Annotated in this window: 41 protein-coding genes, 1 tRNA gene and 6 pseudogenes (2 of these 48 cut by a window edge); 28 read left to right on the forward strand and 20 right to left on the reverse strand. The window is 70.4% G+C overall.

Annotated elements, in window-relative coordinates; genetic code table 11:
- Nucleotides 1-3,484, forward strand: the 3' portion of a protein-coding gene (gene pglW / locus ACIRGB_RS05795; RefSeq protein WP_403858994.1) for a BREX system serine/threonine kinase PglW. Its footprint begins 959 nt before the window's first position; only the last 3,484 of its 4,443 coding nucleotides appear in the window; the start codon falls outside the window, past its left edge; the stop codon is at nucleotides 3,482-3,484.
- Between the two features lie 46 nt (nucleotides 3,485-3,530).
- Here the strand turns inward: pglW and ACIRGB_RS05800 are convergent, their stop codons facing one another.
- Genes ACIRGB_RS05800 through ACIRGB_RS05810 form a run of 3 tightly spaced genes read right to left on the reverse strand, consistent with a single transcriptional unit; the run spans nucleotide 3,531 to nucleotide 6,888 of the window.
- A complete protein-coding gene (locus ACIRGB_RS05800; protein ID WP_403858996.1) occupies nucleotides 3,531-4,985 on the reverse strand; it encodes a hypothetical protein in 1,455 nt (484 codons plus the stop codon).
- Entirely contained in the window at nucleotides 4,982-6,382 is a 1,401-nt protein-coding gene (locus tag ACIRGB_RS05805) for a ParA family protein (protein WP_403858998.1), read from the reverse strand. The genes ACIRGB_RS05800 and ACIRGB_RS05805 overlap by 4 nt, the downstream gene beginning before the upstream one ends.
- The gene (locus ACIRGB_RS05810; protein ID WP_403859000.1) at nucleotides 6,379-6,888 is read right to left on the reverse strand and encodes a hypothetical protein; all 510 of its coding nucleotides are present in this window, start codon (nucleotides 6,886-6,888) and stop codon (nucleotides 6,379-6,381) included. Before ACIRGB_RS05810 ends, ACIRGB_RS05805 begins: the two co-directional genes overlap by 4 nt.
- Before the next feature lie 163 nt (nucleotides 6,889-7,051).
- On the opposite strand from ACIRGB_RS05810, the gene pglX reads away from it, so the two are divergent.
- Nucleotides 7,052-10,795 (forward strand): BREX-2 system adenine-specific DNA-methyltransferase PglX, encoded by a 3,744-nt coding sequence (gene pglX / locus ACIRGB_RS05815; RefSeq protein WP_403859002.1) that lies wholly within the window; start codon nucleotides 7,052-7,054, stop codon nucleotides 10,793-10,795.
- 51 nt (nucleotides 10,796-10,846) lie between these two features.
- Here the strand turns inward: pglX and ACIRGB_RS05820 are convergent, their stop codons facing one another.
- Both ACIRGB_RS05820 and ACIRGB_RS05825 read right to left on the reverse strand, forming a co-directional pair.
- Nucleotides 10,847-11,038, reverse strand: a complete 192-nt coding sequence (locus tag ACIRGB_RS05820) for a DUF397 domain-containing protein (RefSeq protein WP_403859004.1) — start codon at nucleotides 11,036-11,038, stop codon at nucleotides 10,847-10,849.
- Nucleotides 11,035-11,920 (reverse strand): annotated as a pseudogene (locus ACIRGB_RS05825) (Scr1 family TA system antitoxin-like transcriptional regulator). The gene ACIRGB_RS05820 and the pseudogene ACIRGB_RS05825 overlap by 4 nt, the downstream one beginning before the upstream one ends.
- A 153-nt stretch (nucleotides 11,921-12,073) precedes the next feature.
- Here ACIRGB_RS05825 and ACIRGB_RS05830 point away from each other — a divergent pair.
- The 11 genes and pseudogenes from ACIRGB_RS05830 to ACIRGB_RS05880 all read left to right on the forward strand — a co-directional run bounded on the left by ACIRGB_RS05830 (nucleotide 12,074) and on the right by ACIRGB_RS05880 (nucleotide 28,298).
- Entirely contained in the window at nucleotides 12,074-12,529 is a 456-nt protein-coding gene (locus ACIRGB_RS05830) for an ATP-binding protein (RefSeq protein ID WP_403859006.1), read from the forward strand.
- Nucleotides 12,530-12,703: 174 nt separating this feature from the next.
- Nucleotides 12,704-16,678: a PglY protein gene (locus ACIRGB_RS05835; RefSeq protein ID WP_403859008.1), complete on the forward strand. Its 3,975-nt coding sequence runs from the start codon at nucleotides 12,704-12,706 to the stop codon at nucleotides 16,676-16,678.
- Nucleotides 16,678-19,506, forward strand: a complete 2,829-nt coding sequence (gene pglZ, locus ACIRGB_RS05840; protein ID WP_403859010.1) for a BREX-2 system phosphatase PglZ — start codon at nucleotides 16,678-16,680, stop codon at nucleotides 19,504-19,506. The genes ACIRGB_RS05835 and pglZ overlap by 1 nt, the downstream gene beginning before the upstream one ends.
- Nucleotides 19,503-20,834, forward strand: a complete 1,332-nt coding sequence (gene brxD, locus ACIRGB_RS05845; protein WP_403859012.1) for a BREX system ATP-binding protein BrxD — start codon at nucleotides 19,503-19,505, stop codon at nucleotides 20,832-20,834. The genes pglZ and brxD overlap by 4 nt, the downstream gene beginning before the upstream one ends.
- Nucleotides 20,831-22,954: a DEAD/DEAH box helicase gene (locus ACIRGB_RS05850; protein WP_403859014.1), complete on the forward strand. Its 2,124-nt coding sequence runs from the start codon at nucleotides 20,831-20,833 to the stop codon at nucleotides 22,952-22,954. Before brxD ends, ACIRGB_RS05850 begins: the two co-directional genes overlap by 4 nt.
- Nucleotides 22,955-23,088: 134 nt before the next feature.
- Nucleotides 23,089-23,824: pseudogene (locus tag ACIRGB_RS05855) on the forward strand (HAD family hydrolase).
- Nucleotides 23,825-23,887: 63 nt separating this feature from the next.
- Nucleotides 23,888-24,790, forward strand: coding sequence for a radical SAM protein (locus tag ACIRGB_RS05860; protein WP_403859016.1), 903 nt, complete (start codon nucleotides 23,888-23,890; stop codon nucleotides 24,788-24,790).
- 552 nt (nucleotides 24,791-25,342) lie between these two features.
- Nucleotides 25,343-25,753 carry a hypothetical protein gene (locus ACIRGB_RS05865; protein WP_403859018.1) on the forward strand — a complete coding sequence of 137 codons (411 nt, stop codon included), beginning with the start codon at nucleotides 25,343-25,345 and terminating at the stop codon, nucleotides 25,751-25,753.
- A gap of 66 nt (nucleotides 25,754-25,819) precedes the next feature.
- Complete coding sequence (locus ACIRGB_RS05870; RefSeq protein ID WP_403859020.1) at nucleotides 25,820-26,005, forward strand: hypothetical protein; 186 nt, start codon at nucleotides 25,820-25,822, stop codon at nucleotides 26,003-26,005.
- A gap of 11 nt (nucleotides 26,006-26,016) precedes the next feature.
- The gene (locus ACIRGB_RS05875) at nucleotides 26,017-26,604 is read left to right on the forward strand and encodes a class IV adenylate cyclase (protein WP_403859022.1); all 588 of its coding nucleotides are present in this window, start codon (nucleotides 26,017-26,019) and stop codon (nucleotides 26,602-26,604) included.
- Nucleotides 26,605-27,332: 728 nt separating this feature from the next.
- Nucleotides 27,333-28,298, forward strand: a complete 966-nt coding sequence (locus ACIRGB_RS05880) for an FAD-dependent oxidoreductase (protein WP_403859024.1) — start codon at nucleotides 27,333-27,335, stop codon at nucleotides 28,296-28,298.
- 1,059 nt (nucleotides 28,299-29,357) lie between these two features.
- On the opposite strand, the pseudogene ACIRGB_RS05885 reads toward ACIRGB_RS05880, so the two are convergent.
- The 3 genes and pseudogenes from ACIRGB_RS05885 to ACIRGB_RS05895 all read right to left on the reverse strand — a co-directional run.
- Nucleotides 29,358-29,624, reverse strand: a pseudogene (locus ACIRGB_RS05885) (IS1380 family transposase); the annotation flags it as partial.
- Between the two features lie 7 nt (nucleotides 29,625-29,631).
- Nucleotides 29,632-29,844: pseudogene (locus ACIRGB_RS05890) on the reverse strand (nucleotidyltransferase domain-containing protein); the annotation flags it as partial.
- A 257-nt stretch (nucleotides 29,845-30,101) separates the two neighbouring features.
- Nucleotides 30,102-30,809 carry a hypothetical protein gene (locus ACIRGB_RS05895; RefSeq protein ID WP_403859026.1) on the reverse strand — a complete coding sequence of 236 codons (708 nt, stop codon included), beginning with the start codon at nucleotides 30,807-30,809 and terminating at the stop codon, nucleotides 30,102-30,104.
- Between the two features lie 571 nt (nucleotides 30,810-31,380).
- On the opposite strand from ACIRGB_RS05895, the pseudogene ACIRGB_RS05900 reads away from it, so the two are divergent.
- Nucleotides 31,381-31,727 (forward strand): annotated as a pseudogene (locus ACIRGB_RS05900) (DUF317 domain-containing protein).
- A gap of 167 nt (nucleotides 31,728-31,894) precedes the next feature.
- Nucleotides 31,895-32,715, forward strand: a pseudogene (locus ACIRGB_RS05905) (DUF317 domain-containing protein).
- A 742-nt stretch (nucleotides 32,716-33,457) separates the two neighbouring features.
- On the opposite strand, the gene ACIRGB_RS05910 reads toward ACIRGB_RS05905, so the two are convergent.
- From ACIRGB_RS05910 to ACIRGB_RS05930, 5 genes are all read right to left on the reverse strand, one after another.
- Nucleotides 33,458-35,194 (reverse strand): relaxase/mobilization nuclease domain-containing protein, encoded by a 1,737-nt coding sequence (locus ACIRGB_RS05910; RefSeq protein ID WP_403859028.1) that lies wholly within the window; start codon nucleotides 35,192-35,194, stop codon nucleotides 33,458-33,460.
- A complete protein-coding gene (locus ACIRGB_RS05915; RefSeq protein WP_403859030.1) occupies nucleotides 35,191-35,544 on the reverse strand; it encodes a plasmid mobilization protein in 354 nt (117 codons plus the stop codon). Before ACIRGB_RS05915 ends, ACIRGB_RS05910 begins: the two co-directional genes overlap by 4 nt.
- A gap of 394 nt (nucleotides 35,545-35,938) precedes the next feature.
- Nucleotides 35,939-37,225 carry a hypothetical protein gene (locus tag ACIRGB_RS05920; protein WP_403859032.1) on the reverse strand — a complete coding sequence of 429 codons (1,287 nt, stop codon included), beginning with the start codon at nucleotides 37,223-37,225 and terminating at the stop codon, nucleotides 35,939-35,941.
- A gap of 232 nt (nucleotides 37,226-37,457) precedes the next feature.
- A complete protein-coding gene (locus ACIRGB_RS05925) occupies nucleotides 37,458-38,159 on the reverse strand; it encodes an ATP-binding protein (RefSeq protein ID WP_403859316.1) in 702 nt (233 codons plus the stop codon).
- Nucleotides 38,156-39,088, reverse strand: a complete 933-nt coding sequence (locus ACIRGB_RS05930; protein ID WP_403859034.1) for a hypothetical protein — start codon at nucleotides 39,086-39,088, stop codon at nucleotides 38,156-38,158. The genes ACIRGB_RS05925 and ACIRGB_RS05930 overlap by 4 nt, the downstream gene beginning before the upstream one ends.
- A 508-nt stretch (nucleotides 39,089-39,596) precedes the next feature.
- Here ACIRGB_RS05930 and ACIRGB_RS05935 point away from each other — a divergent pair.
- Genes ACIRGB_RS05935 through ACIRGB_RS05945 form a run of 3 tightly spaced genes read left to right on the forward strand, consistent with a single transcriptional unit; the run spans nucleotide 39,597 to nucleotide 41,849 of the window.
- Complete coding sequence (locus ACIRGB_RS05935) at nucleotides 39,597-39,854, forward strand: helix-turn-helix domain-containing protein (RefSeq protein WP_403859036.1); 258 nt, start codon at nucleotides 39,597-39,599, stop codon at nucleotides 39,852-39,854.
- Nucleotides 39,855-39,900: 46 nt separating this feature from the next.
- On the forward strand, nucleotides 39,901-40,281 hold the full coding sequence (locus ACIRGB_RS05940) for a helix-turn-helix domain-containing protein (protein ID WP_403859038.1): 381 nt from the start codon (nucleotides 39,901-39,903) through the stop codon (nucleotides 40,279-40,281).
- 50 nt (nucleotides 40,282-40,331) lie between these two features.
- Entirely contained in the window at nucleotides 40,332-41,849 is a 1,518-nt protein-coding gene (locus ACIRGB_RS05945; RefSeq protein WP_403859040.1) for a LacI family DNA-binding transcriptional regulator, read from the forward strand.
- A gap of 85 nt (nucleotides 41,850-41,934) precedes the next feature.
- Here ACIRGB_RS05945 and ACIRGB_RS05950 read toward each other — a convergent pair whose 3' ends face one another.
- Nucleotides 41,935-42,960: a helix-turn-helix domain-containing protein gene (locus ACIRGB_RS05950; protein ID WP_389828193.1), complete on the reverse strand. Its 1,026-nt coding sequence runs from the start codon at nucleotides 42,958-42,960 to the stop codon at nucleotides 41,935-41,937.
- A gap of 157 nt (nucleotides 42,961-43,117) precedes the next feature.
- Here ACIRGB_RS05950 and ACIRGB_RS05955 point away from each other — a divergent pair, with 157 nt between their 5' ends.
- The 3 genes from ACIRGB_RS05955 to ACIRGB_RS05965 are packed head-to-tail and all read left to right on the forward strand — an operon-like array spanning nucleotide 43,118 to nucleotide 45,708.
- Nucleotides 43,118-44,125, forward strand: coding sequence for a CBASS cGAMP-activated phospholipase (locus ACIRGB_RS05955; protein ID WP_403859042.1), 1,008 nt, complete (start codon nucleotides 43,118-43,120; stop codon nucleotides 44,123-44,125).
- 1 nt (nucleotide 44,126) lies between these two features.
- Nucleotides 44,127-45,263: a nucleotidyltransferase gene (locus ACIRGB_RS05960; RefSeq protein WP_234341937.1), complete on the forward strand. Its 1,137-nt coding sequence runs from the start codon at nucleotides 44,127-44,129 to the stop codon at nucleotides 45,261-45,263.
- Nucleotides 45,235-45,708 (forward strand): hypothetical protein, encoded by a 474-nt coding sequence (locus ACIRGB_RS05965; protein ID WP_403859044.1) that lies wholly within the window; start codon nucleotides 45,235-45,237, stop codon nucleotides 45,706-45,708. Before ACIRGB_RS05960 ends, ACIRGB_RS05965 begins: the two co-directional genes overlap by 29 nt.
- Before the next feature lie 130 nt (nucleotides 45,709-45,838).
- Here ACIRGB_RS05965 and ACIRGB_RS05970 read toward each other — a convergent pair.
- The 3 genes from ACIRGB_RS05970 to ACIRGB_RS05980 all read right to left on the reverse strand — a co-directional run bounded on the left by ACIRGB_RS05970 (nucleotide 45,839) and on the right by ACIRGB_RS05980 (nucleotide 47,800).
- Nucleotides 45,839-45,912, reverse strand: a tRNA-Pro gene (locus ACIRGB_RS05970).
- Between the two features lie 67 nt (nucleotides 45,913-45,979).
- Entirely contained in the window at nucleotides 45,980-46,729 is a 750-nt protein-coding gene (locus ACIRGB_RS05975) for a Pr6Pr family membrane protein (protein WP_403859046.1), read from the reverse strand.
- Between the two features lie 141 nt (nucleotides 46,730-46,870).
- The gene (locus tag ACIRGB_RS05980; RefSeq protein ID WP_403859048.1) at nucleotides 46,871-47,800 is read right to left on the reverse strand and encodes a metallophosphoesterase; all 930 of its coding nucleotides are present in this window, start codon (nucleotides 47,798-47,800) and stop codon (nucleotides 46,871-46,873) included.
- Nucleotides 47,801-47,920: 120 nt separating this feature from the next.
- Here ACIRGB_RS05980 and ACIRGB_RS05985 point away from each other — a divergent pair, with 120 nt between their 5' ends.
- Nucleotides 47,921-48,385 (forward strand): GatB/YqeY domain-containing protein, encoded by a 465-nt coding sequence (locus tag ACIRGB_RS05985; RefSeq protein ID WP_052836419.1) that lies wholly within the window; start codon nucleotides 47,921-47,923, stop codon nucleotides 48,383-48,385.
- A gap of 219 nt (nucleotides 48,386-48,604) precedes the next feature.
- Here the strand turns inward: ACIRGB_RS05985 and ACIRGB_RS05990 are convergent, their stop codons facing one another.
- On the reverse strand, nucleotides 48,605-50,866 hold the full coding sequence (locus tag ACIRGB_RS05990) for a transglycosylase domain-containing protein (RefSeq protein WP_403859050.1): 2,262 nt from the start codon (nucleotides 50,864-50,866) through the stop codon (nucleotides 48,605-48,607).
- Between the two features lie 460 nt (nucleotides 50,867-51,326).
- Between ACIRGB_RS05990 and wblA the strand changes: the two genes are divergently transcribed.
- Nucleotides 51,327-51,665: a transcriptional regulator WblA gene (gene wblA / locus ACIRGB_RS05995; protein ID WP_393806423.1), complete on the forward strand. Its 339-nt coding sequence runs from the start codon at nucleotides 51,327-51,329 to the stop codon at nucleotides 51,663-51,665.
- 33 nt (nucleotides 51,666-51,698) lie between these two features.
- Here wblA and ACIRGB_RS06000 read toward each other — a convergent pair whose 3' ends face one another.
- Both ACIRGB_RS06000 and ACIRGB_RS06005 read right to left on the reverse strand, forming a co-directional pair.
- Complete coding sequence (locus ACIRGB_RS06000) at nucleotides 51,699-53,120, reverse strand: ArsA family ATPase (RefSeq protein ID WP_403859052.1); 1,422 nt, start codon at nucleotides 53,118-53,120, stop codon at nucleotides 51,699-51,701.
- On the reverse strand, nucleotides 53,117-54,094 hold the full coding sequence (locus tag ACIRGB_RS06005) for an ArsA-related P-loop ATPase (RefSeq protein WP_403859054.1): 978 nt from the start codon (nucleotides 54,092-54,094) through the stop codon (nucleotides 53,117-53,119). Before ACIRGB_RS06005 ends, ACIRGB_RS06000 begins: the two co-directional genes overlap by 4 nt.
- A gap of 106 nt (nucleotides 54,095-54,200) precedes the next feature.
- Between ACIRGB_RS06005 and ACIRGB_RS06010 the strand changes: the two genes are divergently transcribed.
- The 5 genes from ACIRGB_RS06010 to ACIRGB_RS06030 all read left to right on the forward strand — a co-directional run.
- Nucleotides 54,201-54,362, forward strand: a complete 162-nt coding sequence (locus tag ACIRGB_RS06010; RefSeq protein WP_003975360.1) for a DUF4177 domain-containing protein — start codon at nucleotides 54,201-54,203, stop codon at nucleotides 54,360-54,362.
- Entirely contained in the window at nucleotides 54,359-54,826 is a 468-nt protein-coding gene (locus tag ACIRGB_RS06015) for a RidA family protein (RefSeq protein ID WP_003975361.1), read from the forward strand. Before ACIRGB_RS06010 ends, ACIRGB_RS06015 begins: the two co-directional genes overlap by 4 nt.
- 165 nt (nucleotides 54,827-54,991) lie before the next feature.
- A complete protein-coding gene (locus ACIRGB_RS06020; protein ID WP_403859056.1) occupies nucleotides 54,992-56,011 on the forward strand; it encodes an alpha/beta fold hydrolase in 1,020 nt (339 codons plus the stop codon).
- 59 nt (nucleotides 56,012-56,070) lie between these two features.
- A complete protein-coding gene (locus ACIRGB_RS06025) occupies nucleotides 56,071-56,994 on the forward strand; it encodes an NUDIX hydrolase (protein WP_403859058.1) in 924 nt (307 codons plus the stop codon).
- A protein-coding gene (locus tag ACIRGB_RS06030; RefSeq protein ID WP_403859060.1) for an MBL fold metallo-hydrolase crosses the window boundary here: on the forward strand, nucleotides 56,991-57,671 show its 5' portion. It continues 162 nt past the right edge of the window; 681 of the gene's 843 nt are visible here — the first part of the coding sequence; the start codon lies at nucleotides 56,991-56,993; its stop codon lies off the right edge, out of view. Before ACIRGB_RS06025 ends, ACIRGB_RS06030 begins: the two co-directional genes overlap by 4 nt.

A 57,671-nucleotide genomic window follows, 5' to 3' on the forward strand; every position in this document is an offset into this window, starting at 1 on the left:
TCTCCGCCTGGATCAGTACCTGGACACCTACGGCGGCAGGCTGACGCCCGAGATCCGTCTGGACCTGGTCCGGCAGCTCGCCGAGGCGGTCCGTTACGCGCACAACCGCTCGCTCTACCACCGGGCGCTCGCGGCCCGCTCCGTGTACGTGTCGTTCCGGGCCGACGGGACGGCTCCGGAGCTGCGGATCACCGACTGGCAGACGGCGGCGCGGGACTTCGACAGCAACGCCACGTTCTTCCGCTCCATCGGCGGTTCCGCCCTCGACGCCGCCCTGATCGAGGACGCGGCCCGGGTCTATCTCGCCCCCGAGTCGGACCAGCCGTACGCGGACCCGGCCGACCTGGACATCTTCGGCCTCGGCGCGGTCGCCTACCTGATCCTCACCGGCCGCCCGCCGGCCACCCAGCGCAGCGACCTCGCCGAACGGCTTCGCAGCGACGGTGGCCTGCGCCTGTTCGCGGTGACCGACGGCCTGCCCGACACGCTCGACGACCTGGTCTTCCGGGCGACCCGCGCCGACGTCAACGAGCGGCTCGGCTCGGCCGAGGCGTTCCTGGACCTGCTGGACGAGGCGGAACGCGCCAGCATCCTCCCGGACACACCGGCGGCGGCCTGCGTCGACCCGCTCGAAGCGGCGCCCGGGCAGGCGCTCGACGCGGAGTGGACGGTACGCCGTGTCCTGGGCACCGGCGCCACCGCGCGCGCCCTGCTCGTGGAGCGGGCCACGGAGGACGAGGACGGCCGCACCCAGGTCGACGAGCACGTTTTCAAGGTCGCTCTCGACGAGGAGAAGGCGGGGCGGCTCCGCGCCGAGGAGCGGGCGCTGCGCAAGGTCGGCGGCGGCTCCGTCGTCCAGCTGCGCGGCGAGGGTCTGCGGGAGCTCGGTGGGCGCACCGTCCTGGAGCTGGAGTACGCCGGCGCGCAGTCGCTCGGCGAGCGACTGCGCGGCAAGGGGCGGCTCACCTACCACGAGCTGGAGCGCTTCGCGGACGACCTGTTCCATGCCCTGGACCAGCTCGCCGCGCAGGGCGTGCGCCACCGCGACATCAAGCCGGACAACTTCGGCATCCAGCGCCGCAAGGACCGCACCTGGCAGCTCAAGCTGTTCGACTTCTCCCTGACGGACGCCTCCGACCGGGACGTGAAGGCCGGCACGCGCGGCTATCTCGACCCGTTCCTCGGTTCGATGCGCCGCGCCCACTACGACGACCACGCGGAGCGGTACGCCGCCGCGGTCACCCTCCACGAGATGGCGAGTGGTGAGCGTCCGCTGTGGGGCGAGGGACAGCTCGACCCGCTGACCAACGAGTCGGCCGAACTCCACGTCGCCACCGAGCTGTTCGAACCCGCGCTGCGCGAGGGACTCACCGCCTTCTTCCAGCGGGCGCTGCACCGTGACACCGAACAGCGCTTCGACACGCTGCGGCAGATGTGGGACGTCTGGCGGGAGGTGTTCCGTGCTGCCGACGCGACCGCGCCCGCCACGACCCCCTCCACCGTGGGGGCTTCGTCCGACGATCCGGAGGAGGCCCGCGACCGGGCCGCCGCGGCGGCCGGCCCGACGACGCCGCTGGATGCCGCCGGCCTCTCGCCGCGTGCCGTGTCGGTGGCCGGCCAACTGGGCGCGACGACGGTCGGGGAGCTGCTGGACATCCAGCCGTACGCCATCTCCAAGGCGCGCGGCGCGGGCGCCCTGGTCCGCAAGGAACTCAACCGGCGCCGCAAGCAGTGGGCCACAGCGCTGCGCCCGGCGGCGCCTTACGCGCCCCCCCGCCGGCAGGCGTCCGACGCCGGGGCCCCGCAGCAGGCTGCCCCCGGCTCCGACGAGACCCGCATCCTGTCGATAGACGACATGGCGGCGCTCCTGGTCCCGGAGCCGGGCCGCAAGGGCTCCCACCGTGCCGACGTCGTACGCCTCACCCTGGGCCTGCCCCTGGACGACGGCGGGCTGTCCCCGCTCGGCGCATGGCCCGTGCAGGCCCGGATCGCCGACCATCTGGGCATCAAGCAGACCTCCGTTTCCCGCCACCACCGGAACGAGATCAGGAGGTGGACCGAGGCCGACTGGCTGGCCCCGGTCCGCACCGAGCTGACCGAGATCGTCGAGGCTGTCGGCCGGGTGATGACCGCCGACGAGGCCGCGGCCGAACTCCGGGCTCGCCACGGCGCCGGGGCGGACACCCCTGCGAGGACGCTCGCCAGGGCCTTGGCCGTCGTGCGGGCCGCCGCCGACGCGGAGACCGCCGAACGCCAGGACGAGGACCCCGCCGGGCAGCACGAGCCCCGTTTCGCCGTGCACCGGCGCGGCGACACCGTCCTGCTCGCCGCCGAGTCCCTGCCGGGCGCCGACGACCCCAGCCCGCGCGAGCTGGCGGACTACGCGGCGCTCCTCGGCCAGGCCGCCGAACGACTGGCCCGGCAGGACCCCCTGCCCGGCCGGGGCGAGGTCCTGCGTGCCCTGCGGTCCGTGCCCGCGCCCGACGGACTGGCACCGCTCGCCGACACCCGCCTGGTGTCCCTGGCCGCCGCGACGGCCCCCGCCGTCGCGGCCACGCCCCGGCTGGAGCTGTACCCGCGTGACCTGAGCCTGGAACGGGCGGTGCGCATCTCCCAGGCGGGCGCGGGCGTCCGCCGCGACCGGGGGATCACCGTGGCCGAGCTGGTGGCCCGCCTGCGCGCCCGTTTCCCGGGTCTGGACCTGGTGTCGAGCCCCCGGGAACCCACCCATGTGGAACTGCTGGACGCCCTCGAAGGCGCGCGGTTCGACCTCGTGTACGACGACGAGGCGGAGAAGTTCTTCCCCAGGACGCCGGAGTCGAGGGGGCCGTGGAGCTCCACCGGCGCCCTCACCAGCTACCAGCCGCCCACTCCCGTCACCCGGGCCGACCGTCAGGACCCGCACGGCCCGCTGCGGGAGCGGCTGACCGCCGTGGCGGAGCGGGGCGGGTTCCTCGCCCTCACGGTGAAGCCGAACGCGTTCGCGGGAGCGGCGGAGACCGTGACAGCCGCCTTCCCGGTCGAGGCCGTCGACCTGTCGGACGTGTTCCTCACCGCCTTCCACGCCCTGGCCGCGGAGAAGGGCCAGGACTGGCAGAAGGTCCTGCGCGCCGACAGCCTCTCCACCCCCGGCAGCATCAAGCCGGGACTGGCGTCCTTCGTCCGGGTGGTCTGGCAGCGCGTCGAGCAGGCGGTGCTCGCCCGCGCCGACGCGCCGCGCACCGTGCTGTTCCTGCACGACGCCGGCCTGGTCGCCCGCTACTGGGACGAGGGCGGCCACGCCTTCCTCGTCCGGCTCCAGAACGCGGCCCGCCGCCCCGCCGACGCCCCGCACGGCCTGTGGCTGCTGTGCACGGTCGAGACGCGCGCCCAGGAGCCGAAGCTGGACGGCCGGACGGTGGAGGTGATCGGCGGCGACGGGGAACGGGCGCACCTGGACCAGGAGTTCCTGGACACGCTGCGGGTGCCGGCCGGCACGGGCTGAGCGTCGGCGGGACGGCGCCGGCCGACCATCTGTCAGCCTTGATGGTTCAGGTCTTCCGGGGCACCCCGCCCTTGCGGCCGATGTTGAACGCCAGCCGGTACACGTCGGGGAGGTCCAGGGCGCCACTGGTTCGTTCGGTCAGGACACCGAGGTCCACCAGTTCCTCGATCAGCGCGAAGGGGTCCCCGGCGTCACGGGGACCGCTGCTCTCGCCGTCGTCCTCCCGCATCCGGCGCAGGGCTTCGGCGAGTCCGCCCTGCTCCCAGCACTGGCGGACGTACGACGGCTCCATCGGCACCTGCCCGCCCTCGAGCCGCTCTATGGCGGCGGCGGCCCAGGCGATGTCCTCCGTCAGCTCCTCCACCCGGACCCGCGACGCCTCGTGGAGGCTCTCCCGGATCGCCTCGTAGTGCAGCGGGTCGGGGTGTCCGGCGTAGCGCTCCGTCGTCAGGGCCGCGGCCGAGCGCAGGGCGAGCAGCCAGGTCCTCGGGCTCACCCGGCCCTTGCCGTCCTGGAGGTGGTTCGGAACCCAGGTGAAGGTGTGGCCCTTGCGCCGGTCGGTGCCCATGTACGGGCCGGCCAGAGAGACGAAGACCTTCTCCTGGCACTTCTCGTCGGCGATCACGTCGACCGGCGCGATGAACCGCCCCTCGCCCTCCGGCCGCCACTCGCCGTACTGGGCGCGGAACTTCTCCGCCTCGGCGCTCGGATCGTTGCCCAGCCGGTGGAAGAGCAGCCCGTAGAGGTTCTCCCGGCTCCACTCCAGGTCGGCCGCGTTCGCCCCGAGCTTGGAAGCGTCCGGGAACCTCTTGGGCGCGCTGTCGTACATGTCCGGACGGACGAAGATCTTGGCGCGCAGCGCCCCCGTGGTCAGCCGCAGTTCCAGTGCCACCTGGAACAGCGCCGACACCAGCCGGTCGGCGGTCGCCCGGTCCGCGTGGAGATGGTCCAGGGCGTCGAAGAGCAGCACGCGGGTCTCGCCGCTGTCCCGGGCCTCCCGGTCGGCCTTGCGCAGGGCGTCCTCGTACGCGTCCTCGTTCTCCCCGGCCCACCGGACACGGTCGGCCCAGTCGGGGATGCCTGCGATCTCGGGTACACCGAGCGCCATCATCACGACCGCGTACCAGAGGAATTCGTAGACGTCGGGACCGGTCACCTCGCGCAGCAGCCGGGCGATCTTGCGCTTGCTCGGGTACGAGGTGTCGCTGCCGCCGCCCGTGGTGAACCCGGTCGTGACCCTGACCCGCCGCAGCCGCGGCATCATGTACGACCGGGCGGCCACCTCCCGCAGCTCGGGGTCGGTCAGCGCCTTCGCCCAGTACGTCTTGCCGGTGCCGCGCGCACCGCGGACCACGGTCACGTCCGGGTCGAGCGCGAGGCGGTGGCTGGACGGCGTGAACAGCCGCCGCAGATCGGGGTTGTCCGTGTCCGCGTCGAGCGCGACACCGAGGGCCCTGGTGATCAGGGTGCGGTACTCGTCGGTGGTCGGGGCGGCGGTCATGAGGACTCCGGGGCGGGGTGCGGGTTCGGCAGCAGACGCTCCACCGTAGTCGTGAACGTCCGGTACGCGGCCTCGACGAACGGCAGCTCGGGCCAGTCCCGGCTGCGCAGGGGGTCCAGCCCCACCAGGTCGTTGCCGAAGAGGATGGGGACGGGGGCGTGCGGCGCGTCGTCGTCCTCCAGCGGAGGGTGATACGGCTCGTCGCTCTCGTCGTCCGTGCCGTCCTCGTCCGTGTCGAGCTGGTCGTAGAGCGTGTCGGCGAACAGCTCCTGGGCGCGGTCACGCAGGGTGGGCAGCCGCTTCGCGTCCCCCGCGGAGTGGAACATGGCCGCCACGATCCGCAGCCGCTCCCTCAGCTCCCGGGCCAGGTCCGGACGCCGCTGCCACTGCGTGAACAGCATCTTGTAGCCCTCCCAGGTGGAGGGGTTGTCCACCGCGAACAGCAGGGCGAGCCCGCTGAGATGGGTCAGGGTGACCGCCGCGATGTCGTGCATGCCGGCCCTGCTGTCCAGCAGGACGACGTCCGGTGCCCGGGACAACCCGGCCACCTGGTCCTCGCAGGCGGCGATGGCCTGCTCCAGCCGCGCGGCGAACGGCCGTTCGCCGTCACCGGGGTTGAGCCCGGCGAGATCGCTGTAGATGCGGTTCAGCTTGGCGAGATAGTCGTACGGCTCGCCCTCCAGCGGCGAGCCGCCCGCGGGCGCGAGCCACACCTCTCCGTTCCCCTTGACCGGCAGCGCGGTGCTCCGCGCTACCAGCTCCAGCCCGTCGGCGTTGCCGACACCGGCCTCGACGAGGTGGTCGACGATGCCGTGCCGGGGGATGCCGGCGGGGTCCTCCAGCAGGTTGGAGATGCCCGGGGACTCCAGGTCGAGGTCCACCACGAGCACGCAGCGGCCCGTTCCCGCCAGGTACCTGGCGAGGACGGCGGTGGCGGTGGTGCGCCCCACCCCGCCCTTGAAGCCGTACAGCGCCACCCGCCGGTCCCGGCGCCCCGCGGCCCCGTCGGACGGGGCGGGAACGCTGCGGGCCCAGTCAGTGCCGATGACGGTCCGCTCCAAGACGTGCACGCTGCCCGTTCCGGAGCCCTGCCGGGGGCTGACCGGCACACGGTCGTCGGCGTCGAAGTACAGCTCGGGTGCGAACAGTTTGTCGGCGAAGAGGACCGGTTCGAGCCCGGTGAAGGGCCAGGTGGCGGCGGTGAACGCGTCCCGGAGCGTCACCACGGCCGGGTCGTCGTGCGCGAGCGGGCTCTGCCGGTCGTCGAGGAGCAGACAGGCCCTGCCGAGCACGTCTCGGGTGACGACGACGTCCGTGCCGAACTGGACGGCGGCCTGCTGCGCGTGGTCGAGGGCGGCCTGCCAGGCGGTGTCGAACCGCACGCGGGAACTGCTCATGCGCGGGTCCTCGTCCCCAGGATGCTCGCCTGCTCATGAGCGGCGATGAGGTCGTACGCGGCCTTCAGATGCCGGTCGATGACGGTGTCGGTGAGCGCGGTGCCGTCGCAGTAGCGGTCTCCGACGTCCCAGCCGGCGAACGGGTTGTTCCAGATGAGCTGGGTGAATAACGCTCCCGACCCGCCCCCTCGGCGGCGGTGGGCGACGGCGGTGAGGTGTTCCCAGAGTTCCGGCAGGTGACCGTGCTTGTTCGTCCACTGCGGCTTCTTGCGGGAGCGGTCCAGGTACTTCACCTCCGGATGCTCCGGCTTGTTCCACACGTCGAGCCGGGACCCGAGGAAGTCGATCAGAATGGCCTTGACGGCGCACTCCGCCGCCAGCCCGGCCAGATGGTCGGCGGATATCCGCAGGTCCCTCTCGGCGGCCAGCGTGGCCGCGCGATAGTGGTTCCTGCTCGCCGTCGCGAACGCGGGCGGCGGTGTCGCTGAGGGTGTCGAGGCCGTCACGACGATCACTTTAACGAGCCGACCAGGAGGGCCGCGGGGGCTTTTCCCAGATCGCGACGACCCTGGGCCGCCGTACGGGGGCGCGGGTGCGGCAGGATGGGAGATCCGGTCCGCGGCTGACGCGGTGGGGCGCTGACGCGGTGCAGGGAGAAGGAAGCGAAAAGTGACGGTGACGACTACGGGCACGGACAAGGCGGCCCTGCTCAAAGACCTGAAGAAGCTGGTCGTCGACCTGGAGGACGACCTGCGGTCGCGCAGCGCGTCCGAGGAGGAGTTCCGCACGCGCCTCGACCGCGAGTGGCGTGAGGCGAAGGAGGCCCGGCGCACCGCCCTGTCCTACCCGGCCTGGCGCGACGAGCGCGTCACGCAGGCCGCGGTGGCTTGGGTGCTGGGCTGTGTCTTCGTCCGCTTCTGCGAGGACAACGGTCTGATCGACGAACCGTTCCTCGCCGGTCCCGGCGAGCGCCTCGCCGAGGCCGAGGCCCGGCACGAGGCCCACTTCCGCACCTACCCGCACCACAACAACCGCGACTGGCTCATCGAGGCGTTCCGCCACCTGGCGAGCACCAACGAGACGGCCGCCGGCCTCTTCGACGAGCGCCACAACCCGCTGTGGGGCCTGACTCCCGGCTACGAGACGGCGACGGAACTGCTGATGTTTTGGCGCCGTTGGGGCGCGGACGGCGAGATCCGCTACGACTTCACCGACTCCGAGTGGGACACCCGCTTCCTCGGCGACCTCTACCAGGACCTGAGTGAGCACGCCCGCAAGACATACGCGCTGCTCCAGACCCCGGAGTTCGTGGAGGAGTTCATCCTCGACCTGACCCTGGAACCGGCGATCGCCGATGACGGGCAGGGCTTCGGCCTCAACCCGGCCTGGACCGGCCCGGACGGCCGCGAACGCCGCGGCCTGCGCACCATTGACCCGGCGTGCGGCTCCGGCCACTTCCTGCTCGGCATCTTCCACCGGCTCCTGGATAAGTGGCGCCAGGCGGAACCCGGTACGGACGCCTGGACGCTGGTGCGCCGGGTGCTGGAGTCCGTCCACGGCTGCGACAAGAACCCCTTCGCCGCGAGCATCGCCCGCTTCCGGCTCCTGGTCGCCGCGATGCGCGCGGCGGGCGCGCGGCGACTGGCGGACGCGCCGCCGTTCCCCATCAACGTGGCCGTGGGCGACTCGCTGTTGCACGGCAGGGACGCGGCCGGTATCCAGACCGACCTGGACACGCTGTTCGCGGAGGCGGTCGTGGGGCGCGAGGAGGAAGAGGCGTACGCGTACGCCACGGAGGACGTGTGGGAGTACGCGAAGAGGGTCGACCTGCTGGGGCGGGGGTCGTATCACGTGGTGGTGGGGAATCCGCCGTACATCACGGTGAAGGACAGGCAGGAGAAGGAGAACTACAAGAAGGGCTATGACGCCTGCGTCGGCCTCTTCGCCCTCTCTGTGCCGTTCGCGCAGCGCATGTTCGAGCTTGCGGTGAAGGGAGCAGGCGGGCGGCAAGGCGGTGGTGGATTCGTTGGGCAGATCACTGCAAACTCTTTCATGAAGCGGGAGTTCGGCCGCAACCTCATCGAGACAGTCTTCCGGAACAGGGTCGAGCTGTCGCACGTTATCGACACCTCGGGTGCCTACATTCCGGGGCACGGCACTCCCACGGTGATTCTGGTGGGGCGCAATCGTGTGCCCAGCGGCAGCCGGACCATCCGGGCGGTGCTCGGCGTACGGGGGGAGCCTGAGCAACCCAAGAACGCTGCCGAAGGGCGGGTCTGGAAGGAGATCGTCACCTACGTCGACCGGCCGGGCAGCGAGAGGGACTGGGTCTCGGTAGCGGACATCGATCGCCCTCACTTCGCCGAGGCCCCTTGGTCGCTGAGTGGTGGCGGTGCCTCCGAGGTATTCGGTCAGCTCACGGCTGCGGGATCGGAGCTGCTGGGCTCGCGCGTGAAGCTGATCGGCCGCACCACGCACACAGGCGCGGATGAGGCGTACTTCGCTCCGCCCGGGAGCTGGGCCAGGCACGGGGTGCCTGAAAGCCGGACGGTGCCCTTGGTGGAGGGCACCGTCATCCGGGACTGGGACCTCGAACCCGAGACCGAGGCGCTGTTCCCATACAGTCAGGAGCTGTCCGCAGACCTCTCCGACCTCTCTTCCCAGCGGTTGCTGTGGACGCAGCGCAGCATGCTCCGGCTGCGCCGCGAGCCTGGCGGTACGCATGAAGAGATTGGTCTGACCTGGTACGAGTGGAGCCGGTGGCATCCGGAACGCTACTCAGTGCCGTTGGGCATCGCGTTCGCGTTCGTGGCGACGCACAACCACTTCGTGCTGGACCGGGGCGGGAAGGTGTTCAAGCAGTCCGCACCCGTGATCAAGCTGCCCGAGGGGGCCGGGGAGGATGAGCACCTGGAGTTGCTGGGGGTGCTCAATTCTTCGGCGGCTTGCTTCTGGTTGAAGCAGGTCAGTCAGGGCAAGGGCGGCAGTGGTCTCGGTCGAGGGCTTCAGGACGAGGAATGGGAGGAGCGCTACGAGTTCACCGGCACTAAGCTGCAAGAGTTTCCCCTTCCGGCCAAGCTCCCGCTCTACCTCGGCCGCCTCCTTGATGCCCAGGCACAGAAGTTGGCCAAGTTGGAGCCGTCAGCGGTGTGCGCTGACGGCGTCCCGCAACGACAGGCGCTTGATGACGCGCAGGCAGAACATGCCGAGCTCCGGCGTCGAGTCATTGCCCTCCAGGAGGAGTTGGACTGGCAGGTCTACGGCCTCTACGGGTTGCTCAGTGACGCCGAAGTAGCCCGAATCACGACCCCGTCACCCGACCCCGACACCATCCCCGAGGTCAAGCTCGGTGAGCGGGCCTTCGAGATCGTGCTCGCGCGGAAGGCCGCAGCCGGTGAGCTGGACACCGCCTGGTTCCGGCGCCACGGCTCAACGCCCGTCACCGAGATCCCCGCCCACTGGCCCGACTGGTACTGCAACATCGTCCAAGCCCGGATCGACCTCATCACCCGCCGTAAGGACATCGCCCTCATCGAGCGCCCCGAGTGCAAGCGCCGCTGGGCCGCCGACTCCTGGGAGAAGAAGGAGCGAACCGCGGTCCGCACCTGGCTGCTGGACCGCTGCGAGGACGAGGACCTGTGGTTCGAGGTGCGTGACGGACTGCGGCGCCCTCGGACGCTGACCGTCAACAACCTCGCCGACCGGCTCGGTTCCGACCCCGACATCACGGCCGTCGCCGCGCTCTACGCAGCCGACCATCTGAAGAAGCCGGACCTCCCCCTTGCGCAGATCCTCAACGAGATCATTGCCGACGAGCACGTCCCCTACCTCGCTGCCATGCGCTACAAGGACTCCGGCCTGCGCACCCGCCGCGAGTGGGAGAAGGTCTGGGAGAAGCAGCGCGAGGAGGACCGTACGGGGCAGCGGCTCGACATCGACCCGCCCACGAAGTACAAGTCCTCGGATTTCCTCAAGTTGTCCTACTGGTCCCACCGCGGCAAGCTCGACGTACCCAAGGAACGGTTCATCTCCTACCCGGAGGCGGGCCCGGACAGCGACTCCACGCTGATGCTCGGCTGGGCCGGCTGGGACCACAAGGCCCAGGCACTGGCCCTCACCCAGCTCGTCGACACGCGGGTCAGGAGCGACGCCTGGGGCGCGGAACGCCTCGTCCCGCTGCTCGCGGGGCTGCACGAGGTCATGCCGTGGGTGCGCCAGTGGTACAGCGCGTACGACGAGGAGTGGGAGGGCTCACCGGCCGAGGACCTGGAGGCGGAGTTCCAGCGTTACTTGCGCACCCACGGGGTGAGCGAGGCGCAGATGAGGGACTGGCGGCCGGTACGCAAGACCCGTGGCCGGAAGCCTGCGCAGCGCAAGGAGGCGCCCGGACAATCCGCGCCGGACGACGAATAGAGCTGTGCGGGGAGAGCGGCCCTGTGCCCTCCCCGCCCGTCGGCGGGATGCTCAGCGATCGTTGCCGGAAACGTGCGAGGTGAACGCCGACCAAGCGGTGGGGGAGACCGCCAGCGGCTTGATCCGGGTCTCCTTGGAGTCCCGTATGTGCACAGCCCCGGGCGCGATGGCAACCTCGACGCAGTTGTCGCCCTCACTGCCGCTGTAACTGCTCTTGAACCAGCTCAGCTCAGTGGTGCTCATAGCGCTCCTCGCATCTCTTTCAGCAAGCTCACGGAGGCCCTGCAGTCGAGGGTGCGAACGCAGCCTGCCATAGCGCTGGAGAAGAACGCTCACGTCTTTCGGAGCTGTGATCAGACTGCTGGACCGCTGCCCCTCCGTGTAGCCGACCCACTGGTGGGCCGGAGTCTCGGCCAAGTACATCTGCCCGTCCACACCGGTGTGGTCTTCTTGGCACAACGGCATGATCTGGATCTCCACATTGCGGCGCGTGCCGGTTGCCAGGAGGTGGTCGATGACAGCCCCGGTCACCTCATGGCCTCCTACCCGTCGGACCAGTAAAGCCTGCTCGATGACGAAGGCGAAGGCTGTGTTCGGCCGTTCTGCCAACAGCCGCTGACGTTCCAGGCGTGCGGTCACTTCTCGCTCAAGCTGTTCCTCGGTGACCGGCGGCAACCTTCGCTCAAAAATCGCGCGGATATACGGCTCAGGCTGCAGTAACCAAGGAATCGCGCGGCACTCGTACGCATACAACGACACCGCCTCCTCCTCGATCCCCGCCCACTGCCGGAACCAGGAAGCAAGCCCCGCCCTACGCGTCAGACTCCGCGCCGCAGCGGCCAGCACCTTCGCCGAGGCGGCACCCAGCGCCAGCTCGGCACGCTCGGGGAGATCCCCTGGAGGGAACCGCTTGCCCTGCTCGATCTTGGCCACGTAGTGCGCGGAGTACTGCACCCGCTGCGCGAACTCCTCCTGGGTGAGGCGGGCCTCCTCCCGCAGGGCCTTCAGTACGGCCCCGAAGGTCTTGAGGCTGTCGGACAGGTCGTGCTCGCCGTTGGAGCCGCCCGTACCGGCGCCTCCACCCGTACCCCCGCTGCCGACCCCGCCGCCGTTGCCCGTCGCCATGCAGCCCGCCTCCCGTGCCCCTTTGCACACACCGAACCCGCCCTATGGTCACGCACGGTGACCCGCCCAGTCCAGCGGGTGAACCAGTACAGGCGTATCTGTACCAGCGTCGGTCCTGTTCGGCGGGGTCGCGGCGGCGGGACGGTGAACCCCATGCCGACGCAACAGCCCCAAGGCATCGTCACCGTACGTGCGTTCGCCCAGCGCCTGTCCGCGACCCGGCGGGGCGCCCGCCTCGCCCGCAGACTCGCCGCGCACCAGCTCGACACCTGGGGCGTGCCGCACGGCACCTCCGCTTCCGACGCCGCCCTGCTGATCGTCGCGGAGCTGAGCGCCAACGCCGTACTCCACGGACGCGTCCCGGGGCGCGACTTCGCGCTGCGCCTGGTCCACACGCCCGCCGCCGGGCTCCTGCGCGTCGAGGTGTCCGACACCCACCCCGCCCTGCCCGCGTGGCTGCTCCCGCCCGCCGATGCCGACGGAGGCCGGGGACTGCTGCTGGTCGAGGCCCTGGCCTCCCGTTGGGGCGTGACGGAGCGCACCGGTCCCGGCAAGACCGTGTGGGCGGAGCTGGACCTCCGTCCGGATGCGGCCGGACACTCCGGGTAGCCGCGCCGGGCGGTCAGCGCCGCACTCGTCACCCGCTGTGAGACTCCGTTCCGGAAGCGGTTGCGATCTCCCCTCCCCCTGTCGGACTCACCTGGCAAGATGGACGTCGCGCCGAACGCCAGTGGGGGGCGCTGTCCGGGCCGGCCGCCAGCACAGTGAGGGAATGATCGCCTGATGTCGACCACAGAGCTGTTCCTCCGGGATGTCATCGACATCAAGGAGGACGTCCACGCGGGCGATTTTAAGGTCGACCTCTCCCAGGGCTTCCACGAGGCCGACGAGCGGGTGGCGGAGTACGTCGTCACCGAGCAGTTGCGGAAGGCGTTCCGCAAGGCGCTCGGCATCGTGGCCAAGGCCGTCCGTACGGGCGACTCGCACGCCGCCTACCTGCACGGCTCCTTCGGCGCCGGTAAGAGCCACTTCCTCACCGTGCTGCACGCGGTGCTGAACGGCCACGAGGGGGCGCTGGACAAGCCGGGGCTTAAGGAGGTCGTCGCCGAGCACCGGGACTGGCTGGGCGGCAGCCGGTTCCTGATGGTGCCGTATCACCTGGTCGGGTCGACCGACCTGGACTCGGCGCTGCTCGGCGGGTACGTCCACACCGTGCGGGAGCTGCACCCGGAGGCGCCGACCCCGGCCGTCTACCGGTCGGACGCCCTGCTCGCCGACGCCGACCGGCAGCGGACGTTCCTCGGCGACGACGACAAGTTCCGGCAGTGGCTCGGCGCCGGGGCGACGGCCACCTCCGGTGGCGCGGGCGAGGACGACGAGGACGACCTGCCGGGCATCGACGGCGGAGCCGACCTGCCGGGTGCGGGCGGCTGGAGCACCGCCGAGCTGGACCGCGCCTTCGCCGCGCCGCCCGGCAGCGAGGAGCGGGAGCGGCTGGTGTCGGCGCTGCTGACCGGGCCCATGGCCGCGTACACGCAGGCCGCCCGCGGTGACGCGCAGTCCTTCATCCCGCTGGAGAACGGCCTCAAGGTCGTCTCCCGCCACGCGCAGTCGCTCGGTTACGACGGCGTCGTCCTCTTCCTCGACGAGCTGATCCTGTGGCTCCAGGCGCACATGGGCGACCAGGACTTCGTCCGCGACCAGGTGCAGCGACTGGTCAAGCTGATCGAGTCCGCCGACAGCGGCCGGCCGGTGCCGATCGTCTCCTTCATCTCCCGCCAGCGTGACCTGTCCCAGCTGATCGGCTCCGACGTCGCGGGCGCCGACGTGCAGAACCTGGAACAGCAGGTCGACTACCTCGCCGGCCGGATCGACGTCGTGGAACTGGAGGACAGCAACCTCGTCGAGATCATCAAGCACCGTGTGCTCGCCCCCCGTCCGGGCATGGAGCAGGCGCGCGACGACGCGTTCAAGCTCGTGGAGTCCTCGCGGGACGAGGTGCGGCAGGTGCTGCTCGACGCGCAGGGACGCACCGAGGCGAGCTGGGACGACTTCCGCACCCTGTATCCGCTGTCCCCGGCACTGCTCAACGTGCTGGTCGACCTGTCCGGTGCACTGCAGCGCGAGCGGACCGGCCTCAAGTTGGTGCAGGAGCTGCTGCGGCGCCACCGCGACGACCTGCGGCTCGGCCAGCTCATCCCGATAGGCGATCTGTGGGACGTGATCGCCGAGCGGACCGGTGAGGCGTTCACCGCGAAGCTCCGCAAGGAGTCGGAGATCGCGCACCGCTTCCACGCCCGCGTCCGCGAGCACCTGCTGACGAAGTACGGCTCAGCCGACGACAAGCGCTTCCAGACCGACGAGCGCCTGGTCAAGACGCTGCTGCTGGCCTCCCTCGCGCCCAACGTGCCCGCCCTGACCCGGCTCACCGGCGGCCGACTCGCCGCGCTGAACCACGGCACCATCAGGACCCGGGTGGGCGACGCGGGGGCTGTCGCCGTGAAGCGGCTGCAGGAGCTGCAGGCCGAGGGCTTCGACGGCGAGCTGCGCAGCGAGGGCGACCCCGCCGACCCGGTCTTCCACCTGCACCTGTCCGACCTGGACGTCGAGCCGCTGCTGGAAGAGGTGCAGGGCGTCGCCGACCAGGACGGCTACCGCCGCCAGTGGATCAAGGACCAACTGTGGGCGGCGCTGGGCATCCCCGACGCCCAGGCGTTCGTGTGCGAGCGGACGGTCGTCTGGCGCGGCACCAAGCGCACCGTCGAGTTCGTCTTCGGCAACGTCCGCGACCCGCACCTGCCGGACGCCGAGTTCGCCCCGCAGACCGAGGGCAACATCCGCTTCGTCTTCGACTACCCCTTCGACGACCACGGCCGCTCGCCGATGGACGACGTGCAGCGGGTGGAGCGGATGAAGCGCGCCGGGAAGACGGCGCCGACGATCGTCTGGCTGCCGCACTTCCTGTCCGAGCAGAAGGCCCGCAGCCTCGGCCGCCTCCTCAAGATCAACTATCTGCTGGAGCGCGACCGGCTCGACGACCACACCGCGACCCGCCCCGCCGAGGAGCGCGTCCAGATCCGCAACCAGCTCAAGGCGTCCCGCGACAGCCTGACCACTCAGCTCGCCGACGCGCTGCTCCAGCTCTACGGCATCAACCGGGCCGAGCCCGGCACCGCCGGCGCCGAGGTCCCCGAGGGCCACCACCTGATCTCCCTCCAGCCGGGCTTCACCCGCACCCGGCCCGAACCGGCGGTCGGCTTCGAGGAGAACCTCCTCCTGCTCGCCGACGGGCTGCTCGGCGCCCGCCACCCCAAGCACCCCGACTTCGACCCGCGGCTCACCCGCAAGGCCGTCACCACCCGCGAGCTGAAGACCGCGCTCGAATGGATCACCAGGGCGATGGAGGACGGCTCCCGGCGCGTCGTGGTCGACAGCCAGCAGATCCCGGTGGTCCGCCGGATCGTGCACGCCCTCCAGCTCGGTGAGGTCCACGACGGGCCGCTCAACGTCACCACCGACTGGCGCCTGCGCATCAACAAGAAGGCCGCCGAGACCCCCGACGCCGGCCCGGAACTGTCCGTCGACGACATCCGCCGTTGGATCGAGGACCTCGGCTACACCGGCCTCGACCGCCACGTCAGCAACCTGATCATCGCCACGTACGCCCTGCTCGACGACCGCACCTGGGTTTATCAGACCTCGCCGTTGCCCAAAGCGCCGGAGCTGGAGCGGATCGGCCCCGGATACGGGCTGAGGGCCGTGGAACTGCCCACCGAGGACGAGTTCCACACCGCGCTCGGCCGCGCCGGGACGATCTTCGGCAGGACCGTCTCCCGGGTCCTGTTCGCCCGCAACGTCGCCCGGCTCGCCGAAGGCGTGCGCGCGGTCGCGGAGGAACACCGCGTGGCCCTCGGCGAAGTGCGCACCCTCCTGACACAGCACGCCGCCCCCCTCGAGCTGACTGGGCCCGGCGGCGCCGATGCGCCCCGTCTGAAGTCCACCAAGGCCGCCGCCGACCTCGTCGCCCGGCTGCTGCGCACCACCGAACCGGCCGCGTGCGTGCGGGAGCTGGCCGCCGCCGCGTACGACGTGACCGACGAGGAGATCGCGGGCGCCCTGCGGCACGCCCCGGAAGTGGCCGCCGCGCTGCGCGGCACCCAGTGGTCCCTGCTGGAGGACGTACGCCGGGACCTCGCCGTACGACAGGACAGCCTCGGCGAGCGGGCGGCCAGGTTCCTGGACGAGGTGCACCGCACCGCCCGCGAGCACGAGCAGACCGTTTCACTCGTGCCCGTCCTGGACCGGCTCCCGGACACCGTCATGGCCCTGATGCGCGAGGCCACCCGCCTCGCCCAGCCCGCACAGCCGTCCACTCCGCCCGTGGCACCGGTCACCCCGGAGCCGACCGCCGAGGACGTCAGCCTCACCGACCACGGCAAGCCCTCCGTCCCCTCGACGCCCACGCCGGACCGGCCCTCCACGCCGGACGACGCCTCCCGCGGCCAGGGTGGCGCGCAGACCGCCGTCCCGGGCCAGACCGGTCGCAGGCAGACCGTCCACCTCGTCGAGCCCACCCAGTTGGAGGCGACGCTGGCCACCACGGTCGCCGGGATCGACGCCGAGATCCGCGCCTACCTCGCCGCCCACCCCGGCACCCGCATCCAGGTCACCTGGCAGCCGGTCTCCGACACGGGGCCCGATAAGGGCGGTTCCGCCGGAACCGAGCCGGAACCGGGCGGCGAAGGGACCGCCGGCTGATGGCCCCGGCCCTGCCCCGGGTGGGCCGCCGTACCGTCGAGGCCCTGCTCGCCGCGAACGCCAAGGACTTGGGCGAGCGCAGCCTCGTGCTCGTCCACGGCCAGTACGCGCCCGGCGCCCCACCCCGGTTCACCGTCACCCTGGACGGCGAGGCGCGGCGCGTCCACGTACGGAACGAAGCCTCCGTCCTCGGCGTCGTCGCCGCCCTGCGCGCGCACCGGAACGCAGCCGCCTCCTCCGACGTGCTCGTGGTGACGACGGGCGTCGACGACGAGCAACTCGGCTGGGACGTGCGCGGCAGGGCCGTACGGCGCAAGACCCTCACCGTCGAGAACGCCGAGGTCGTCCTCCAGCGCTTCGGGGCCACCGGCTTGGACCCGCGCATGTACCGCGAGCGGTGGTTGCTGGAAGCCCTGGTCGAAGCGGAGCCCGCCGAAGACGGCTGGCCGCGCGTCGGCGGAGTGCTGACCCGGGACGCGGCACTGCGCGCCCTGACCGCCGAACGGCTCGGTCTGCGCGCGGCGCACGGCTCCTCGGGCCAGGACGGGCAGGTCACCCTCGATGCCGACGCCCTGCTCGCCTGGTCGCGCACGCCCGCCGGTCCCCGGCGGTTCGCCGAACTGAGCGCCACCGAACGCGCCGAACTGAAAAAGTGGCTCGCGGAGGTCGCGGGACCGGCCGTTCCCGTCCTGCTGTCCCTCGCCGAGGCCGGACTCGGCCACGACGCCCTGCCGCTCGGACTGCTCGGCGCCGCACTGCGGGACCCCGCCGCCCAGCCCGACACGGTGCTCGCCCTCGGCGGACTGTTCGGGCAGGTCATGCCCCGGCGTTCGGAACTCGCCGTGTTCACCGACGCCGTGGAGGGAATCCTCACCCGCTGGATCGCCGACGCCCGCACCAGCCAGGACGCCCGTCGGCGCGTCACCGCCGTACTGGACCGGGCCGACGCGCTGGCCGACAAGGCGGGCCTCACCCCCGGCCTCACTGCGAGCCGCTTCCTCCCCTCCAGCTTCACCGCGCAACTGCGCCGGACCGTCGCGGAAGCCCTCCGTTCCCCGGCCGCCGGTCAGGCCACGCTGGCCGACCTGCTCGGCCACGCCCTCGCCGGCCTCCGCCCGGACCACGTCCAGGCCGCCGAGACGGCCGTACGGGTGGCACGCTGGCTCAGCGGCCCCGAGTCCGCCGTCACCGGCGTGGCCGCCGCCGTACGGGCCCACGTATGCGACTGGGGCTGGATGGACCGGGCGCTCACCGTGCTGTGGGCGGGCGACCCCGACGGCGACCTGGAGACCGGCCGGGACCTGCGGACCCTCTACGAACAGGCACGTGAGCGCAGACAGCGCCTCGATCAGGAGTTCGCCCCAAAGCTCGCCGCTTGGGCCGCGCACGCCACCGCCCAGCACCCCGACGGCTGCCTCGTCGTCGAGAACGTGCTGGACACCGTCGTACGCCCGCTGACCGCCCAAGCGTCACCGCTCCTCCTCGTCCTCGACGGCATGAGTAGCGCGGTCGCCGCCCAGCTCGGCGAGGAGGCGGAACGCGACGGCTGGCGCGAGATCGTGCCGCGCCCGGAGGCAGGAGAGATTCCGGCACGGCTCGCCGCCGTCTCGATGCTGCCCTCGATCACCCGCGTCAGCCGTGTCTCACTGCTGACGGGTGAGGCAGCTGATGGCGGCCAGTCGACCGAGACGAGCGGCTTCACCGCCTTCTGGAAGCGGCGGCGCAAGGCGGCGGCCCTCTTCCACAAGGCCGCCATCGGCGGCGAGGCGGGCCACGCGCTCTCGCACGAACTTATGACCGCCCTCGCCTCGGACGCCGTGGTGGGCGTGGTCCTCAACACCATCGACGAGGCACTGGACAACGGCCGGCACGGCCGCGGCACCACCTGGTCCCTCGCCGACGTCACGCACCTGCGCGAACTGCTCGCCGCCGCCCGCAGCTACGGCCGCCCGGTCGTCCTCGTCGCCGACCACGGACACGTCCTGGAGCGCGGCAGCAGCTCCGACACCCCGACGGCCGCCGCAGAGGGTGCTGCGTCCGCCCGTTGGCGCACCGGTGACGCCGCAGGCGAAGGAGAGATCGCTGTCCACGGCCCGCGGGTGCGCGAGGGCGGGGGAGCGGTGATCCTGCCGTGGCGCGAGGACATCCGCTACACCGGACGGCGCGCCGGGTACCACGGCGGAGCCTCCCTGGCCGAAGTCACCGTCCCGGTGCTCGTCCTGCTGCCGACCGGGGAGGAGGCCCCGAAGGACTGGGTGCCGCTGCCGCGCGAGTTGTCCACGCCGGGCTGGTGGCGGTCGCACGTCACTCGTGACGTTCCTGAGTCCGCCGCCATTACCGCTGATCAGCCGGAGGTCTCCTCGCCTGCGCGGCCCCCGGCGCCCTCCGAGCGCGCGCCGGCCGCCGAGGCACGGCCGTCCGCCCGGACGGAAACCGGACCGCCGGTGGCCGAGTCGCTGGGCAGCACGGTGGTGAGCAGCGAGGTGTACGCGGCCCAGAAGGAGTACGTCCGCAAAGCGCCCGAGGCGAAGGTGGTGGCCGCGGTCGTCGACGCGCTCGTCACAGCGGGCGGGACGATGTCCCCGGCCGCGCTCGCCGCGGCGATCTCCGCGACCGGACGGGTCCGCCGCAACATCGAGGGGTTCGTCGCCACGGTGCAGCGGCTGCTGAACGTCGAGGGGTATCCCGTCCTCGGGTTCATCGACGGCGGGCACGCGGTCAAACTCGATGTACCGCTCCTGCGCGAGCAGTTCCTGCCGAAGCCGAAGGACGACGAAGCGGACGGGCAGACGGACGAGCCGGCGAGCCGGGGGGAGGAGAAGGCGTGACCGACCCCGCCTCCGTGAGCGCGGTCCGGCGCCGCGAGGTCATCGACGCCCTGCGGCGCGGCACCGTCCCGCAGTCCGGTCTCGACCTGTTCGCGGTCGGACTGGACCGGTTCGAAGCCGCCCTGGACGACGACCTGGCCACCGTCACCCGCGGCGGTGCCGCCTTCCACGCCGTCCGTGGCGACTACGGCTCCGGCAAGACCTTCTTCGCACGCTGGCTGGCCGAACGCGCCAAACGCGCGGGACTCGCCACCGCCGAGGTGCAGATCTCCGAGACCGAGACACCGCTGCACCGGCTGGAGACCGTCTACCGCCGGCTCACCGAGCGCCTGGCCACCGCCACCCACCAGCCCAGCGCACTGCGCGCGGTCGTCGACTCATGGTTCTACACCCTGGAGGAGGAGGTCCTCGACGGCTCGGAGATCGACGAGGACGACGAGGAAGCCCTCGCCGAGGCCGTGGACACGCTGATGGAACGCCGGCTCGCCGACGTCGCCCGCACCACGCCCGCGTTCGCAGCCGCCCTGCGCGGCTACCGCCGTGCCGTCACCGCCGGGGACGGCGCCACGGCGGAAGCCCTGATCGCCTGGCTCGGCGGCCAGAAGTCCGTGGCCGCCTCCGCCCGCCGGGCCGCCGGAGTGCGCGGAGACCTCGACCACTTCGCCGCGCTCGGCTTCCTCCAGGGCCTGCTGACCGTGCTGCGCGACTGCGGCCACCCGGGCCTGCTCCTCGTACTCGACGAGACGGAGACCCTGCAACGCGTCCGCGGCGACGTCCGGGAGAAGGGCCTCAACGCACTGCGCCAGCTCCTCGACGAGATCGACGCCGGCCGTTTCCCCGGCCTCTTCCTCGTCATCACCGGAACCCCCGCGTTCTACGACGGCCAGCAGGGCGTCCAGCGGCTCCCGCCCCTGGCCCAGCGGCTCGCCACCGACTTCACCACGGATGCCCGCTTCGACTCGCCCCGCGCCGTCCAGCTCCGCCTGCCCGGCTTCGACCTGCCGCGCCTGGGGGAACTCGGCCGGAAGGTGCAGGACCTCTACCGGGGCGCGGCCCGCCACCCCGAGCGGGTCACCGCGCGGGTCGACGACGCCTACATCGGCGAACTCGCCACCGCCGTCACCGGAGGTCTGGGCGGCAACGTCGGCATCGCTCCCCGCGTATTCCTGCGCAAGCTCGTCGCCGACGTCCTCGACCGCGTCGACGAGTTCGAGGACTTCGACCCGCGCAAGCACTACCAGCTCACCCTGTCGGCGGGCGAGTTGACGGACACCGAGCGCAACGCCGCCGCCGACCGGGCGGACGACATCGAGCTGGACCTGCCGTGACCACCCCCGACGGCCTCGAACCGGCGCTGGTCCACCACATCGTCAACACCCTGGGCTGGAAGGACCTGCGTCCGCTCCAAAAGGCCGCCGTCGCCCCGCTCAGCGCGGGAGACGACGCCCTGCTGCTGGCCCCGACGGCCGGCGGCAAGACCGAAGCCGCCTGCTTCCCGCTGCTGTCCCGGATGCACGCCCAGGGCTGGTCCGGCACATCGGTGCTGTACGTGTGTCCGCTCAAGGCGCTGCTCAACAACCTGCTGCCGCGCGTGGAGACCTACACCGCCTGGCTCGGCCGGACCGCAGCCCTGTGGCACGGCGACACACCAACCGGCGCGCGGCGGCGCATCCTCGCCTCCCGGCCCGACGTGCTGCTCACCACCCCCGAGTCGCTGGAAGCCATGCTGGTCAGCGTCAATGTCGACCACGCGTCCTTCTTCTCCGGCCTGCGGGCCGTCGTCGTCGACGAGGTCCACGCCTTCGCCGGCGACGACCGCGGCTGGCACCTGCTCGCCGTACTGGAGCGCCTGCAACGCGTCGTGGGCCGCTCCGTGCAGCGCGTCGGCCTCTCCGCGACGGTCGGCAACCCGGAAGCCTTGCTCACCTGGCTCCAGGGATCCGGTGCAGGCCGGCGCCCCGGACGCGTGGTCGCGCCCCACCTGGCCGAGGCACAGCCGACGCCGGCCTCCGTACCGCCGGGTGACATCCAGCTCGACTACGTCGGCTCGCTCGACAATGCGGCCACCGTCATCAGCGCCCTCCACCGGGGGGAGAAGCGGCTCGTCTTCTGCGAGTCACGGCGCCTGGTCGAGGAACTGGGCGCCAAGCTGCGGGCCAAGGGCGTGACCACGTTCCTCTCGCACGCCTCCCTCTCCCTCGACGAACGCAGACGCGCGGAAACCGCGTTCGCCGAGGCCCGCGACTGCGTCATCATCGCCACGAGCACCCTGGAACTGGGCATCGACGTCGGTGACCTGGATCGGGTCATCCAGATCGACGCTCCCGCCTCGGTCGCCTCCTTCCTGCAGCGCCTGGGCCGCACCGGACGCCGCCCCGGCACGACCCGGAACTGCCTCTTCCTCACCCTCGACCAAGGCGGGCTCCTGGCTGCCGCGGGACTGTTGCTCCAGTGGTCGCGAGGCTGGGTCGAACCGGTCACAGCGCCGCCCGAACCCCGGCACATCGTCGCCCAGCAGCTGCTCGCCCTTTGCCTACAGGAACACCGCGTCGGAGACCGACTCTGGCAGGAATGGTGGAACGGCCTGGGACCGTTCGGAGGGTCGGCCGAGCCGATCGTCCGCCATTTGGTCGACGTGGGATACCTGGACCAGGACGGTGGCATGCTGTTCATCGGCCCTGAAGCCGAACGGCGTTTCGGCCACCGCCACTTCATGAACCTCACTGCCGTCTTCACGGCACCGCCGCAGTTCACCGTCCTGCAGGGCCGTACCGAGATCGGCCGCACCGCCCCCGCTCTCCTCACCGAGCGGGTCGCCGGCCCCCGCAGGCTCCTCCTCGCCGGCCGCAGCTGGCAGGTCACCTACATCGACTGGCACCGCAAGCGCTGCTTCGTCGAGCCGGTCGATGGCGGCGGAAAGGCCAAGTGGACCGGCACCGGTTTCGGCCAGGGCACCTCGTTCGAGGTCACCCGTGCCGTATGCGAGGTGCTGCTCGGCACGGACTCGCCCGTCACCCTGACTCAACGTGCCACCACGACGCTCAAGGAGGCGCGTGAGGTATTCCTGGAGAAGGTTCACCCGGGCGGCACATTGATCGTGCGCGACGAATCAGGACAACTTCGCTGGTGGACCTGGGCAGGCCACCGGGCGAACGCGACGCTGGCCGCCACGTTGGAGGGGATCGCGGTGCCAGCCCAGCGCATCAACGATCACTGGATCCGTCTGCGGGAAGACCTCACGCCACCGGTGTGGAAGGAAGCCCTGAGCGAGGCTCCGGACCGGCTCTGCCTTCCTGCTGTCGACGAACGGGCGGTGCGAGGACTGAAGTTCGGGGATGCGCTGCCGCCACGCCTGGCGGAGGCGACGCTGTCGGCCCGACTGGCGGACCTGACAGCCGCTACAACGGTACTTGCCGAACCTGTGCGTTTCGTCGCTGCTTATACGTAAAGTGGTTCGGCCGAGCACGGTGCGCAGTCGGTCGTTCACGGAAGCCATCGAAGCGGTGCGGCACATGATCGCGCAAGGACGTTTCGGGACGTAGTCGCTGAAGCGCACCCCCGCCGAATGCCTACTCTGGCGCCATGGAGCTCTTCGTCCTGTGGGACATCGATCACACCCTCGTCGAGAACGCGGGGGAGAGCAAGGAGATCTACGCCGCCGCCTTCTCGGCCCTATCGGGACACGAGCCTACGGAGCCGGCACGCACCGAGGGGCGTACCCGATCGGCTGATCATGCGCGACATGTTCGTCCGCGACGGACTGCCCGTACCCGACTGGCACTCCGTCGAGACGGCGCTCGCCCAGGCGGGGGAAGCGCGCCTGGGCGAGCTGTGCAGGCGCGGGGCCGCCTTGCCCGGTGCCCATGAGGCGCTGAAGGCCGCCTCCGCCCGCAGCGGTTGGGTCTCCTCCGTCCTGACCGGCAACATCGCCGCCAACGCCCGTGTGAAGCTGTCGGCGTTCGGCCTCGAATCGCTGCTGGACCTGCCGGTGGGCGGCTACGGAGCGGACGCCGAGCTCCGTCCCGAGCTCGTCGCGGTCGCCCGTGAGCGAGCGCAGCGGCTCCGTGGTGTCCGGGCCGACGTTCCCGCCGTCCTCGTGGGGGACACCCCCCGTGATGTGGAGGCCGCCTTGACCACGGGGTGCGGGATCGTCGCCGTCGCCTCCGGTATCCACGGTCGCGCGGAGCTGGCGGCGGCCGGCGCACCCGAGGTTCTGCCCGACCTGGCGGACACCAAGCGCCTTCTCGGCGTCCTGGAGTCGTTCACAGCTGATGGAAAACGTCCCGGGACGTCCTCGAGTCGTCCCCGAACGCGGTGACGAGGTCCCCGGGCGGACGGTCAGGATCGGGTTCCCGAAAGGCAGTCAGCCGAAGGAGCCCAAGTGATCAGGGAAGTCACCGGGATCAGGAAGATCCGGATGCTGTACCTGCAGCTGCTCTACCGCTGCAACTTCACGTGCCTGCACTGCTTCCACGGCAAGCGGCTGCAGTACGCGGACGCCTTCACCGCCGAAGAGGCCGCCGGCCTCCTTACCCTGATGCGGGACGAGTACGGCACGGAGGCCGTGACCCTGCTCGGCGGGGAGCCGTTCGTGCACCGGGACCTCGCACAGGTCGTCCGCAACGCCAAGGAGGAGCTGGGACAGCGCGTCGAGATCTGCACCAACGGGTATCGGATCGAACGCCGACTGACCGAGATCGCGCCGCACCTGGACCTCCTCAGGGTTTCCTTGGAGGGCGTCGGATCGACCAACGACGGCATCCGCAGGTACGGCAGCTACCAGAGCGCCCTCAACTCCCTGAGCCTGGCGCGAGACCTCGGTGTTCCCACGGGCGTGACCATGACCGTGACCTCGCGGAACATCGGCGAGGTACTCCCCCTCGCCGGCATTCTGGCGCGGCTCGGGATCCGGCAACTCAAGCTCCACCACCTGCGGCCTGTCGGTAATGCTGCCGACCACCCCGAACTGCTGGTCACCGATCCGGCCTCCTACGGCCGACTCCGCGAAGAGCTCGCGGCGGCCGAGTTGCCTCTGGAGGTGATCGTCGACGAGGACCTCTCCGAGCACGGCGCCCCACAGCTCTGTGCCCCGATCGGCGGCCCCCGCGAGATCGACCGCATCGAGGCCGACCCGCGCGGTGCGCTGACCATGTCCTGCAAGGCCGTGGGCAAGGACTCCCATGCCTTCTGGTACGAGAAGACCGCTGGCCGCATCGTCCACAAGCCCTCTGCTGCGGATGAGCTCGCCCTCGCGGTGCCGGACGTGGTGTACGCCCGTGCCTGACCACCCGCGATTCGAGAGCCTCGAAGGCTTACGGGGCACCGGCAAGTCGACCATCGCCCCGATGCTCGCCGCCGCCCGAGACGCCGTCCTCATCCCCACCGTGCCGGCCCAGTACCAACCCCTCAGGCACGCCGTGGACGAACGGACCAACGCCGACGCGCGGATGTGCCTCTACCTCTCCGCGCTGTTCGCCGCGGCCGAGGAGATCCAGCACCACCTCGACGCCGGTGTCCCCGTAGTCGTCGAGAGCTACTTCGCCCGGTGTCTCGCCACCCACCGGGCCCTGGGCGCCCGGCTCGGCGTCACTCTGCCGCGCTGGCTGCCGACCCCCGTCGCGTACCACCCTCGTCTGCGCCGACGACGAACGCCAGCGCCGCCTGGCGGCTCGGAACAAGCCGGCGACGCGTTGGGACGCACTGATCGAAGCCGTCACGGACCGGGTGACGGACGCCTACGCCTCCTTCCCGATGCGTTGCGTCGACACCACGGGGCGCAGCCCCGAAGAGGTCCTCCGTGTGATCACAGAAACCGACAGGCAAGGAGCGAACCACCGTGCAGACCCAGAGCCTGTGGGAGCACACCCTCACCTTCTTCCCCCAGTTCCTCGCCACGCTGCGCGAGCGCGTCGCCCCTGACGCCACCGTCGTGGTCGTCGGCGCGAGTGACGGCAAGTTTGTCCTGCCTCTCGCCGCCGCCGGGTACCGCGTCGTCGCCATCGAACGGGACGCGCTCGCCCTGCACGGAGGCGAGGTACGCCTTCCGGGTGACAGCGGGGCCCACGCGATGGGCCTGATCGATCGGCTGAAACTCGAAGAACTCCATTCCCGTGTCCAGGTGATTGAGGACGACTTCCTCGAGGGTGAGCCCTTGGAAGGGCAGTGTGAGGCGGTCTGGACGAGCTGCTCGTGGCACTACAGTGCCAACCACCACCGCCCGCTCGCCGAGTTCGTCGACCGCATGTAACGCCTGGTCCGCCCGGGCGGTGTGTTCGGCGCGGAGTTCATGATGCCCGTCGAGAGACGTCACCACATGACCGAGCACTACACCTCTCCCGAGCGCCTGCTCCCTCACTTCTTCGGCGACTGGGAGGTCCTGCTCACCCTGCGCACGGGCGAGTTCACGGAACGGCCCCACGTTGGCCAGCCGCACGACCACACCCACCGCATGGGCCTGCTCATGGCAGCCCGAACGTCCGCCTTCACCGATCACTTCTGAGAGAAGGGCACATGAAGCACGAGTACGAGGCGAAGTTCCTGGCCGTCGACGCCGCTGGCCTCCAGGCCAAGCTGACCGCCCTCGGAGCCGTCCAGGCGTTCCCCCGCACGCTCCTCACCCGCAAGATCTTCGAGAACGACTCCCTCGACGGCGGTGCCTGGATCCGTCTTCGGGACGAGGGAAACCGGTCGACGCTCACGCTCAAGCAGGTCACCGACGCCACCACGATCGACGGCACCAAGGAGATCGAGACCGAGGTCGCCGACCTGCACGCCGTGGCCGACATCCTGCGCCGGGTCGGCCTCACCGAGGTGCGCTACCAGGAGAACTACCGCGAGGAGTGGCGCCTGGGCGAGGTCGCCTTCGACTTCGACACCTGGCCCGACCTCCCCACCTTCCTGGAGATCGAGGGACCCGACGAGGCGTCGGTCCGGCAGGCCGCCGCGCTGCTGGACCTCGACTACTCCGAAGCATGCTTCGGCAGCGTCGACGAGATCTACAAGAGCGAGGCCGGCCGAGACATCCTCGCCGAGCCCACCCTCCTGTTCTCCGACGCCAAGAAGCAGGAGGACGCTTCCTCGGCGGCGCGAGGCCATTGATAGAGAAGTGCGGACAAGCTTTGCTCACGGAAGCCGTCTTACGGCACAGGGTGATCCCCGGGGTAGCCGAGTTCGCACGCGGTGGACTGCCTGCCCCGGCAACCACGTACGACGGCAACGAGTGGGTCGACGGGGCCTGCTGGCTCTACTGCGGACAGCGGTGGACTCGCGTCCTGTGGATCGGCCCCGCAAGTGTCGCGGGCGCCCAAGCGCCGATGTACGCCTGCGGACCCTGCATCCGCGCGCTGCATGAACGGGTCTGGTAATCCCTCCTCAGCAAGGACCGCCCAGACCGCCCCACCCAGCCGAGCGAAGGCCCTGCGGTGGGTCAGCCGACGGCTGGCAGGAGGACCGGCAAGCACCGGGGCCAGAGCAGGTTCCTCCGCAGAGGTTAGCCCCCGCCCTAACCGCAGGCGCCCGCCGTCCCCCGCGGTGTGAGCCCGGTGACCAGGGCGGGTCTTGGCGTGCGGGCCTTCGGCAGACATCTCTCCAAGACGAAGGCCCGAGACTTCCCTTTACCTGCCGCGCCGACGACTCGGATCGGACGGAGCAGCGGCCCAATCTACGCAGAGTGAGACGGATGACCAAGTTCGTTGGTGTCGAGCGGCTGGTGCGTCGCCGGGCGGCTTCGGCTCGGGGCTGGTGGGTGGGATTGCGGCTGGTGGGCCAGATGCGCGTGCTCGCTGGACACGCCCCGTCGACGCCACCCGGCCGTTAAGGTCAGGATCATGGCCGCAGGGGAGCGTGTCGTCGTTGTCGGGGCCGGGGTGGCAGGGCTCACCACCGCCGTCGTTCTCGCCGAGGCCGGGGTCTCGGTTCATATGATCGCCGAGCAGGTGCCGGGCGTCACGTCGCTGGCGGCCGGGGCGATGTGGGGACTGTACCTGGTCGAACCGAAGGACAAGGTCAACCACTGGGGACAACGGTCGCTGGAGATCTTCCGTGAGCTGGTCGAGGATCCGACCACGGGTGTCCGGCTCACCAGTGGCATCGAGGCGTCCCGCACAGCCAAGGCGCCACCGGCCTGGGCAACCGACCTGCCCGGCTTCCGGCCGTGCGGGCCGGCTGAACTACCGGCCGGTTTCTTGGCTGGCTACCGGTTCACCGTGCCGCTGATCGACATGCCCACCTACCTCGACTACCTCCTGCATCGGCTTGATGCCGCTGGCGGAACAGTCGAGCGGCGACGCCTGGCCTCACTCTCGGACGTCGGCCCGGCCACCGTGATCGTCAACTGCACTGGCCTCGGTGCCAAGGATCTACTCCCCGACCCTGACCTGCGGCCCATCCGCGGCCAGCACGCCGTCGTCACCAACCCAGGGCTGACCGAGTTCTTTTCCGAGGACACCGGCCTCTCACCGGACCTGCTGTGCTTCTACCCGCACGGCGACACCGTCGTCCTGGGCGGCACGGCCATCGACGGTGAGGGTGGCCTAGCCTCCGACGACACGGCGGCGGCCGGCATCCTGGCCCGCTGCACCGAGGTCGAACCCCGTCTCGCCACAGCTCGCGTTCTGGAGCATCGGATCGGTGCCCGGCCCACCCGGGCTACGGTCCGGGTGGACGCTGACCGGCGGGAGGACGGCGCTGTGGTCGTGCAGTCTGCCGCCGCTACCTGCGGTTGGCCAAGAAGCACTTGCCGAAATCCGCCGGTTATGCCCGGCACACCGCACACCGCTGGTATATCTGGGTAAGAGCAGGGGGGGCTGGGCCACTTCCGCCGCACCGGAGGTCGGACGTCTTGGATGGTGCGCCCATATGTCGCTTCTGCCATCAGATCGTGGATCTCCGAAGCGGCATCATCGTCCCGCACTGGAGGGAGACATACTTATCCTCCCTCTGCCCAGCGACCTACCGCTCATCCGCACACGTCCGCTGGCTAAGGGGCGTGGAATTAGAGCACTATCAGACCGAACGGGCGGCGAAGGTCAATCGCCGCCAGAAACTTCGAGCCGCCCACGACACCGCCTCCCGCCCCACGAATTCCCACGATGATGACCCAGTCCCAGCGCCAGAGCTGCTCCCTATGCATGAAGGCCGCCACTACGTGGCCGTCATGCTGCCCGGCTCGGGCCCGGCAGACGTGTGGCTCCCTGGTAAGAACCGAGGAGAGCAACGGCGGTTCATCGGCCGCTTCTTGCCGAGCACACATGGCCTCAAATGGAACGAAAGACGGGGTTGTTGGAGTGTGCCCACCCGTCACTTCCTCGAGCTGGCACGGCACCTCCTTCGTTACAACGCGGTGATCATGCTCGGGCGGGAGTTCAACCCGTTCGAGAGGTGCAACGGAGCTTGCCGTCACGCAGAGGGCCCCAACTGCCAGTGCTCATGCCGGGCGAAGTATCACGGTAGAGGAAAATGGAAAGCTGGCTGGATCGAAGTGAACGAGTTCGACACCCGTCACCATGGGGCAGCCTGGCACTGGACCCTGTTTAGCCGAAATTCCGGTAGGCGTTAGCCTGGATTTTTCGTAATGGGCTGCCGGATTTCTCCAACGGTCCGTTTCAGGTTGTCGCCTCGGTGCCGCGCAGACCGGTGGCCCGGCTGTCGCGTCGGGTGGGCGCCGGTTTCCACTGTCCCGGGATACTGGCGCGGCTCGTTGGGACGGTCGGAGTTGCTGGTCAACCGAGGTGCGGCGGGGCGGCGAGTCTCTGGACCGCATGGGTGATCACATCTGTCCAGGTCCATCGGGCGGTGAATCGGAGCCGGTGGCGCGGCCAGTGTTCACGAACTGGGTGGCGGCGGAGAACAGGCGTAGGCGAACCCCGGCGCAGGTTTCCAGTCAGTTGGGCCAAGGCGAGCCCAGCGGTGGTGATGCGTTCGTTCGCGGTGTAGGAGCCGGCGTTGCCGGGCCGCAGCAGCGCGGCCACCGGATCTGCGGAACTGGCCTGGCCGTGGTCGACGAACACGACGAGCGGAGGATCACCGAAGGTCTTCTTTCAGGTCGCGGTGGTGTCCTGCTTTTCGGAGTGCGCAAGGACCAGTACGCCGTCGATGTCCACGGTCACCTGCCCGTCGGCGGCCGGACCGCTCGCTCTGGTCGTCGCTTCCCGCGAGGTCGTCCAGGAGATCGGTGATCGCGTAGCGGCGGTCGTCGATCTCTTCCGCCGATACCGGGGGTGGTCCTGCGGCGGCCAGCTTCCGGGCCTGTGCGGTGAAGCGCGCTCCGAGTCCATCGGTGTCGAAGAGCAACAGCCCGTCGGCACGCATCCACAGCAGCGGGGACCGGAGCATTCTGACCAGGGCAGAACCACGCATTCAGTCCTGGATGTGAGGTCGTGGAATCGCGACTGGTCGTCGCACACCAAGCCGGCGAGGGAGCAACTGCCGGGTCCAGTGGGTACGGGACGGCAAGAAGCGCACGCCGGCGGTGAGCTACGACCTGCCCAGCGCGTAGGACCGCAAGAGGACGCCGGAGGCCGAGGGCACCGCCACGGACATCAACATCTTGAAGGTGCAGCCTGGCCAGTAGGTGTCGGCATCCAATGCGTGAGCGGTCACGCGGTTGTCCGACGAGCGCTGCTCCGGATGAAGAACGCGGGGACCCGTGCCCGCCGCCCGGGCCGCTCGTCCCTTCGTGGATGGTCTCGGCGGTTCAGGTGCTCCTGCGCGGCCTGCGTGAACCGCTCGATCGCGGTGAGTAGCTCCGCATGACGCGTCCAGGAGCGCTCTGGGTCCGGCGGGACGCCTCCTCCGGCCACGCGCTCGCTATGCCCCGCCCGCCGGAGCGTGCGGAAGAGGCCGGTGGCGGCGGCCCGCACCTGCCGCGCGGCCTCAGCTACCTCGGCGGGCCCTTCGAGCTCCACGTGTTGGACAGCCATCGATACCGGGTTCGGGTTGTTTACCGCCGATATGCGATCCCGGAAGTCCGCTTCCGCCTCGGCCTCGCGGATGGCCTCCCTGCGGGAGAGGCTGTTTGTGTTCGCGGCCCCCCTGTCCATCCCCCTGGCCAGCCGAAGGACCGGGTGTACCTCTGTCGCGTAGTTCTGGGCTGCCGTCATGAGCCGTACGTAGGCTTCCCTCTGCGCCGCGCGGCGGGCCGTGTCGAGGGGGCCGAGGTAGGCGCTGGCGGCCTGGGCGAGCCCGGCTTGGACAGCGGCTTCAGCTTGCCGTCGCGCACCACGAACGGTGAACATCCCGGTGAGGGCCGCGCCTACCACAGCTCCTCCGGCGCCCATGACGGCGGTGGCTGTCTCCTGTCCCATACCCCACAAGCTCATGTCCCCGATCTTCGCCTACGGTGCCGGGGTTGGTCCCGGAATCGTAGGCACAAGACAACGGGCTGGCGCTGGCGGGAGGCGTCGAGGTACTCCGGCCGGCGGGCCACCCCCATGACCGGCTGCCGGGCAGACGCCATTTCTATGGTGTACGCCGAGCGGTTTCAGACCCTCGGACCGTCAGGTTCGCCGCGAGGACCAGCGCGACGGTGGTGGTGAAGATGCCCAGCTCGACGTGTTTATGGGTCAGGAGCCTGGCATCGAGGTAGGCGTTCAGCGGGAGCAGCCGCGAAGCCGGACTGCCGAGCGACTGTCCAGAAGAGGGTTGCGTCACCTCGCCTTCATCCCCTCGCGCGAACAGGGTGGCCGGAAAGCCTCAGATCCGTGGCCAATCGGCCACGAGATTTGGTCATGCCATCTGAGATCCCACACTCGCCCTCCGCATCGCAGTTCACCGGGGGCAGACGGCAAAGATCTACGAATGACTGGCCAACGCCGCAGCGGCATGTGAACCTGGACGACCTTCTCGCAAAGCACCAGGTCAAAGAGGTGATTGCCTGTGACTGCGGCGTCCCCAGGTCCCGGATTCTCCACCACCGTCGAGGCCCTGCGGCTGCGTGGCTGCTCGGCCCGGGCCAGGCCATGCTCGTGATGGATCAGTTCTCCGCAGACGACTTCCACTTGGTCGTGGACGACCGCGCGGACGTGCATGTCAATTCGAAGGACGGTCGCTTCTACCTTGGATGGTTCCCCCTCGGGCGCCCTGGCACCGACGGCGAGGGTTGGAAGATCGCCGTCACCGGTACGGCCAAAGTGCGCGGCTACCAGATGTCCTTCGACACCGAGACGCCAGCCGACGTCGTCGCCGCAGTCGCTCGCGTGCTGGAAACCTCCCGGCGGATGTGACAGCCAGAGGCTTGATTCGGTGCCCCCGGGCGCCTTCGACATCTGCCTAGTTGATGGCAAGACGAAGTGACACAGCTTGCCCTCTGCCGCCCGAGTCTGCGGCGCAGCCGGCCCGGCACTCCCGTCCAGCCTTGCGCGCCGCTGGCGGTATCAAAATCACCAAACCCTTGGAGGCGTACCTGCATTCCGACTTTCCGTTCGGCACGCCTGCCCCGTCCAGCGTCCCGTCCGCGTATTGGGTCGGTCCCCGGTGCCTGGCCGGTGACGACGGACGCCTGTACGACTCCGTCGCCGATACGCTCGCCGGCCTCGGCTGGACGAGCCTGGCGATCGTCCGCGGGCGCCAGGAGCCGGACGAGGCGCCGGAGGACCGTCAGATCCTGCGCAGTACCGTCCTGCACGTCAGCCCCGACTCTCTGCGATGGGCGCAGTGGGTTTTGCCGGACGAGCCGTTTCACTTGGGCAACCTGCCGATCGCCTGGCAGGTGTCCGCTCGTTCGGACTTGCGCTGCCCGCTCGCCCAGTGGTCGGCCTACTTCACCCCCGAGGTCCCCGGAGAGGTCCTCGGCGCCTTCCTCACCGCGCTCGACGCCCGCGATCAGCCTGCTTTGTCGCTCGGGGCCCCGACCTGGTCCTCGACGCGATTACGGCGCACTGTTGGCTGCGTGACGTCGACCAGGTCGGCACGGGTGCGGTCGATCCGACCTTCTCCTCCCACGTCCGCCTTGGCGAGGTGCCGCCCCTCATCCAGGACGGCGACCCACTGGCGCTGGTGGCCGAAGAGGACGAGGCGGCTCTGACTGGGTGGCAGGCGTGGGCCGAGCCGGTGTCTGGCGCCGGCTACCTGCGGGCGGCTTCCTTCGGCGCCAGCGTGCCGCACGATCTCGTCGCGGCATTCGTCGGCTCCCTCAGTTCCAGTGCGCCGGTGCTGCGCCGGGTGCTGCCGGAGAGCACACGCGACCGGCTCCTTCGCGCTCCAGCCAGCTGAGAGCCGTCCACGCATTGAAGCCGGGCCTCCCCTTGGGGAGGCCCGGCTTCGTGCTGCGGTGCCTTGGCCGGCGTCTTCATGGCGTCACGGTCTGGGGTTGCTGGGAGCGTACCCCTTGCGCCCGGTGTTCCGTTCTACGTGACGATGCATACCGGCTATGACTCGGAACGCGCACGCCTCTGTGTCACATGCCGGCTCTGTCTTGGGAGCCGGTCACCAGCACGTTGGGCACGCGGCGGCGCGGGGCCCAGGGTCAGAAGGCATGCGGAGCGAAGGAACGGACCGGTGCGACGATGAGAGGCCGAGGAGGCGGTCGAACTCGGCTCGTTCTCCTCGTTCATGAGCTCGACGGCGTTGCCGAGGTTCTTCTCGGCGAGCCGCTCCATGAACGGGGCGAGGAAGCGCTGCAGAGCATCCGGTGCTTCGTCCATCGTGCGCCGGTACTCCCGGTATCGCTTGAGCTGTGACTCCATCTCTTCGAACTCGACGAGAGTGGCCCTGAGGACGAGGCTCCGCTCCTACTTGCTGAACGGGCACCCGTCGAGGTGGTTCCACGTGTTGGTTTCACGCTTGCGCTTGATGTCCGCGTCGCAGAGCAGGACGACGATCTCGGGTCGGGCTTGGGTCTTGGGCATACGGGTGCTCCCCACAGGAGTGGGGTGGGTGGGACATCAATAATCCGGAGAATCGGCGGTTTGCCCAACCGCCGATCGTCGGCTATGTTGCGCCCGCTTTTCGCTGGTCAGCGCCGACGGATGGGGTCGGTTATGGCGCTGTTGGCCGGTCGCGTTGCGGGCGCCGGGGGTGCGGTGAGCCGAGTGCCTGGGGTGGCCGTTCCGTCGGGGCTTGCGGGTAGGGCCAGCAGGTGGGCGCTGCGACGCAGGCGCCACACCAGGACGTCGCTGATCGATTCGGCGGTATCGAGTTCGCGTCGTCGGGCGGCGTCGGTCAGCAGAACCGCCGGGTCATGGCCGGCCTTCCGGACGTCGTCGAGGGTGGCGGCCAAGGCGGCCCAGCCGGCCTCGGCACGGATGCGTTCGGCCAGATCCGGCAGGACTTGCTGGAGAAGCTCGGTTTGCCGCTGTCGAACACGGGGAGTCAGACGCTGGCCTCGCTGTCGGAGGGTGGCCATGGGCTGGGCTGCGGCGGTTTCGTAGGCTGCCCGAAGGTGTTCGGCTGCCTGTTGGGCTGCGGCGGCCTGCTGCGCGTGCTCTCTCTTCGCGTGCCAGTTCGCCGCGGCGATGGCGAGGAAGAAGGCCATGTCGATGAGCATGGCGGTGGTGGCGCCGTCTTCCCCTCGGCCCAGGGCGGGCCCGCTGTGGACGAGGTCGCGAGCGGCCTGGCGCAGGGAGCGGTCGTGCCCGCGTACAGCCTTCACGTGGGAGCGGCTGGCCCGCTCGAACACGAACGCCGCCTCGCGCAGCTCCTTGCGGGTATGGGCTGCTGAGGTCTTGGCCAGCGCATCCAGGACCTCACCCGCAGCGGCGATCTGGGCCGCTGCCGCGGCGTCGTCACCGTGGTCGATGATCAACAACGCCTGCCAGGTAGCGGCGGTGGCCCGGCGCCGCGCGAACGCGGGGCCCGTCACGTCCGGCAGGGCGGGCTGCTCCGGCCCGGAGCCGTCCGCCGAAGCGGGCTCCGCGGGAAGCGTCCAGCGTTCGCGGATGCGGGGCAGGGACAGATCGGGGGCGAGCGTGGAGCCCGCGTAGAACACTGGCTCCTTCTCGCCGTTACGGTCATCGGGCAGCGCGACCTTGTATCCGAGCAGGTCGCCGGAGGGCGCGACCCGCTTGCGGATGAGCAGGCCGGCGGCGGCCAGGCGGTCGAAGAACTCCTCCGTGGAGGCCGCGCCAGCAACGGCGCGGCGCACGGTCTCCCGCAGCTCCTCCCGCGCGGTGCGCTCGCGGCCTTCCCGTTGGGCTTTGTGGCGTTCGGCGCTGGTGGGCCGCTGGGCGGCGGTGCCGTCGCCGGTGTGGAGGCGGCGCAGCCCGTAGTCGATCTCGATCTTGCGGGCTTCGGCCTGGGAGCGTTTGCCGTCCTGGCGGAGGCGGGCCTGGCGGCCGTCCTCGCGGACGATGGTGGCGATGATGTGGATGTGGTCGTCGGCGTGCCGGACGGCCGCCCAGCGGCAGGCGGCGTCGTCGTCGGCGGGGGCGATACCGGTTGCGGCGATCATCCTGCGGGCTATCTTGCCCCACTGCTCGTCCGACAGGATCGGGTCTTCGGGGGCGGCGCGTACCGACAGGTGCCACACGTGCTCGGCGGGCCGCCGGCTCTCGGGCAGGGCCATGACCGGCTGGTCGAGCAGCCGCTGGAGATCGCCGTACGTGGCGCCGGGGTCTCGGCCGGGATCGGGGGCAAGGCCGTCCCAGGCTGCCACCAGGTGCGGGTCGACGTGCTCCTCATGCGTGCCGGGCCCGTACAGGTAGTGGAGCAGGCCGATGGTGCGCGTGCCCCTGGCGTGGACGCGCGGGATCACGCAGCCGTCCGGTGGTCCAGGTGCTGCTGGGTGAAGGCGTCGACGCGCTTGGCGGCGCGCTGGACGGCGGCGAGGACCGCCTCGGCCTGCGGGGCGTCGGCTCCGGAGTTCAGGGCTTTGGCCACCTGGTTGAGGTTGTTGCCGATCTGCCCGAGGTGTCGCCGCAGCGCGAACAGCTCCTGCAGCATCTCTTTCTCGCCCGCGATGTCCGCGGCGGTGCGGTCGAGGTCGCGGGCAGCGTTGAGAGCCGAGCGGGCAAGGAACCCGGCCACGCTCATGTGGCACACGGCGGCTGCCCGGAGGAGGAGTTGGTACTCGTCGTCGTTCATGCGGCAGCTGGGCTGGTGCATACGCTTCTTCTCATCACGCAGACGTTCACGTTGGTGCACACGGGGCGTCGGCGGGGCAGCGTGAGCGCAGTTGGTGCTGTGACAGGGACGCGGTTCTTCCCATTCAGGATGCGATCCGCCCTCGGTCGCATCCTGACGGGTCGGCGCCTCCCGGTGCCGATCCACTCCCGCCGCTGCCGACGCGGGAGAGGCAGGAGCATTGCTCCCGACGGGAGCAATGCTCCTGCACCAACTTGCTCCCGACGGGGCGGGGGTGGTCGGCAGGGATTCCTCGCTCCCGACGGGGCGGGGGTGGTCGGCAGGGATTCCTCGCGGGACGTGGGGTCATCGTGGTGCGGGGTGTGCATGGGGCCCTTCGGTCGGGGTCTGGTTGGGAGTGCTGGTGCTGCGGGGATCAGCGGGACGGAGTACCGGCTGCTGCTTTGAGCTGGGCCTTGAACTCGCGGACGACTCGTCCGACGCCGTCGCTGGAGACGGTGTAGCCGACGGTGCGCAGGGCGTCCTCGACCCGGTCGCGGCCGACGCTGCCGGTCTCCTCGTAGATGCGGCGAGCGTGTTTGAGGATGTCCTCGTCAGAGGCGCGGGCTTTGCCGGCGTCGCCGTTCTTCCGGGCAGCTGCCTTCCGATCACGCTTGCCCGACACGTTGCCCGCGCTGGTGCCCGTCGGCGCCGGGCTGCCTTCGGCTTCTGCCCGTGTGGGCAGCCCGGGCACCGGGCGGGCAGGCTGCGGGCGGGCAGCCGGAGGCACCTCCTCGTCACCCGGATCTGATGGGTGCGGGCGGGCAGCGTCCTCTGCCCGCGGCAGGGCTTCCGGGCGGCCGGAGCGCGGGCGGCTGTGCCCGGACTCACGGGCGGGGGACGAGGCCGGAATCTGCCAGCGCGGCGGCAGCGTGATGGAGGCGAGGCTGGGAGCCTGCTTGCGGGTGGCGAGCTTGCGCAGCAGTAGCTCGTCCTGGCGCGGATCCCCGTCGACACCGGCCCGCTCCAGCGCCTCGTGCAGGCGTTCCGTCAGACGCCGTTCCCGCCGCCTTCCGCGCTGTCGGTCGGTCATCGACTCGGCGCGCAGGATCAGGGCGACGGCTTCGCTCAGCGCGCGCTCGCGGATGAGCCGGGCGGCATCGGCGTCCTGGTCGGCGATGCCGAGCCGGGCCAGGAGGCGTTCGCGTGCCTGGCGGACGAGGACGGCGGCCAGGCCGCGTGAGGCGGCGTCGGGGGCGCGGTGGCGCAGCTCGATGCCCATGGCTAGGTGCCACAGCATCGCGGCCATGACGGGGCCGACGAAGGCTCGCACGGTGCCGCCGACCAGCCCGGACTCGGCGTAGGCGGGCAGAACCTGGACTGCGGTGATGACCCAGGTGAGGGTGCCGGGCAGGCCGGGTGCCTGCTTCGGGCCGTTGAGGTTCTGCCGGGCCATCAGGGCGGTGGCGAACAGGGCCAGCTCGGCGGCGGCGAACATCGCGACGCGCTCGGCGGTGCCGCCCATGTCGAGGTAGTCGGCGGCGAACCGCCAGCTGGTGTCCGCGCTGTACGCGGTGCAGCCGAGCGCGGCCACGGCCGCGACCGGCACCGCGACAGTGCCGCGCCAGCGGTTGGTGTGAAGCCGCCGGCGGCGCTGCTGGTGGATCAGCCACCCGGCGAGCAGGCCGAGCAGCACGGGCGGGATGAGGAGCGCCACGGTCATCACCGGGGAGGTGTCCCAGTCAGGGAGGAGCGGCGTGCCGCTGATCCGTATGGCGAGGGGGACGGGGCTGAGAGGAGGCAGGAGGGGGCTCCAAGGCGTCGGGGATTGAGGGCGAAGGGCGAATCGACGGAGCGCTGAGCAACCGCCTACGCGAGTGGCTGGCGCGGGCAGGGCTGGTGTGAGCGCTGGTGATGCGGCGGGGCCGGCCAGGAGAGGGCGCTGAGGCGGCCAGTCAGGCGGCGGGCGCTGTGCGGCGTCGTCGGTCGGAGCCGTCGAGGATGACGCGCTTCGTCATCTCGGCGAGGCGAGAGGCCACGCGGTCACCGAGGGTGACGCGCAGTTGCTCCATCGGAAGGTTGGTGGTGATGAGGGTTGGGAGCATGTGTTCGTACCGGTGGTTGATGAGCCGGTAGGTCAGCTCCTCGGTCCATTCGCTGGTCTTGGCCGCGCCGAGGTCGTCCAGGAACAGCAGCGGGCAGCGCGCCAGGGTCTGTAGGTCACGTTCGGCGTCGTGGCCGGCGCGGGGGCGCAGGCGCGCGTGGAAGTCGGCGGTGGTGGTCGCTTCCCAGCGCAGACGGACCCCTCGGGCGAGCAGGGTGCGGATGGCGCCGTACGCCTGGTACGTCTTGCCCGTGCCCGTGGGGCCGGCGATCAGCAGCGACGGGCCTTCGGCGATGCCCGGCCCGCCGGGGCCGGGGCGTCCGGCGCGGGCGATCTCGTCGGCCCAGGCGGTGACCGTCGGGTGGTCGGCCAGGGCTCGGCGGTAGCGGGCGGGGATCCTGGCGTCGGCGAGTTCCAGCGCGGTGACGGGCTCGACGTGCCCGTCCTCGACGGCGGCGGTGGCGAGGTCGATGCCGCGACTGGCAAGGATGCCGTTGAGCCGCTCGGCGAGCGGGCCGACTCGGTGGGGCTGGCGGGTGAGTGTGGCGGTCAGAGGTCACCTCCGTAGGCGGCTTCGACGTCGGCGGGGTTTGTCCACGCCCTGTGGACAACCGGCGCGGCCGGGGCCGCGTTCATGGCCTCGTGCACGAGGCTCGGCAGAGTGCGGGGGTGCAGGCCCTTGGCGCGGTGCCGTTCTAGGCCGGCCCGGATGTGGGCGGGGGCGATGCCTTCGCCGAGCAGCTTGCGCACTTCGCGAGCGAGATGGCCCAGGACGTCCTTGGGCGGACGGTGTGTGCAAGCGGCGGCGTACTCGGCGATGAGCTGGTTGGCCGAGACGGCGTGGGGTGCGGGGGCGCTCGCGCCCCCCGAAGGGGTATTTCCTAGATCCATGATCCTAGGTCCTAGATCCGGACGCTGAGGTGTCACCGCTCCCTCACTGAGCTCTCCCCGCTGTCTCACGGAGGGCCCGCTGAAATCGCCCTGACCTGCTGTTTCGTCATCGGCGACCGGATTCACTGCAGGCTCGCGTATTCGTCCGGAGCCCTCACGGAGGGCTCCGTGAGGCTGCGGTGCGGGCTCCGTGACGCCCACTCCCGCAGTTGGCGCCTCGACGCCGGGCGCGGTGCGAGCCTGCGTGTCGTGGTGCGGGCAGGCGGGAAGACGGCTCGCGCTGGGGCGGTTGATCTTCTGATGCTGTCGCCAGGTGACGATGTGCAGGTAGCGCTTGTCGCCCGGGTCCTTGTAGCGGCATATCAGCCCGGCGTCGGCGAGCTGGGCGAGGTCCAGCTCGACAGCGCCAGGCGTGTGTTCCGGGCGCAGGACCCACAGCTGCCCGGCGATGATCGCGGCGTGGTCGCGGTGGCGCCCCTGGTCGTCAGCCTGGGTGAGCAGGCCGAAGAAGGTGCGCTCGGCGGTCAGGGAGACGGCGGCCAGAGACTCGGAGACGAAGGCTTCCGGTTTGATGGTGCGGATTCGTGCCAAGAGGGGCGGTCCTCACTCGGTGGCCGGTGGGCTGGGTGCCCACGGTTCACCGTCGGTCGGGGCGGGTCGGGCGTGAAGGGCGGGGATGTCTGGCCGTTGACGCGGGAGCGTTGATGGCCGCTCGCGCTTTCCGGGGTGTCGTCAACATAGCCACACCCAGGTCGCGCAAGTCCAGCCCTATCCGGCGCAATCTCTCACGGCAGAAATGCCGCTGGAAATCGAGTCGGCGAGGGCGGTGCGAAAAAGGTAGGGCACGATCGGCGGTTGACCAAATAGTTGCCCCGCATCCCGAGCCAGAAGGATCACATCGGCAAGCCGTTGACGTCCCGCGAGCGACGAAGCTACAACACAACACCCCACGTCAGAGAGGCTCTCTGGTGTCGGGGCCCGTTCGGGGATCCGGCCTTGCGCAGAACCCCGATCGCCTCGCTCACCGATTGAGCGCGGCGCAACATAGCCGACGATCGCCGGTTAACCAAACCGGCGAATGCACGCTACAACTGGAGCCATGGCAGCACGATCTCTGGAAATAGGGCCCGCAGGAATGCTGGCTGCTCGCACCATCGAAATACTTCGCACGGAATGCGGCCTTGGGCAGCGCCAACTTGCCGCGCGGTCTACCGCTTTGGGCCGTCCTATGTCCAACACGATGCTGTCCCGCATCGAACTCGCCAAGCGGCGATGCGATATCGACGACCTCGTCACCATCGCCGCAGCCCTGCAGGTGTCACCCGCCGCCCTCCTCCAGGGGCCGGGTGCCGCCTGAGCTGCCCACGCAGCCCTCCCCAACCTCCCGACCAGGAGCCGCCCCCTTGCACCGATCCACGCCCGCGCTCGTGCCCCACAGGCCGTCTGACGCCCCTCCGCCCCGCCTCTACCGCCCTGAGGAAATCGCCGACACCCTCGGCTGCTCGGCCTGGTGGGTCAAGGACCGAGCGCGACGGCGCCTGATACCGCACACCCGGGTTGGCCGCGCCTACCGTTTCACCGCCGAGCACCTCGCCGAGATCATCCGCCTCTACGAGGAGCGGCCGGCCCAGCCTGCGCAGGCAGTCGCACGGGTGACCGAGCCGCTCTCCGAGCCCGGTGCGCAGACCGGCTCCGGGCAACCTCGCCGCCCTGTCGTTGCGCCGGCGACCCGCCTGCGGGCCCGCCCGCCGCGTCGACAGCAGCAGTACGGCACTGTCGCGTGACCGATCGCATCTGCCGTAACCGAGGACAAGGAAGAGGGAGACAACGGGACTTGGGTTTCGCGGAGAAGCGTGGAAACTACTGGCGCGGCCGGTACAAGGTCGCGCCCGGCAAGCACAACACGGTCGTCGACGAGAACGGCAAGGCGATCCGGTTCGCCACCAAGGGCGAGGCCCAACGGGCAGCGGCTGAGGCCGAAAACAAGTACCGTCGCGGCGACTGGCGCGACCCGGCCCTCGGCCAGGAGACCTTCGGCGAGTACGCGAACCGCTGGTACGAGGCCCAGGACCTGGCCGCCTCCACCATGCAGAACTACAAGCGCCACATCGAGGAGCACCTCCTCCCCGAGTTCGAGGACAAGGCGCTCGCCGGCATCCTGCGCACGGACGTCGACCTGTGGGAGAAGAAGGAGAAGGCCCTCTATGCCGCCTCCAGCGTCAAGACCTGGCGCTCGACGCTCCACCTGATCCTCGAGGACGCGATCGACGAGGGCCTCATCACGTCCAACCCAGCCGCCCGGCGGCGCGGACGGGGCAAACGCGCCGGCCGCTCCCGAGACCGTGGCCCGGAGAAGGTGGTCACCGACGCGCTCGGCATCCTGCTGATCGCCGAGCGCGCCGCCCTGCTCTCCGGCCGCGACGACGAGTTCGTCGCCGTGGTCCTCAAGGGATACACCGGAATGCGCTGGGGCGAGATCGTCGGCCTGGAGACCGCGTTCGTCCGCCCTGGAGCCGTCCGCGTCGAGTGGCAGCTGTACGAACTCGACACAGGGGAGCTGGTGCGCTGCCCACCCAAGGACGACAGCTACCGCACCATCGACTCGATGGACTGGCTGTCCGCGCTGGTCGCCAACCACGTCGCCCGCACGAAGCCCGTGCCGTGCCCCTGCCACGGCAAGACCTACGTCTTCCGAGGGCAGGGCGCGGCGCGTACCGGTGGCCACCAGGGCGCGAAGCTCGTCGACGTCGCCCGTCGTGCCGACGTCTCGACCGGCACGGTGTCCAACGTGCTCAACCACCCCGAACGCGTCACCGAGGCCACGCGAGAGAAGGTCGAGCAAGCCATCACGGATCTCGGTTTCGTGCGGGGCGGCGTCCTGTCGGAGCATGCCGTCCACTGGCGCAGGAACGGTTTCGCGACCTGGCTGTTCACGCCGGCGGTCTCCGGCTGGTACCCGAAGAAGGCGCCGCAGGAGCCACGGCCGGTGCCCTTGCTCGGCGAGCCTTGGCCCGGCGTCCCGGCACGAGGGCGGGGTGCCAGCGACCGGGCCGACGCCTGCTGGCTCCCGGTAGCCAAGGGACTCACGCCCCACGGCCTCCGCCACACCCACCGGACGATGATGGAGGACCTGGGAACCGAGAAGGTGCTCATGGACGAACGCATGGGCCACATCGACGGCTCGGTCTCGGCGCGCTACGCCCACGTCACCCCCGGCATGCGCCGCCGCCTCATGGCTGGCCTGACCGAACAGTGGGAGGCCACGCTCGACGCGCGACTGGCGGTGTGTCCGACGTCGCCGGTACGGGCGCTCAACGATCTCCTACGCGCTCGCGCGTTCGCCCTTCGGTAGCTCTACGTTGCCCCGCAGCATGCCTGCGGGGCACGCTGCGAATGCGGGGAGCCATACCGTTCGTCGGCTCGTGGCTCACGGAGCGCTATGCCGCTGACGCGACCTCGATACTCTCCACGATCCGCGGCGGCAGAACGGCACGTGCAGCGCCGCTTTCAGGGGAGGCGAGGTACCGCAAAAGCCCTGCTGGCTGTTCCGGCCGGCCTAGGGGAACGGGTTCGATACGTCGCCACCCTCTGGCGGATGCAGCCTTGATTGCCGTCAAGTACGTGCTCTCACTCATGCGGCCCAGCGTCCGTGCACGCATCAGCAGGGCAGCCAAAGACACCTGCCAACGCCGCTTCAGTTCGAACAGGGTTGACCACTCAACCGTGGTCGGCAGCTGGTCGTAGATGTCCTCGGCGGGCATGAGGAAGGCTGCCGCGAACTGGTGGGCCTGCGTCTCGACCTCTTTGACGCCCCAGATCTGCTCACCATGCAGTACGAGATGGGCGAGTTCGTGTGCGGCATCGAACCGGGATCGGGCACGGTCGTCCTTGTCGGTGCCCAGAACGACGACAGGGTGGTCGGCGAAGGGTAGAGAGAAGGCATCGACGTCTGCGCTGTCGAGGGGAAGACGGATCACGGCGACCCCGTGTGCTTCCAGTAGCTCAACGACATTCCCGACTGGGCCCGAGGGAAGCTCCCATAGGGACCTGACGCGGGCGGCGGTCTGCTCGATCTCGGCTGCAGGGACGTCCAGCCCGCTCACGGGGATCACGGGTACGTCGCTTGCGCAGAACCGCTGCGCGGCTGAGGCCCGGACGGCCAAGTCGTGTGCGACATGAGCGATCGCTCGGGCGCGGCGGCGGTCAACCACCGATGTTCGGCGCAGCGACCGGAAGAAGCCCTCGTGGCTCTCGGTCATCGCCTCGTGGAAAAACGCGGGGGGTACCGCGAGGATCTCGGCCAGAGTGCCGACAGACTCTGGGCTCGGGCGCGCCGCCCCGCTCTCGAACTGACTGATCGCGGCAGGTGTGAGGCCAGCCTCTCTGGCCAGCTGTGCCTGGGTCAACCCGGCCAGCTCGCGGGCTGTTCGAAGTCGAGTGCGCTCGAACGCCTGCGTGCTCATCTCTCCCCTTGCCTGTCCTTGCTTGATCTCGGCCCCCACATCTTGGCGGATCGCGGAAGCCACACACGCCCCAGGGGGCGCCACCGGCATAAGCACTACGATCTGAGTGTAGAAGGCCGCGCGGAAAGTCTTGCTGTGATATTAAGTACTCTCGAAAGTGAAGATCCGGCTCGGCGGGCCGGATCTTCTGGGAGCCGTGGTGCCGGGGGCGGTTGAACTGACAGAGCGTTTCCAGATCTTGGCCTTGGACGGCGGCGGATTTCGCGGCATGTTCTCCGCAGCGGTCCTGACCCGCTTGGAGGAAGATCTCGGCACCCGGATCGTCGATCACTTCGACCTGATCGCGGGCACCTCTACGGGTGGCATCATCGCGCTGGGTCTCGGCCTCGGGCTGTCGCCCCGGGAGATCCTCACCTTCTACACCGAGCACGGCCCGCGGATCTTCCGGGATCGCAGCCGGATGCGCGGTATCCGGCACCTGGTGCGGGCGAAGTACGACTCCGAGCCTTTGAAGGCAGCGCTCACCGAGGTGTTCGGTGACCGAACCTTCGGGGAGAGCACCAAACGACTCGTGATCACCTCGTACAACGTCGCCGCCGATGACGTTTACCTTTTCCGAACCCCGCATCTGCCCACCCTGAAGCGGGACTGGCGCGAGAAGGCTGTGAACGTCGCACTCGCCACCTCTGCGGCGCCGACCTACCTGCCCGGGATGCCGTTGGACGGAGCGCGCCTCATCGACGGCGGCGTGTGGGCGAACAACCCGACCATGGTCGCGCTCACCGAGGCGGTGGGGCCGCTCTCGGTTCCGCTCAAGGCGATCCGGGTGTTCAGCCTGGGGACCACGATCGACGTCCGCAGCCGCCATCGCCGTTTGGACCGTGGCGGCATGCTCCCATGGGCTCGCGACGCCGTGGAGGTGCTTATGCGGGCACAGAGCGAGAGCGCCGCCAAACAGGTGAAGCACTTCGTCGGGAAGGCCAACGTGCTCCGCCTCAATCCGACGGTACCGACCGGCGCCGTCGCGCTGGACAAGGTCGACACCGAGACCCTCTATGGGCTCGCCGGCCATGTCAGCCGCGACGCTTCGCCCACCGTCCATCGCATGTTCTGCGATCACCGCGCTCCGGTGTTCGCGCCCTTCTACCCCGCACGTGAGGAATGACGTGGACTCGCTCGATGAGATGCTGTCGATGCTGCTCGACGGCGCGGTGGAGGTGCTCGACATCTCCCCCGAACTGCATGACAACGCTGTTGAACGCTACGAGGAGGTCGGCACCTGGCTTGCCGAGAACGGCAGCCCGGGGTGGCAGATTTATCCCCAGGGTTCCTTCCGCCTGGGCACCGTGGTGCGCCCAGGCACACCCGGTGGCGAGTACGACATCGACTTGGTCTGCCGCCTGCCCTTGCGCCCGGAGAGCACTACGCAAGAGCGGCTCAAGCAGCGGGTCGGCGATCAGCTGACTGCCTACCTTAAGTGGAAGCAGGACCGAGGCCACACCGACGGCCCGGAATCTATCGAGTCTCGCCGCCGCTGCTGGACCCTGGGATATCCGGGGTTCCACCTCGATGTCCTGCCCGCCATCCCGGACGAGGACCGCCCGCCCACCGGCATCCGCCTGACGGACAAGGATCTCTGGCAGTGGCAGCGCAGTAACCCCATCGGATACGCGGACTGGTTCCGGCGACGATCGGAGCTGTCCCGCCAGATTCTGGAGAAGCGACACGCCAACGTCGCGGACGTTCCCACCTGGCCAGTTCGCAGTCCGCTGCAACGCGTCGTGCAGATCCTCAAGTGGCACTGCATGATCATGTTCGCGGAGGACATCGACAACCGGCCGCCGTCGATCCTCATCACCACGCTCGCCGGACACGCGTACAGCGGCGAGGATGATCTGTTCACTGCCGTGCGCAGCGTGCTTGACAACATGCTGACCTTCATCGAGAGACGCGACGGCCAGTGGTGGGTGCCCAACCCGGCGCACAAGGCAGAGAACTTCACCGACAAGTGGAACGAGTACCCCGAGCGCCGGAAGGCTTTTCACGCCTGGTACGACGAGATCGCCACGACCGTGAGCGAACTCGCCGGCATGGAGACCAAGGGCCTGGACGCAGTCTTCGAGCGACTCGCAAAGTCCTTCGACCCCGCCCCCGTCCGCCGGTCCTACGAGCGCTACGCCGCCCGCGTGAGTGCATCCACCAACAACCGAATGGGCCCCACCGGACTGCTCTCCCCGACCACGGCTGGCCCCCGCAAGCTGAAGAACACCTTCTATGGCCAGCATTCCTCACCGCGCAATTAACCTCGGTCGGCAACTGGCCGCGATCAAGGCCGTCCTTCCCGAGGCTAAGGGAACGGTGCGGAGCGGTGAGCTCGTCTGCACGGTCTTCCTCCAACCCACCCCCGCCAGCAGGCGCTACACGGTACGGATCACCTACCGGCACCGACACCGACCGCGCGTGATGGTCATCGACCCGCCCCTGGCCCTGCACCCGCGTGCCACCGCCTTGCCGCATGTCTATGCAGGCGGCGACCTGTGCCTGCATCTGCCTGGGGAGTGGAAGGAGGACATGCTCCTTTCACGCACGATCCTGCCGTGGGCCTCGGAGTGGCTCCTGCACTACGAGGTTTGGCGGGTCGTGGGGCGCTGGACTGGCAGCGGCCACGACTATGCTGTGCCGCCGCCCGCTGAGCCCGACAATGGGGAGCAGCCGACCGTCGGGCGGCGTGAGCCGACCAGCTCCTGATCTCGAAGAGTGGCCGCCAGGGGAGCCGCATTCCGAAGTCGGCTCCCAAATGGCTCCCAGAATGGCCCCCGGAACCACTCAGGGGCCCGACCCGCTAAACGGATCAGGCCCCTGACCTGGTACTTCACTGTCGGGGTGGCGGGATTTGAACCCACGACCTCTTCGTCCCGAACGAAGCGCGCTACCAAGCTGCGCCACACCCCGATCGTCGCTGCTCGTCGCGGCGACGTCGTTTACTTTAGCCCACCGGTGGCCGGAGGCGAAATCCGGTTTACCGGGGGCGGCGGAGCGGGTCCGGGCGGATGTGGTCGAGGGCGACGAGGAGCACGGCCAGGGCGTAGAGGGCGAGGCCGATGAGGAGGGCGTTGCCGAGGACGATCTTGTAGCCGTGCTGGTCGACGTCCAGGAAGGGGTAGAGGTAGCGGTCCTGGGAGCCGGAGGGGAGCAGCTCGCCGCGGGCCAGGGAGAAGGCCAGGTAGGCCAAGGGGTACAGGAGCCAGGCGGGGGCCTGGTGCAGGTGCAGGCGGCCGGCGGGGGTGAGGAGGAGCCAGTCCAGGAGCGCGGCCACCGGTGCCGCCGTGTGGAGGATGTGGGTCGCGGCGGTCTGCCAGGCCGTGCCGGTGCCGTCCGGTGCCGCGAAGGGGCTCGACGCGTGGGCCAGGAGCACGTGGTGGACCAGGGCCGCGGCGAGGACGTAGAACAGGGCCGCGCCCGTGAGGGCGCCCGGCAGCGGGTGGTGGGCGGACCAGGCGCACCGCGCGGAGGCGAGCATGACCAGCGCCAGCAGGGTGCCGCTCTGGATCGTGAAGTGGCTCAGGGCCGTGGTGGGCGCACCGCCGGTGAGCAGCTCGATCGCCACGCCGGTGAGGGCCAGCAGGCCGATCAGGCCACGGAAGACGGCGACCGCGCGGCGGCGGGCCGGGATCAGTACGGCGCGGGCCGGTACGACGGTGGGCGGCAGGACGACGTGGCCCGGGATCGGGGGGAGGTCCGGGATGTCCCTGGGTATCGGGGCTGTCATGGCCTCAAGGTAGACAGACCGGACATAGCGGGCTATGTGGGTGGGCCGTGTGGGTTACCCCAGGCGGCCGCCCCGGCGCCCTCCTGGATCCGCCCCCTCCTGGAACCTCCCCCCTCCCGGAACCTCCCCCTCCCGGGGCGGTCAGTTCTCCCGGCCCACCAGGGTCAGCAGCGTCGCCTCCGGTGGGCAGGCGAAGCGGAACGGGGTGTAGCGGCTCGCGCCGCAGCCGGCCGAGACGTGGAGGTAGGAAGTGTGGCCCCCGGAGGTGTGCGTGGACAGGCCCTTCACGCGGTCGGTGTCCAGGTCGCAGTTGGTGACCAGGGCGCCGTAGAAGGGGATGCACAGCTGGCCGCCGTGGGTGTGGCCGGCCAGGATCAAGGGGTAGTCGTCGGCCGTGTAGGCGTCCAGGACGCGCAGGTACGGGGCATGCACCACGCCCATCGAGAAGTCGGCCGCGCCGGACGGGCCGCCGGACACCTCCGCGTACCGGTCCCGCTTGATGTGCGGGTCGTCCAGTCCCGTCAGCTCGACCGACACGCCCTCGATCTTGAGCGAGCCGCGGGTGTTCGTGAGGTTCTGCCAGCCCGCGGCGTCGAAACCGTCGCGCAGGTCCTCCCACGGGTTGTGGACGGCGCCCACGACCGGCGGGTTGCCGTTGAGGCCGTGGCGGCCCTGGACCTTCTCGAGCAGGTACCGGGCGGGGTTGCGGGGCCTGGGCCCGTAGTAGTCGTTGGAACCGAAGACGTAGGCGCCCGGGAACTCCATCAGGGGGCCCAGGGCGTCCAGGACCTCGGGGACGCCCTCCGGGTCGGACAGGTTGTCGCCGGTGTTGATCACGAAGTCGGGGCGCAGCCCGGCCAGCGAGCGCAGCCAGCGCTGCTTCTTCCGCTGACCGCCGACCATGTGGATGTCGGAGACCTGGAGCACCCGCAGGGGACGCATTCCGGACGGGAGGACGGGGACCGTCACCCGCCGCAGGCGGAAGGAACGGGGCTCGATCCCCGCCGCGTAGACCAGACCGGCGGTGCCAACCGCCGTGATTCCCAGGGGTACTCCGTATCGCGCGCGCATATGTCCATCGTGACAGAAGCGCTGGGGGAAGCGGCGGTGGGAGGCCGTCCGCGGCCGCCTTCGCCGGGGCCGCGGAAATCAGCGGGCGCCGTTCCTCGCGCACCTGCGACAATCAGGTCCATGACCACGCTCAAGTCGAAGCTGCACGACGACCTCAACTCCGCGATCAAGGAGCGCGACGAGCTCCGCTCCTCGACGCTCCGGCTGACGCTGGCCGCGATCACCAAGGAGGAGGTCGCGGGGAAGGAGAAGCGGGAGCTCTCCGACGACGAGGTGCAGAAGGTGATCACCCGCGAGGCGAAGAAGCGCCGTGAGGCCGCCGAGGCCTTCGCCCAGGGTGGCCGCGCCGAGCAGGCCGAGCGGGAGAAGGCGGAGGGCGAGGTGCTCGCCGCGTACCTGCCGAAGCAGCTGTCCGACGACGAGCTGAACGCGATCGTCGCGCAGGCCGTCGAGGAGGCGAAGGCGGCCGGTGCCGAGGGCCCGCGCGCCATGGGCGCCGTGATGAAGATCGTGAACCCGAAGGTGGCCGGCCAGGCCGAGGGCGGCCGGGTCGCCGCCGCGGTCAAGAAGCTCCTGGCCGGCTGAGCCGAGTCAAGCTGCTGGCGGGCTGGGCCGAGTCAAGCTGCTGGCCAGCTGGGTCGAGTCAAGCTCCTGATCGGCTGGGCCGAGCCAAGCTCCTGGCCAGCTGAGTCGAGCCAACCTCCTGGCCGGCCGAGCCGCCGAGGCCGTCCTGGTGACGCCGTAACGCGGGTGAGGGCCCCTCCGCTGTGCGCGGAGGGGCCCTCACCCGGTGAAGGGGACGTCTCAGCGTCGTCCGCCGTGCCCGTTGCCCGGGCCCTGGATCAGGTTCCCCGGGAAGCCGCCGTCGCCGCCGTTGCCGTTGCCGCCGTCGGTCAGGCCGGCGATGAAGCCCGCGTCGTCGCCGTTGTTCCCGTCGTCGGGCTTGTCCTCGTCGCGGCCCTTGTCCCTGTCCCGGCCCTTGTCCTTGTTCTTGTCGCCGTCCGGGATGTCGACCAGGTTGAACGAGGGGGAGTCCTTGCCCTCCAGGGCGCCAGTCATGGCGTCCTTCCAGATCGGGCCCGGGACCGCGCCACCGAAGACGAGGGGGTGGTAGACGCCGCCGATCGTGATGTTCTTCATCTCGACCTTCTGGCTGGCGCTGCCCACCCAGACGGCGCCCGACATGTTCGGCGTGTAGCCGACGAACCAGGCGTTCTTGCGCTCGTCGGTCGTACCCGTCTTGCCGGCGTTGTCGCGGTCGCTCAGCCCGGCCTCCTTACCGGTACCGGAGTCGACCACGCCCTGCAGCAGGGTGTTCACGCTGTCCGCGGTCTTCTCCGTCATCGCACGCGAGCACGTCGACTTCGGGACCTCCAGCGACTTCTGCTTGTTGCCGACCTTCTGGGTGATCGACTCGATCGCGACCGGCGTGCAGTACATGCCGCGCGAGGCGAAGGTCGCGTAGGCGCTCGCCATCGTCAGCGGGGACATACCGACCGAGCCGAGGGCGAGGGCGGAGGGGTTCTGCGGCAGCTTGTCGCCGTTGCCCTGGTGGACGTGGAGCTTGTCCGCCATGGAGGAGACCGGGCACAGCCCGATGTCGGCGAGCATCTGGACGAAGTAGGTGTTGACCGACTTGGCCATCGCCTCCTTCAGCCGGTACGGGCCGACCTCCGACTCGTTCTCGTTCTCGACGCGGTAGCCCGAGTCGTTGATCCAGGGCTTGTCGCAGGTCTGGATGGGGCTCGGGTAGTCCATGTCGTACGGCGACGCGTACTCCTTCGTCGCCGGTACGTTCTCCTCCAGGGCCGCGGCCGCCAGGAACGGCTTGAACGTCGAACCCGTCGGGAAACCGAAGTTGGAGCCGCCCGCGGCGTGGTCGACCGAGTAGTTGATCTCGGTCTCGTTCTTGCCGTAGCCGTACGGCTTCGACTGGCCCATCGCGACGATCCGGCCGGTGCCCGGTTCGACCAGCGTGCTCGCCGCGGCGACCGAGTCCGACTTGTCGACGTGGTCCTTGAGCGACTGGTGCACCGACTCCTGGGCCTGCGGCTCGAGCGTGGTGCGGATGGTCAGGCCGCCCTGGTTCCAGATCTGGGCCCGGTCCTTGCGGGTCTTGCCGAAGACCGGTTCGCTCAGGAAGACCTCGCGCACGTAGTCGCAGAAGAAGCTCGCGTCGTTCACGGCCGTGATGCAGCCGTTCTTCGGCCTGCTGACCTTCAGCCCGAGCGGTGCCTTCTTCGCCTTCTCGGCCTGGGCCGGGGAGATGTCGCCGACCTGGGCCATGCGGTTCAGCACGATGTTGCGCCGCTTGGTGGCCTCCGCCTCGTCGTTGACCGGGTCGTACCGGCTGGGCGACTGGACGATGCCGGCCAGGAGGGCCGCCTCCTGGACGGTGAGGTCCTTGGCGTGCTTGGAGAAGTAGCGCTGGGAGGCCGCCTCGACGCCGTAGGCCTGCTGGCCGAAGAACGTGATGTTCAGGTAGTTCTCGAGGATCTTCTTCTTGCCCAGCTCCTCCTCGACCTGGATCGCGAGCTTCAGCTCCTGGATCTTGCGGCCGATGGTCTGCTGGGTGGCCTGGGCGACCTTCGTCGCGTCGTCGCCCGCCTCCTCCACGAAGACGTTCTTGACGTACTGCTGGGTGAGCGTGGAGGCGCCCTCGGAGACCTCGCCGCTGCGCGCGTTCTTGTTGAGGGCGCGCAGCACGCCCTTCAGGTCGATCGCCCCGTGCTCGTAGAAGCGGGAGTCCTCGATCGCGACGATCGCCTTCTGCATGTACGGCGAGATGTCCTTGAGGTCGACCACCGTCCGGTCGCGGGAGTAGACCGTGGCGATGGTGCCGCCCTCGGCGTCGAGGATGGTGGTGCGCTGGCTCAGCGGGGGAGTCTTCAGGTTGGCCGGGAGGGCGTCGAAGCCCTCCACCGACCCCTTGGCCGCCAGCCCCAGCGCGCCCACGGCGGGCAACGCGATGCCGGCCAGCACTGCTCCCGCGAGCACACTGACACCGAGGAACTTGGCGGCCTGCTGCGTTGGCGACAGACCACCGCCCGAGCGCTTCTTTGGCATGGAGGCAGCCTACGTTCTCATTCGCCGGACACGCGTATATGCCTTGGCCTAAGCTGCACTCAACTGTCACAGCAGTGAGGCCACGTATCAATACGTCCGGCGACCCCGAATCGTTCCGGATCCGCTCGAATTTTTTCCGAGGGGGCCCCGCTGGGGGCGTGTTGGTGTGTACCGGCGCGTGCCACGGCGTGGGGGGTGCGTGTCCGAATCCGCCTTGTGTGTCAATCGGTGACCGTTGTGGCGCACCAGAGATGACCTGTATGCCGGGATCGTCGCGCATGTCGCCAGCTCACTCCCCCGGGTGATCTGCCGCTTACCCATAGTCCGTTCGGGCCATTCAAGATTGGGCCCGAAGGGGGTGTTGCGCTGTGCCCACCTTCCGTAACGTCCTCAACTGGCGGCGGTGAATATGCCGCTGCCGCCGTGGGGGAGCCTCGATTCGGGAGAGGACGGCGCCGGTATGGGCTGGGTAACCGACTGGAGTGCGCAGGCCGCCTGCCGCACTACCGATCCGGACGAACTGTTCGTTCAGGGAGCAGCGCAGAACAGGGCCAAGGCGGTGTGCACCGGATGTCCGGTGCGGACCGAGTGCCTGGCGGACGCGCTCGACAACCGCGTCGAGTTCGGCGTGTGGGGAGGCATGACGGAGCGGGAGCGCCGCGCACTGCTGCGCAGGCGGCCCACCGTGACCTCCTGGCGCCGGCTCCTGGAGACGGCGCGGACGGAGTACGAACGAGGGGCCGGCATCGTGCCCCTCGACGACGACGAGGTGTACGAGAACTACGCGGCCGTGGTCTGACCCGCACCGGGGCCCCGGGGCCCGAGGGCGGGATCAGGCGTCCGGCTCGGGCAGCTCGGGCCGGCCGGTCGCCAGGCGTGCCCCGATGTCCCGCAGTCCCGCGAGGTCGTGCACGTCGCCGGGCAGCGCGGCCACCTCGGTGACCGCCACCTCGGGATGGCGCGCGGTGAAACGGTCACGCGTGCGCTGCTCGCGAGCGAGCAGGTGCATGCGCTCGGCGTGCAGTCGCAGCAGGCCGGCGGCGAGGGTGTCGACGGACCGCTCCGGCGCGTCGGGAGCCTCGGAGACGGTGTCGGTGTCCTCCGAAGAGGTGTCGAGGGCCTCGGGAGAGGCATCGGGGGCCTCGGGAGAGGCATCGGAGGCGGCCGAATCGTCGGGGACGGACTCGGCCGGTCCTGAACTGCCGTGCGGATCGGGAGTGTTGCCGGGAGAGGTACGAACTCCAGCTTTCCCGTCGTCCTGATCCACAATGCGGGGATCCTCAAGATTTTCCGCGGCGGCGAGTGCCCGCTCGGCCGACAGCCGGTCGGCACCGCTGCCGTGGACCCGGTTGAGCACCAGACCGGCCAGCGGCATGTCCTCGGCGGCCAGCCGCTCCACGAAGTACGCGGCCTCGCGCAGTGCGTCCCGCTCCGGGGCCGCGACCACCAGGAACGCCGTCCCGGACGCCTGGAGCAGCTTGTACGTCGCGTCCGCGCGGGTACGGAACCCACCGAACATCGAGTCCATCGCGGCCACGAAGGTCTGCACGTCCTTCAGGAACGGCCCGCCCAGCACCTTCCCCAGGACACCGGTCATCATCGACATGCCGACGTTCAGGAACTTCATGCCCGCCCGGCCGCCGACCTTCGCCGGGGCCAGCAGGACGCGGATCAGCTTGCCGTCCAGGAAGGAACCGAGGCGCTTGGGGGCGTCCAGGAAGTCCAGCGCCGAGCGGGACGGCGGCGTGTCGACGACGATGAGGTCCCACTCGTCCCGCGCCCGCAGCTGCCCCAGCTTCTCCATCGCCATGTACTCCTGCGTGCCCGCGAAGCCGGCCGACAGTGACTGGTAGAAGGGGTTGCCCAGGATCGCCGCCGCCCGTTCGGGGTCCGCGTGGGACTCGACGATCTCGTCGAAGGTCCGCTTCATGTCGAGCATCATGGCGTGCAGCTCGCCGCCCGCCGAGTCGTCGACCCCCTTCACCCGGCGCGGGGTGTTGTCGAGGGAGTCGATGCCCATGGACTGCGCGAGCCGCCGGGCCGGGTCGATGGTGAGGACGACCACCTTGCGTCCGCGCTCGGCCGCGCGCAGACCCAGCGCCGCCGCCGTGGTTGTCTTGCCGACCCCGCCCGAACCGCAGCACACCACGATGCGGGTGTGCGGGTCCTCCAGCAGGCGGTCGACGTCGAGCACGCGCGCGGGGGTCAGGCGGCGCGCGCCCTCCTGGTGGCGGGCCGGGTCGTCCGGACTCATGCGATCCCCTGCTTCCGCAGCTCGGTGGCCAGTTCGTACAGGCCCGCCAGGTCCATGCCCTCCGCGAGCAGCGGCAGTTCGTGCGTCGGCAGGCCCAGCTCGGCGAGGACCGCCCGCTGCTCCTGCTCCAGCGCGTACCGCTCGGCGTACTCGCCGGCCTGGGCCAGGAGCGGGTCCACCAGCCGCTCGGCGTGCCCGCCCCGCCGCGCGCCGCCCAGCCCCGCCCCGGACAGCGACCGGGCCAGCGCCGTACGCGGTGTCTCCCGTACGAGCTCCAGGTCGGTGGCGTCCAGGGTCTGGGGCCGGACCATGTTGACGACGACCCGGCCCACTGGGAGCCGCGCGGTGCGCAGCTCGGCGATGCCGTCCACGGTCTCCTGGACCGGCATCTCCTCCAGCAGCGTCACCAGGTGCACGGCGGTCTCGCGCGACTTCAGCACCCGCATCACGGCCTGTGCCTGATTGTGTATGGGGCCGACCTTCGCGAGCCCGGCCACCTCGTCGTTGACGTTGAGGAAGCGCGTGATGCGGCCGGTCGGCGGGGCGTCCATGACGACGTAGTCGTACACGAACCGTCCCTTTTTGTCCTTGCGCCGGACCGCCTCGCACGCCTTGCCGGTCAGCAGGACGTCCCTGACCCCCGGCGCGATGGTCGTGGCGAAGTCGATGGCGCCGAGCTTCTTCAGGGCCCGTCCGGCGCTGCCCAGCTTGTAGAACATCTGGAGGTAGTCCAGCAGGGCCAGTTCGGCGTCGATGGCGAGGGCGTACACCTCCCCGCCCCCGGGAGCGACGGCGATCTTCCGCTCCTCATAAGGCAGCGCCTCGGTTTCGAAGAGCTGCGCGATGCCCTGGCGGCCCTCGACCTCGACGAGAAGCGCGCGCTTCCCCTCGGTGGCGAGGGCCAGCGCGAGGGCCGCGGCCACCGTGGTCTTACCGGTACCGCCCTTGCCACTGACGACCTGGAGCCTGCTCACGTCTTCGAGCGTAACCAGTCCGCGCGCCGAGTACGCCGGAGGCTGTGGACAACGTCGCCGCGGACGGCCCGCGAAGGCGTGTCGGGCAACGGCTAGAGTCGGCCGCATGACCAAGTGGGAATACGCAACCGTGCCGCTGCTCGTCCATGCCACGAAGCAGATTCTGGACACCTGGGGCGAGGACGGCTGGGAGCTCGTCCAGGTCGTGCCCGGGCCGAACAACCCCGAGCAGCTCGTCGCCTACCTGAAGCGGGAGAAGCAGGCATGAGCGCCGTCGAGGCGAAGCTCGCCGAGCTGGGTCTGACCCTGCCCGAGGTCGTCCCGCCGCTGGCCGCCTACCAGCCGGCCGTGCAGTCCGGCCCGTACGTCTACACCTCCGGCCAGCTGCCGATGCTGGGGGGCAAGCTTCCGGTCACCGGCAAGGTCGGCGCCGAGGTCACCCCAGACGAGGCCAAGGAGCTGGCCCGCACCTGCGCGCTGAACGCCCTGGCCGCCGTGAAGTCCGTCGCCGGTGACCTCGACCGCGTCGCGCGGGTCGTCAAGGTCGTCGGCTTCGTCGCCTCGGCGGCCGACTTCACCGGGCAGCCCGGTGTGATCAACGGCGCCAGCGAACTCCTCGGCGAGGTCTTGGGCGACAAGGGCGTGCACGCCCGCAGCGCGGTCGGCGTGGCGGTCCTGCCGCTGGACGCGCCGGTCGAGGTCGAGATCCAGGTGGAGCTGGTCCAGCCGTAGCGGACGCCGGGTGCGGCGCGTGTTGCCAGGCCGGCAACAAACCTCGCCTCCGCCGCCGCGACCTCGCAGGATCGATGCCATGCCCCGTACGGGGCGGGTGCCGGCCCCGGTCGGCGGTCCCGGCCCGTACCGGGGCCGTACCGACCGTATGCGCCAGGAGGAACCATGCCGCAGCCGCCCGTGACCCACCAGCAGGCCGACCAGCCCGTCCACCGCCTGGTGCCCTCACCCGCCGGCCGGATCCACCTGGTGGAGCAGGGCAGCGGGCCGCTGGTCCTGCTCGTGCACGGCTTCCCGGAGTCGTGGTACTCCTGGCGCCACCAGCTGCCCGCGCTGGCCGCTGCCGGGTTCCGCGCCGTCGCCCTCGACGTGCGCGGCTACGGGCGCTCCTCGCGGCCGGACGCCGTCGAGGCGTACCGGATGCTCGACCTGGTCGCGGACAACGTCGCCGTGGTGGAGGCCCTGGGCGAGGATTCCGCCGTGGTCGTCGGCCACGACTGGGGCGCGAACATCGCCGCCCACTCCGCGCTGCTGCGGCCGGACGTCTTCCGCGCGGTGGGCCTGCTGAGCGTGCCGTACACCCCGCCGGGCGGACCGAAGCCCAGCGAGGTCTTCGCCGGCATGAGCGACCCGGCGGGACCTTTCGGCGGGCAGGAGTTCTACGTCTCCTATTTCCAGGAGCCCGGCCGTGCCGAGGCGGAGATCGAGCCGGACGTACGCGGCTGGCTGGCCGGCTTCTACGCCGCACTGTCCGCCGACACCATGCCCGGCCCCGAGGAGCCCGACCCGCACTTCGTCGCCCCCGGCGGCAGGTTGCGCGACCGGTTCCCGGCCGCCGGGCGGCTGCCCTCCTGGCTGACCGAGGAGGAGCTGGACGTCTACGCCGGGGAGTTCGAGCGGACCGGCCTGACCGGCGCCCTCAACCGCTACCGCAACATGGACCGCGACTGGGCCGACCTGGCCGCCCACGAGGGCGCCCCGATCACCCAGCCGTCGCTGTTCCTCGGCGGTGGCCTGGACGCCTCCACCACCTGGCTGTCCGACGCGATCGAGGCGTATCCGGTCACCCTGCCCGGCCTGCGCGGCTCGCACGTCCTCGACGGCTGCGGGCACTGGCTCCAGCAGGAGCGCCCCGAGGAGACGAACCGGCTGCTCACCGAGTGGCTGACCGGCCTGCCCTCCTGACGCCGATCCGGCCCCGGGGGCCACTCGAACATCCGCCCGTCACCGGATAGCCTCCGGCCATGGCGAATGGTCAGGCGAATGGTCAGTGGTACCCACCGGAGTGGCCGGACCGCATCCGCGCGCTGGCGGCCGGCACCCTCACCCCGGTCACCCCGAAGCGCGCGGCCACCGTCATGCTGCTCAAGGACACCGGCACCGGGTCGGGACCCGTCGTCCACATGCTGCGCCGCCGCACCTCCATGGCGTTCGCCGGGGGCGCGTACGCCTATCCGGGCGGCGGGGTCGACCCGCGGGACGACGACCGCGCCATCGGCTGGGCGGGCCCCACGCGCGCGTGGTGGGCGAACCGGCTCGGCGTCGACGAGGCGGGCGCCCAGGCGATCGTCTGCGCGGCCGTACGGGAGACGTACGAGGAGGCCGGCGTCCTGCTCGCCGGCCCGACCGGCGACTCGGTGGTCGGCGACACGACGGGCGCGGACTGGGAGGCCGACCGGGCCGCCCTGGTCGACCGTGAGCTGTCCTTCGCGGAGTTCCTGGACCGCAGGGGCCTCGTCCTGCGTTCCGACCTGCTGGGCGCCTGGGCGCGCTGGATCACCCCGGAGTTCGAGTCCCGGCGCTACGACACGTGGTTCTTCGTGGCCGCGCTCCCCGCGGGGCAGCGCACGCGCAACGCGTCCACGGAGGCCGACCACACGGTGTGGATCACCCCGGCGGACGCGGCGGCCGGGTACGACCGGGGCGAGCTGCTGATGATGCCGCCCACCGTGGCGACCCTGCGCGGTCTGGCGGAGTGCGGTACGGCGGCCGAGGCGCTGGCGTCGGCTCCCGGCCGCGACATGACACCGGTACTGGCTCGCGCGCGGCTGTCCGGCGACGAGGTCGTGCTCTCCTGGCCGGGACACGACGAGTTCACCAAGCACGTCCCGAGTGCGGCGGCGGCACCGGCGACACCTTCCGACCCGACCGGGGGAGCCCCCGCATGACGGACGCAGCAACACTGCCCGGACAGCCGCGGGGCGGCGTCCTGTCGGGACCGGCCACCGCGCGCGCGGTGAACGTCCTGGCGCCCAACGCCTCGGCGATGACCCTGGACGGCACGAACACCTGGATCCTCGCCGAACCCGACTCCGACCTGGCCGTCGTCGTCGACCCGGGCCCGCTGGACGACGCCCACCTGCACAACGTCGTCGACACGGCCGAGCGGGCCGGCAAGCGGGTCGCGCTGACGCTGCTGACGCACGGTCACCCGGACCACGCGGAGGGCGCGGCGCGCTTCGCCGAGCTGACCCGCACGCACGTACGGGCACTGGACCCGGCGCTGCGGCTGGGCGACGAGGGGCTGGCGGCCGGTGAGGTGATCGAGGTCGGCGGCCTGGAGCTGAGGGTCGTACCGACCCCGGGGCACACGGCGGACTCCCTGTGCTTCCATCTCCCGGCCGACCGGGCGGTTCTGACGGGCGACACCGTCCTGGGGCGCGGCACGACGGTGGTGGCCCACCCCGACGGCCGTCTCGGCGACTACCTGGACTCGCTGCGCAGGCTCAGGTCGCTCACGGCCGACGACGGGGTGCACACGGTGCTCCCGGGGCACGGGCCCGTGCTGGAGGACGCCCAGGGCGTCGTGGAGTACTACCTCGCCCATCGCGCCCACCGCCTCGCC

Origin of the sequence: Streptomyces sp. NPDC102490, assembly GCF_044765285.1 — a bacterium.
Classification (GTDB): Bacteria; Actinomycetota; Actinomycetes; order Streptomycetales; family Streptomycetaceae; genus Streptomyces.

Bases quoted from the DNA above. Each gene is read 5' to 3' on its own strand.
- ACIRGB_RS05800 (WP_403858996.1), bottom strand. From the start codon at position 4,985: ATGACCGCCGCCCCGACCACCGACGAGTACCGCACCCTGATCACCAGG.
- ACIRGB_RS05805 (WP_403858998.1), bottom strand. From the start codon at position 6,382: ATGAGCAGTTCCCGCGTGCGGTTCGACACCGCCTGGCAGGCCGCCCTC.
- ACIRGB_RS05820 (WP_403859004.1), bottom strand. From the start codon at position 11,038: ATGAGCACCACTGAGCTGAGCTGGTTCAAGAGCAGTTACAGCGGCAGT.
- ACIRGB_RS05830 (WP_403859006.1), top strand. From the start codon at position 12,074: ATGCCGACGCAACAGCCCCAAGGCATCGTCACCGTACGTGCGTTCGCC.
- ACIRGB_RS05835 (WP_403859008.1), top strand. From the start codon at position 12,704: ATGTCGACCACAGAGCTGTTCCTCCGGGATGTCATCGACATCAAGGAG.
- pglZ (WP_403859010.1), top strand. From the start codon at position 16,678: ATGGCCCCGGCCCTGCCCCGGGTGGGCCGCCGTACCGTCGAGGCCCTG.
- ACIRGB_RS05870 (WP_403859020.1), top strand. From the start codon at position 25,820: ATGACCGAGCACTACACCTCTCCCGAGCGCCTGCTCCCTCACTTCTTC.
- ACIRGB_RS05875 (WP_403859022.1), top strand. From the start codon at position 26,017: ATGAAGCACGAGTACGAGGCGAAGTTCCTGGCCGTCGACGCCGCTGGC.
- ACIRGB_RS05880 (WP_403859024.1), top strand. From the start codon at position 27,333: ATGGCCGCAGGGGAGCGTGTCGTCGTTGTCGGGGCCGGGGTGGCAGGG.
- ACIRGB_RS05895 (WP_403859026.1), bottom strand. From the start codon at position 30,809: ATGGGACAGGAGACAGCCACCGCCGTCATGGGCGCCGGAGGAGCTGTG.
- ACIRGB_RS05915 (WP_403859030.1), bottom strand. From the start codon at position 35,544: ATGCACCAGCCCAGCTGCCGCATGAACGACGACGAGTACCAACTCCTC.
- ACIRGB_RS05920 (WP_403859032.1), bottom strand. From the start codon at position 37,225: ATGACCGTGGCGCTCCTCATCCCGCCCGTGCTGCTCGGCCTGCTCGCC.
- ACIRGB_RS05935 (WP_403859036.1), top strand. From the start codon at position 39,597: ATGGCAGCACGATCTCTGGAAATAGGGCCCGCAGGAATGCTGGCTGCT.
- ACIRGB_RS05950 (WP_389828193.1), bottom strand. From the start codon at position 42,960: ATGAGCACGCAGGCGTTCGAGCGCACTCGACTTCGAACAGCCCGCGAG.
- ACIRGB_RS05965 (WP_403859044.1), top strand. From the start codon at position 45,235: ATGGCCAGCATTCCTCACCGCGCAATTAACCTCGGTCGGCAACTGGCC.
- ACIRGB_RS05975 (WP_403859046.1), bottom strand. From the start codon at position 46,729: ATGACAGCCCCGATACCCAGGGACATCCCGGACCTCCCCCCGATCCCG.
- ACIRGB_RS05980 (WP_403859048.1), bottom strand. From the start codon at position 47,800: ATGCGCGCGCGATACGGAGTACCCCTGGGAATCACGGCGGTTGGCACC.
- ACIRGB_RS05985 (WP_052836419.1), top strand. From the start codon at position 47,921: ATGACCACGCTCAAGTCGAAGCTGCACGACGACCTCAACTCCGCGATC.
- ACIRGB_RS05990 (WP_403859050.1), bottom strand. From the start codon at position 50,866: ATGCCAAAGAAGCGCTCGGGCGGTGGTCTGTCGCCAACGCAGCAGGCC.
- wblA (WP_393806423.1), top strand. From the start codon at position 51,327: ATGGGCTGGGTAACCGACTGGAGTGCGCAGGCCGCCTGCCGCACTACC.
- ACIRGB_RS06000 (WP_403859052.1), bottom strand. From the start codon at position 53,120: ATGAGTCCGGACGACCCGGCCCGCCACCAGGAGGGCGCGCGCCGCCTG.
- ACIRGB_RS06010 (WP_003975360.1), top strand. From the start codon at position 54,201: ATGACCAAGTGGGAATACGCAACCGTGCCGCTGCTCGTCCATGCCACG.
- ACIRGB_RS06015 (WP_003975361.1), top strand. From the start codon at position 54,359: ATGAGCGCCGTCGAGGCGAAGCTCGCCGAGCTGGGTCTGACCCTGCCC.
- ACIRGB_RS06020 (WP_403859056.1), top strand. From the start codon at position 54,992: ATGCCGCAGCCGCCCGTGACCCACCAGCAGGCCGACCAGCCCGTCCAC.
- ACIRGB_RS06025 (WP_403859058.1), top strand. From the start codon at position 56,071: ATGGCGAATGGTCAGGCGAATGGTCAGTGGTACCCACCGGAGTGGCCG.